Origin of the sequence: Bradyrhizobium sp. CCBAU 45394, from assembly GCF_028128655.1 — a bacterium.
Taxonomy (GTDB): Bacteria; Pseudomonadota; Alphaproteobacteria; order Rhizobiales; family Xanthobacteraceae; genus Bradyrhizobium; species Bradyrhizobium diazoefficiens.
Genome location: NZ_LBIX01000174.1, coordinates 226,423 through 280,056, shown reverse-complemented (window position 1 = coordinate 280,056; position 53,634 = coordinate 226,423). Strand labels below are relative to the sequence as shown.

Annotated in this window: 64 protein-coding genes (2 of these 64 cut by a window edge); 35 read left to right on the top strand and 29 right to left on the bottom strand. The window is 65.4% G+C overall.

The genetic code is table 11. From position 1 onward, the window contains the following. On the bottom strand, positions 1-585 hold the 5' portion of the coding sequence (locus WN73_RS34620; RefSeq protein ID WP_011086813.1) for an ABC transporter ATP-binding protein. It extends 171 nt beyond the left edge of the window; 585 of the gene's 756 nt are visible here — the first part of the coding sequence; its start codon is at positions 583-585; its stop codon lies beyond the left edge, outside the window. Positions 586-895: 310 nt separating this feature from the next. Here WN73_RS34620 and WN73_RS34615 point away from each other — a divergent pair, with 310 nt between their 5' ends. Then, positions 896-1,576, top strand: coding sequence for a hypothetical protein (locus WN73_RS34615; protein WP_271556815.1), 681 nt, complete (start codon positions 896-898; stop codon positions 1,574-1,576). 24 nt (positions 1,577-1,600) lie between these two features. On the opposite strand, the gene WN73_RS34610 is transcribed toward WN73_RS34615, so the two are convergent. After that, a complete protein-coding gene (locus WN73_RS34610; protein ID WP_271556737.1) occupies positions 1,601-1,954 on the bottom strand; it encodes an ArsC family reductase in 354 nt (117 codons plus the stop codon). Positions 1,955-2,061: 107 nt separating this feature from the next. Here WN73_RS34610 and WN73_RS34605 point away from each other — a divergent pair, with 107 nt between their 5' ends. The 3 genes from WN73_RS34605 to WN73_RS34595 all read left to right on the top strand — a co-directional run bounded on the left by WN73_RS34605 (position 2,062) and on the right by WN73_RS34595 (position 4,069). Continuing rightward, entirely contained in the window at positions 2,062-2,433 is a 372-nt protein-coding gene (locus tag WN73_RS34605) for a tRNA-binding protein (RefSeq protein WP_011086810.1), read from the top strand. 217 nt (positions 2,434-2,650) lie between these two features. Continuing rightward, a complete protein-coding gene (locus WN73_RS34600; RefSeq protein WP_028171048.1) occupies positions 2,651-3,283 on the top strand; it encodes a TetR/AcrR family transcriptional regulator in 633 nt (210 codons plus the stop codon). Between the two features lie 3 nt (positions 3,284-3,286). Continuing rightward, positions 3,287-4,069 (top strand): sulfite exporter TauE/SafE family protein, encoded by a 783-nt coding sequence (locus tag WN73_RS34595; protein WP_271556734.1) that lies wholly within the window; start codon positions 3,287-3,289, stop codon positions 4,067-4,069. Between the two features lie 2 nt (positions 4,070-4,071). Here WN73_RS34595 and WN73_RS34590 read toward each other — a convergent pair whose 3' ends face one another. From WN73_RS34590 to WN73_RS34540, 11 genes are all read right to left on the bottom strand, one after another. Then, entirely contained in the window at positions 4,072-4,776 is a 705-nt protein-coding gene (locus WN73_RS34590; RefSeq protein ID WP_271556732.1) for a glutathione S-transferase family protein, read from the bottom strand. Positions 4,777-4,881: 105 nt separating this feature from the next. Next, complete coding sequence (locus tag WN73_RS34585) at positions 4,882-5,025, bottom strand: hypothetical protein (protein WP_165448151.1); 144 nt, start codon at positions 5,023-5,025, stop codon at positions 4,882-4,884. 117 nt (positions 5,026-5,142) lie between these two features. Further along, positions 5,143-5,808: a DUF429 domain-containing protein gene (locus tag WN73_RS34580; RefSeq protein WP_271556729.1), complete on the bottom strand. Its 666-nt coding sequence runs from the start codon at positions 5,806-5,808 to the stop codon at positions 5,143-5,145. A gap of 27 nt (positions 5,809-5,835) precedes the next feature. After that, positions 5,836-6,183: a carboxymuconolactone decarboxylase family protein gene (locus tag WN73_RS34575; protein ID WP_271556727.1), complete on the bottom strand. Its 348-nt coding sequence runs from the start codon at positions 6,181-6,183 to the stop codon at positions 5,836-5,838. Positions 6,184-6,186: 3 nt separating this feature from the next. Continuing rightward, complete coding sequence (locus tag WN73_RS34570) at positions 6,187-6,708, bottom strand: RNA polymerase sigma factor (protein WP_271556725.1); 522 nt, start codon at positions 6,706-6,708, stop codon at positions 6,187-6,189. Then, on the bottom strand, positions 6,705-6,914 hold the full coding sequence (locus WN73_RS34565; RefSeq protein ID WP_271556723.1) for a YgaP family membrane protein: 210 nt from the start codon (positions 6,912-6,914) through the stop codon (positions 6,705-6,707). The genes WN73_RS34570 and WN73_RS34565 overlap by 4 nt, the downstream gene beginning before the upstream one ends. 97 nt (positions 6,915-7,011) lie before the next feature. Further along, complete coding sequence (locus tag WN73_RS34560) at positions 7,012-8,196, bottom strand: serine hydrolase domain-containing protein (protein WP_271556721.1); 1,185 nt, start codon at positions 8,194-8,196, stop codon at positions 7,012-7,014. Between the two features lie 74 nt (positions 8,197-8,270). After that, positions 8,271-8,963 (bottom strand): GNAT family N-acetyltransferase, encoded by a 693-nt coding sequence (locus tag WN73_RS34555; protein WP_271556719.1) that lies wholly within the window; start codon positions 8,961-8,963, stop codon positions 8,271-8,273. A 4-nt stretch (positions 8,964-8,967) separates the two neighbouring features. Continuing rightward, the gene (locus tag WN73_RS34550; protein WP_028171039.1) at positions 8,968-9,315 is read right to left on the bottom strand and encodes a Lin0512 family protein; all 348 of its coding nucleotides are present in this window, start codon (positions 9,313-9,315) and stop codon (positions 8,968-8,970) included. A 208-nt stretch (positions 9,316-9,523) separates the two neighbouring features. Continuing rightward, on the bottom strand, positions 9,524-11,188 hold the full coding sequence (locus WN73_RS34545; protein WP_271556715.1) for an acetolactate synthase large subunit: 1,665 nt from the start codon (positions 11,186-11,188) through the stop codon (positions 9,524-9,526). Between the two features lie 996 nt (positions 11,189-12,184). Then, complete coding sequence (locus tag WN73_RS34540; RefSeq protein WP_028171037.1) at positions 12,185-13,078, bottom strand: LysR family transcriptional regulator; 894 nt, start codon at positions 13,076-13,078, stop codon at positions 12,185-12,187. A gap of 104 nt (positions 13,079-13,182) precedes the next feature. On the opposite strand from WN73_RS34540, the gene WN73_RS34535 reads away from it, so the two are divergent. The 7 genes from WN73_RS34535 (at position 13,183) to WN73_RS34505 (ending at position 17,929) form a co-directional block, all read left to right on the top strand. Continuing rightward, a complete protein-coding gene (locus tag WN73_RS34535) occupies positions 13,183-13,923 on the top strand; it encodes an SDR family oxidoreductase (RefSeq protein WP_038967644.1) in 741 nt (246 codons plus the stop codon). A 36-nt stretch (positions 13,924-13,959) separates the two neighbouring features. Next, positions 13,960-14,193 (top strand): tautomerase family protein, encoded by a 234-nt coding sequence (locus WN73_RS34530; protein WP_011086795.1) that lies wholly within the window; start codon positions 13,960-13,962, stop codon positions 14,191-14,193. 85 nt (positions 14,194-14,278) lie between these two features. Continuing rightward, a complete protein-coding gene (locus tag WN73_RS34525; protein WP_038967643.1) occupies positions 14,279-14,962 on the top strand; it encodes a GntR family transcriptional regulator in 684 nt (227 codons plus the stop codon). Beyond that, the gene (locus WN73_RS34520) at positions 14,959-16,209 is read left to right on the top strand and encodes a dicarboxylate/amino acid:cation symporter (protein ID WP_271556710.1); all 1,251 of its coding nucleotides are present in this window, start codon (positions 14,959-14,961) and stop codon (positions 16,207-16,209) included. The genes WN73_RS34525 and WN73_RS34520 overlap by 4 nt, the downstream gene beginning before the upstream one ends. Next, positions 16,209-17,252 carry a threonine aldolase family protein gene (locus WN73_RS34515; RefSeq protein ID WP_271556708.1) on the top strand — a complete coding sequence of 348 codons (1,044 nt, stop codon included), beginning with the start codon at positions 16,209-16,211 and terminating at the stop codon, positions 17,250-17,252. The genes WN73_RS34520 and WN73_RS34515 overlap by 1 nt, the downstream gene beginning before the upstream one ends. A 65-nt stretch (positions 17,253-17,317) precedes the next feature. Next, entirely contained in the window at positions 17,318-17,671 is a 354-nt protein-coding gene (locus WN73_RS34510) for an MmcQ/YjbR family DNA-binding protein (RefSeq protein WP_011086791.1), read from the top strand. A 102-nt stretch (positions 17,672-17,773) separates the two neighbouring features. Continuing rightward, positions 17,774-17,929, top strand: coding sequence for a hypothetical protein (locus WN73_RS34505; protein ID WP_271556705.1), 156 nt, complete (start codon positions 17,774-17,776; stop codon positions 17,927-17,929). Positions 17,930-18,004: 75 nt separating this feature from the next. Here the strand turns inward: WN73_RS34505 and WN73_RS34500 are convergent, their stop codons facing one another. After that, a complete protein-coding gene (locus WN73_RS34500; protein ID WP_011086789.1) occupies positions 18,005-18,475 on the bottom strand; it encodes a MarR family winged helix-turn-helix transcriptional regulator in 471 nt (156 codons plus the stop codon). Between the two features lie 148 nt (positions 18,476-18,623). Between WN73_RS34500 and WN73_RS34495 the strand changes: the two genes are divergently transcribed. The 3 genes from WN73_RS34495 to WN73_RS34485 all read left to right on the top strand — a co-directional run bounded on the left by WN73_RS34495 (position 18,624) and on the right by WN73_RS34485 (position 20,443). Continuing rightward, positions 18,624-19,025, top strand: coding sequence for an Ohr family peroxiredoxin (locus tag WN73_RS34495; RefSeq protein WP_028171032.1), 402 nt, complete (start codon positions 18,624-18,626; stop codon positions 19,023-19,025). Between the two features lie 79 nt (positions 19,026-19,104). Next, on the top strand, positions 19,105-19,518 hold the full coding sequence (locus WN73_RS34490; protein ID WP_271556702.1) for a cupin domain-containing protein: 414 nt from the start codon (positions 19,105-19,107) through the stop codon (positions 19,516-19,518). Positions 19,519-19,570: 52 nt separating this feature from the next. Then, positions 19,571-20,443, top strand: a complete 873-nt coding sequence (locus WN73_RS34485) for a bifunctional helix-turn-helix transcriptional regulator/GNAT family N-acetyltransferase (protein WP_271556700.1) — start codon at positions 19,571-19,573, stop codon at positions 20,441-20,443. 43 nt (positions 20,444-20,486) lie between these two features. Here WN73_RS34485 and WN73_RS34480 read toward each other — a convergent pair whose 3' ends face one another. After that, entirely contained in the window at positions 20,487-21,707 is a 1,221-nt protein-coding gene (locus WN73_RS34480) for an MFS transporter (protein ID WP_271556698.1), read from the bottom strand. Positions 21,708-21,891: 184 nt separating this feature from the next. Here WN73_RS34480 and WN73_RS34475 point away from each other — a divergent pair, with 184 nt between their 5' ends. Continuing rightward, positions 21,892-22,353 (top strand): cupin domain-containing protein, encoded by a 462-nt coding sequence (locus tag WN73_RS34475; RefSeq protein ID WP_271556696.1) that lies wholly within the window; start codon positions 21,892-21,894, stop codon positions 22,351-22,353. Between the two features lie 178 nt (positions 22,354-22,531). Here WN73_RS34475 and WN73_RS34470 read toward each other — a convergent pair whose 3' ends face one another. Continuing rightward, positions 22,532-23,125: a DUF308 domain-containing protein gene (locus WN73_RS34470; protein WP_271556694.1), complete on the bottom strand. Its 594-nt coding sequence runs from the start codon at positions 23,123-23,125 to the stop codon at positions 22,532-22,534. A gap of 107 nt (positions 23,126-23,232) precedes the next feature. Further along, positions 23,233-23,817 (bottom strand): TetR/AcrR family transcriptional regulator, encoded by a 585-nt coding sequence (locus tag WN73_RS34465; protein ID WP_028171026.1) that lies wholly within the window; start codon positions 23,815-23,817, stop codon positions 23,233-23,235. A 77-nt stretch (positions 23,818-23,894) separates the two neighbouring features. Here WN73_RS34465 and WN73_RS34460 point away from each other — a divergent pair, with 77 nt between their 5' ends. Further along, on the top strand, positions 23,895-24,392 hold the full coding sequence (locus tag WN73_RS34460; RefSeq protein ID WP_028171025.1) for a peptide deformylase: 498 nt from the start codon (positions 23,895-23,897) through the stop codon (positions 24,390-24,392). A 42-nt stretch (positions 24,393-24,434) separates the two neighbouring features. On the opposite strand, the gene WN73_RS34455 is transcribed toward WN73_RS34460, so the two are convergent. The 3 genes from WN73_RS34455 to WN73_RS34445 form a co-directional block, all read right to left on the bottom strand. Further along, a complete protein-coding gene (locus WN73_RS34455) occupies positions 24,435-24,797 on the bottom strand; it encodes an ArsR/SmtB family transcription factor (RefSeq protein ID WP_028171024.1) in 363 nt (120 codons plus the stop codon). Next, positions 24,797-25,459 (bottom strand): SRPBCC family protein, encoded by a 663-nt coding sequence (locus WN73_RS34450; protein WP_011086779.1) that lies wholly within the window; start codon positions 25,457-25,459, stop codon positions 24,797-24,799. The genes WN73_RS34455 and WN73_RS34450 overlap by 1 nt, the downstream gene beginning before the upstream one ends. Positions 25,460-25,660: 201 nt before the next feature. After that, positions 25,661-26,452, bottom strand: a complete 792-nt coding sequence (locus WN73_RS34445) for an AraC family transcriptional regulator (RefSeq protein ID WP_271556691.1) — start codon at positions 26,450-26,452, stop codon at positions 25,661-25,663. A gap of 120 nt (positions 26,453-26,572) precedes the next feature. Here WN73_RS34445 and WN73_RS34440 point away from each other — a divergent pair, with 120 nt between their 5' ends. Then, positions 26,573-28,123: a carboxylesterase/lipase family protein gene (locus tag WN73_RS34440; RefSeq protein WP_271556689.1), complete on the top strand. Its 1,551-nt coding sequence runs from the start codon at positions 26,573-26,575 to the stop codon at positions 28,121-28,123. 74 nt (positions 28,124-28,197) lie between these two features. On the opposite strand, the gene WN73_RS34435 is transcribed toward WN73_RS34440, so the two are convergent. Then, positions 28,198-29,079: an AraC family transcriptional regulator gene (locus WN73_RS34435; protein ID WP_271556687.1), complete on the bottom strand. Its 882-nt coding sequence runs from the start codon at positions 29,077-29,079 to the stop codon at positions 28,198-28,200. Between the two features lie 175 nt (positions 29,080-29,254). Then, complete coding sequence (locus WN73_RS34430) at positions 29,255-30,514, bottom strand: serine hydrolase domain-containing protein (RefSeq protein ID WP_271556685.1); 1,260 nt, start codon at positions 30,512-30,514, stop codon at positions 29,255-29,257. Between the two features lie 278 nt (positions 30,515-30,792). On the opposite strand from WN73_RS34430, the gene WN73_RS34425 reads away from it, so the two are divergent. Then, a complete protein-coding gene (locus WN73_RS34425) occupies positions 30,793-32,184 on the top strand; it encodes an NAD-dependent succinate-semialdehyde dehydrogenase (RefSeq protein ID WP_011086774.1) in 1,392 nt (463 codons plus the stop codon). A gap of 91 nt (positions 32,185-32,275) precedes the next feature. Here the strand turns inward: WN73_RS34425 and WN73_RS34420 are convergent, their stop codons facing one another. From WN73_RS34420 to WN73_RS34410, 3 genes are all read right to left on the bottom strand, one after another. Beyond that, a complete protein-coding gene (locus WN73_RS34420; RefSeq protein WP_271556682.1) occupies positions 32,276-34,546 on the bottom strand; it encodes a hypothetical protein in 2,271 nt (756 codons plus the stop codon). 102 nt (positions 34,547-34,648) lie between these two features. Beyond that, the gene (locus tag WN73_RS34415; protein WP_271556680.1) at positions 34,649-34,945 is read right to left on the bottom strand and encodes a hypothetical protein; all 297 of its coding nucleotides are present in this window, start codon (positions 34,943-34,945) and stop codon (positions 34,649-34,651) included. Positions 34,946-35,184: 239 nt separating this feature from the next. Further along, a complete protein-coding gene (locus tag WN73_RS34410; protein ID WP_271556678.1) occupies positions 35,185-35,568 on the bottom strand; it encodes a glyoxalase in 384 nt (127 codons plus the stop codon). Positions 35,569-35,717: 149 nt separating this feature from the next. Between WN73_RS34410 and WN73_RS34405 the strand changes: the two genes are divergently transcribed. After that, positions 35,718-36,179, top strand: a complete 462-nt coding sequence (locus tag WN73_RS34405; RefSeq protein ID WP_271556676.1) for a GbsR/MarR family transcriptional regulator — start codon at positions 35,718-35,720, stop codon at positions 36,177-36,179. A gap of 63 nt (positions 36,180-36,242) precedes the next feature. Continuing rightward, the gene (locus WN73_RS34400) at positions 36,243-36,926 is read left to right on the top strand and encodes a methyltransferase family protein (RefSeq protein WP_271556674.1); all 684 of its coding nucleotides are present in this window, start codon (positions 36,243-36,245) and stop codon (positions 36,924-36,926) included. A gap of 78 nt (positions 36,927-37,004) precedes the next feature. Here the strand turns inward: WN73_RS34400 and WN73_RS34395 are convergent, their stop codons facing one another. Further along, positions 37,005-37,901 carry a LysR family transcriptional regulator gene (locus WN73_RS34395; protein ID WP_028171013.1) on the bottom strand — a complete coding sequence of 299 codons (897 nt, stop codon included), beginning with the start codon at positions 37,899-37,901 and terminating at the stop codon, positions 37,005-37,007. A gap of 284 nt (positions 37,902-38,185) precedes the next feature. Between WN73_RS34395 and WN73_RS34390 the strand changes: the two genes are divergently transcribed. Together WN73_RS34390 and WN73_RS34385 are read left to right on the top strand one after the other, a co-directional pair. Beyond that, the gene (locus tag WN73_RS34390) at positions 38,186-38,920 is read left to right on the top strand and encodes an SDR family NAD(P)-dependent oxidoreductase (RefSeq protein ID WP_271556672.1); all 735 of its coding nucleotides are present in this window, start codon (positions 38,186-38,188) and stop codon (positions 38,918-38,920) included. Positions 38,921-38,936: 16 nt separating this feature from the next. After that, positions 38,937-39,530 carry an NADPH-dependent F420 reductase gene (locus tag WN73_RS34385; protein WP_038967647.1) on the top strand — a complete coding sequence of 198 codons (594 nt, stop codon included), beginning with the start codon at positions 38,937-38,939 and terminating at the stop codon, positions 39,528-39,530. Positions 39,531-39,849: 319 nt separating this feature from the next. Here the strand turns inward: WN73_RS34385 and guaA are convergent, their stop codons facing one another. Further along, a complete protein-coding gene (gene guaA / locus WN73_RS34380) occupies positions 39,850-41,448 on the bottom strand; it encodes a glutamine-hydrolyzing GMP synthase (RefSeq protein ID WP_271556669.1) in 1,599 nt (532 codons plus the stop codon). A 150-nt stretch (positions 41,449-41,598) separates the two neighbouring features. Here guaA and WN73_RS34375 point away from each other — a divergent pair, with 150 nt between their 5' ends. The 3 genes from WN73_RS34375 (at position 41,599) to WN73_RS34365 (ending at position 43,098) form a co-directional block, all read left to right on the top strand. Continuing rightward, on the top strand, positions 41,599-41,970 hold the full coding sequence (locus WN73_RS34375; protein ID WP_271556668.1) for a nuclear transport factor 2 family protein: 372 nt from the start codon (positions 41,599-41,601) through the stop codon (positions 41,968-41,970). 318 nt (positions 41,971-42,288) lie between these two features. Continuing rightward, on the top strand, positions 42,289-42,621 hold the full coding sequence (locus tag WN73_RS34370) for a DHCW motif cupin fold protein (RefSeq protein WP_011086763.1): 333 nt from the start codon (positions 42,289-42,291) through the stop codon (positions 42,619-42,621). 267 nt (positions 42,622-42,888) lie between these two features. After that, on the top strand, positions 42,889-43,098 hold the full coding sequence (locus WN73_RS34365; protein WP_008141931.1) for a cold-shock protein: 210 nt from the start codon (positions 42,889-42,891) through the stop codon (positions 43,096-43,098). A 263-nt stretch (positions 43,099-43,361) separates the two neighbouring features. On the opposite strand, the gene WN73_RS34360 is transcribed toward WN73_RS34365, so the two are convergent. Together WN73_RS34360 and WN73_RS34355 are read right to left on the bottom strand one after the other, a co-directional pair. Next, positions 43,362-44,660: an RsmB/NOP family class I SAM-dependent RNA methyltransferase gene (locus WN73_RS34360; RefSeq protein WP_271556666.1), complete on the bottom strand. Its 1,299-nt coding sequence runs from the start codon at positions 44,658-44,660 to the stop codon at positions 43,362-43,364. A 35-nt stretch (positions 44,661-44,695) separates the two neighbouring features. Then, positions 44,696-45,118, bottom strand: coding sequence for an MAPEG family protein (locus WN73_RS34355; protein ID WP_028171008.1), 423 nt, complete (start codon positions 45,116-45,118; stop codon positions 44,696-44,698). A gap of 157 nt (positions 45,119-45,275) precedes the next feature. On the opposite strand from WN73_RS34355, the gene WN73_RS34350 reads away from it, so the two are divergent. From WN73_RS34350 to WN73_RS34305, 10 genes are all read left to right on the top strand, one after another. Then, complete coding sequence (locus WN73_RS34350) at positions 45,276-45,911, top strand: acriflavin resistance protein (protein WP_271556664.1); 636 nt, start codon at positions 45,276-45,278, stop codon at positions 45,909-45,911. A 70-nt stretch (positions 45,912-45,981) separates the two neighbouring features. Next, positions 45,982-46,824 (top strand): metallophosphoesterase family protein, encoded by an 843-nt coding sequence (locus WN73_RS34345; RefSeq protein ID WP_271556662.1) that lies wholly within the window; start codon positions 45,982-45,984, stop codon positions 46,822-46,824. A gap of 142 nt (positions 46,825-46,966) precedes the next feature. Continuing rightward, the gene (locus tag WN73_RS34340) at positions 46,967-48,262 is read left to right on the top strand and encodes an amino acid deaminase (protein ID WP_271556660.1); all 1,296 of its coding nucleotides are present in this window, start codon (positions 46,967-46,969) and stop codon (positions 48,260-48,262) included. Between the two features lie 11 nt (positions 48,263-48,273). Continuing rightward, complete coding sequence (locus tag WN73_RS34335) at positions 48,274-48,933, top strand: amino acid ABC transporter permease (RefSeq protein WP_011086757.1); 660 nt, start codon at positions 48,274-48,276, stop codon at positions 48,931-48,933. A gap of 10 nt (positions 48,934-48,943) precedes the next feature. Further along, positions 48,944-49,594, top strand: a complete 651-nt coding sequence (locus tag WN73_RS34330) for an amino acid ABC transporter permease (protein WP_092182998.1) — start codon at positions 48,944-48,946, stop codon at positions 49,592-49,594. Then, a complete protein-coding gene (locus WN73_RS34325) occupies positions 49,581-50,309 on the top strand; it encodes an amino acid ABC transporter ATP-binding protein (RefSeq protein WP_271556656.1) in 729 nt (242 codons plus the stop codon). Before WN73_RS34330 ends, WN73_RS34325 begins: the two co-directional genes overlap by 14 nt. A gap of 31 nt (positions 50,310-50,340) precedes the next feature. Then, positions 50,341-51,138, top strand: a complete 798-nt coding sequence (locus WN73_RS34320) for a transporter substrate-binding domain-containing protein (protein ID WP_271556654.1) — start codon at positions 50,341-50,343, stop codon at positions 51,136-51,138. A 57-nt stretch (positions 51,139-51,195) separates the two neighbouring features. Next, on the top strand, positions 51,196-51,540 hold the full coding sequence (locus WN73_RS34315) for a RidA family protein (protein ID WP_271556651.1): 345 nt from the start codon (positions 51,196-51,198) through the stop codon (positions 51,538-51,540). A gap of 63 nt (positions 51,541-51,603) precedes the next feature. Beyond that, a complete protein-coding gene (locus WN73_RS34310) occupies positions 51,604-52,632 on the top strand; it encodes a succinylglutamate desuccinylase/aspartoacylase family protein (RefSeq protein WP_271556649.1) in 1,029 nt (342 codons plus the stop codon). A gap of 41 nt (positions 52,633-52,673) precedes the next feature. Further along, a protein-coding gene (locus tag WN73_RS34305; RefSeq protein ID WP_028170999.1) for a LacI family DNA-binding transcriptional regulator crosses the window boundary here: on the top strand, positions 52,674-53,634 show its 5' portion. Its footprint extends 104 nt past the window's final position; 961 of the gene's 1,065 nt are visible here — the first part of the coding sequence; it begins with the start codon at positions 52,674-52,676; its stop codon lies off the right edge, out of view.

Genomic DNA, 53,634 nt, shown 5'->3' with positions numbered 1-53,634 from the left:
GATGCGCTTGATCAGCGCCGCGATCTTGTCGATGTCCTCGTGGCCCATGCCGGCCATCGGCTCGTCCAGCAGCATCATCTCGGGGTCGAGCGCGAGCGTGGTTGCAATCTCGAGTGCGCGCTTGCGCCCGTAGGGCATTTCGACCGCAGGCGTATTGGCAAACTCGCTGAGGCCGACATCGTTCAACAGGTCGCGTGCGCGATCGTTGAAACGGTTGAGCACGGACTTGGAGCGCCAGAAATCGAAGGAACTGCCGTGCTGGCGCTGAAGCGCGACGCGAACGTTTTCCAATGCGGTCATATGCGGAAACACCGCCGAGATCTGGAACGATCGCACCAGTCCCATGCGGGCCACGTCGGCCGGCGCCATCGCGGTGATGTCCTGTCCCTTGTACAGGATCTTCCCGGCGGACGGCCTGAGGAACTTGGTCAAAAGATTGAAGCACGTCGTCTTGCCGGCGCCGTTCGGGCCGATCAACGCGTGAATGCTCCCACGGCGGACCTTGAGCGCAACGTCGCGGACAGCGAAGAAGCCCGCGAACTCCTTGGTCAAGCCTTCCGTTTCGAGAATGAACTCATCGGCCAAACAGATTTCCCCCTGCCCGCGCGACCCGCGTGGCTGTCCTTGTTGCTTCGGCTTTCAGGAGGCCTTGGAGCCTTCCCGGAACGCCGCCTCCGGGCGCGGAATATGCCGGAGGTGACGGGGGTTAGGCAAGGCGGAAAGCTGAGCAGATCAGGTCTCCGGCTGGGATACAAATGCTCCCTTAGTCGGAGATGTTTTGATGTCACGCCTGCCCGGCCTTCCGGTTCGCGAAAGCACCGGTCGTCAAGCCGTCGTTAACGGTCTTTCGTCCCGCGCGCCAGCCTTCATAGAAAATTTTCCCGCGGCATGGATGATGCGCGGGTTTCGATCTGCCGGGAATATTGTTTTGGATTTCGCAAGCGCCGCTCCCTCCGCCGTCAAGTCGATCAGGCAGCGTGATCTCCTGAACACGTGGCTGCGACTCTATGCGCGCCAGCAGATCGCGCCGGCGATCTGGGAGTACCAGCCCGCGCGGCTCGAGGAAGAGCTGTCCGATCTCATCTATTATACCGTTGACGCCTCAACTCCGGTGCCGCGCCTCGTCATCCAGAGCGAAGGCACGCGGATCTCGCGCGCCTATGGACACACCGGCAAAGGCGTGCCGCTGGATGAATATATCGGGCCGCGGCTCGTGCCCTCCGTGATGCCCATCTATTACGAATGCGTCGCGCGCGGGCTTCCGGTCTACAGCGTTGCCGACGTCGACGACATCTATGGGCGCATCGTCGCCTACGAACGCCTGCTGTTGCCGTTCCTCACCGACGGCAAGGTCTGTCACATCATCGCCTCGCTCAAGACCTTCTGCGAGGACGGCGGCTTCGAGATCAAGAATCTGATGCGCGGAAATGACGCGCCGCCGCGACCGAAGCTGCGCGCCGTGATCGATCGCGACCTCTTTCATCGCGCCCCCGGCCGTATCGCGGCCGCCGACGTCGTCGAGTTCGCGGACCAGTCCGGTCCCGCCGACGCCACCGAGATCATCGAGCTGAACTAGCCTTCAGCGCGATTTGGCGCCGACTTACTTCGCCCTGACTTCGTTGGCGTAGATGTCCGGCTTGAAGCCGACCAGCAGCTTGCCGCCGACTTCCAGCACCGGACGCTTGATCATCGATGGTTGCGCTAGCATCAACGCCAGTGCCTTATTCTCGGTAAGACCCTCCCTGTCGGCCTCGGGCAGCTTCTTGAAGGTCGTGCCGGCACGATTGAGCAGAATCTCCCAGCCGAGCTTGTCGCTCCACTGCTTGAGCTTGTCCTTCTCGACGCCCGCCGTCTTGTAGTCGTGAAACTCATAGGCAACGCCATGGTTGTCGAGCCAGGCGCGCGCCTTCTTCATGGTGTCGCAGTTCTTGATGCCGTAGATGATGTTGGGCAAGACGTTCCTCTCGCATGCGTGATGCTTCGGCTGCGGCGTTGTACGAAACTCCGGTTCGCGCGACAATATTGCGAGCGAAGCTTACGAACTCTGTCAACGGACTCATCATGCACGTCACCCACGATCCCGCCGCGGCCCCGTCGCCGACCATCGACTTCAACAGCTTCCTCGCGGTCGATATTCGCGTCGGCACCATCGTCGATGCCAAGCCGTTCCCGGAGGCGCGCAAGCCGGCCTGGCGGCTGTGGATCGACTTCGGCCCGGCGATCGGCGTGCGCAAGAGCTCGGCGCAGATCACCGAGAACCATCCGCTCGAGACGCTGGTGGGGCAACAGGTCGCGGCCGTCGTCAATTTTCCCCCGCGCCAGATCGGGCCGGTCGTATCGGAAGTGCTGACGCTCGGATTTCCCGATGCCGACGGCAAGGTCGTGCTGGTGCAGCCGGGCAAGCCGGTGCCGAACGGCGGACGGCTGTTCTAGCGGCACACGGTCGCGAGCCGAGCCGTTGCGTCTGTCGGCGGCTCGCCAGCCGTTTACGTCTCCTGTTCCCCGGCTCGGAGCCATCGAGACTTGACCAAAACCCGTCGTTGATTTAAAAATGACTGACTGATCGTTTTTTATTATACTCGCCAATAATCAAGCTGCCCTCGATGAATCGCTAAAACGATCGATCAGTCAGTTATTTGCGGAGGCTCCGATGCCGAAGATCAGCGACAAGCAGCGTGAAGGCCGGCGACGGCAGATCCTCGAGGCCGCCCTCGCCTGCTTCGCCGAGAATGGCTTTCACCAGACCGGCATGGCCGACATCGTGAAGCGGTCGGGGCTGAGCCATGGCGCGGTCTATCTCTACTTCCAGAGCAAGGACGACCTGATCGAGGCGCTCGCCGACGACCGGCACCGCCGCGAAGCCGTGCTCAACTCGGTCGCGCAGGGATCGGGCGATCCGATCGAAGGACTTCACGCGCTGGTCCGCGTCTACGCGCAATGGCTCACCGATCCCGCCGGCGAAGCGCGGCGGCGCGTCGGCATCCATGGCTGGGCCGAGGCGCTGCGTAACCGCCGCGTCCGCACCAGCGTCGTCGAAGGCATCGAGATGCCGCGCGCCCTGATCGTGGCGCTGGTCGAGCGCGCCCAGCACGACGGCCTCATCAGGCGCGACCTCGGCGCCGACGCCATCGCGCGCGTGTTGATCGCTATCTTCCAGGGCTTTGTGCTGCAAAAATGCTGGGGCGAGGACTTTGACGTCGATGCCTGCATGGCGGCTGTCGATGGCGTGATCGACGGCTTCCGCACGACGAAGCCGGACGTCAAGCGACGAACCCGGGCTTGAGCGATGTCCTGGATCTACGAACTGCTCGCAGGCATCGGCGTCGGCCTCGTCGGCGGCGCGACATCGGGCTTCATGGGCACGAGCCCGGGCGGCGGTCTCGTGATCTTCTCCGTTCTGCTGCTCGGCGCGGAGCAGCACGTCGCCCAGGGCACCTCGCTGATCACGCAGGTCCCGCCGACCGGTTTCGCCGGAGTGCGCCGCTACTGGCAGAGCGGCAATCGCAGTCCGCTGCAATGGATCGTCTGGATCGGCATCGGATTTCTCGTCGGTGGCGCGGGCGGCGGCTATGCCGCGGCCGGCGTGTCCGACGCAGTGCTGCAATGGACCTACGTCGTCTACCTCGCTCTGCTGATCGCAGCCCTGCTGCTGCGCCGCGACCGCAAGGACGGAGCTGGCGAGGCCGGCGATCCCGCCGAACTACCCTGGCTCCCGCTGTTCCTCATCGGCGCGCTGGCCGGCTTTTCCTCCGGCTTCATGGGGATCGGCGGCGGCCTGGCGATCACCGTCGGCCTTGCCGCGGGCCTGCGCGTGCCGCAGCACCAGGCGCAACTCGTCAGCCTCGTCTTCTCGGTGATCCCGACCAACATTCCAGCGGCGTGGATCTACTGGAGCAAGGGGCTCATGGTCGGCTGGCCGGCCGTCATCGGCATTGTCGCCGGCCTCTGGGTCGGCACCGATCTCGGCGCACGCATGGCCAATGGGGTCAGCAAATCGGTGCTGCGCCGGGTCATGATCGCCCTCGTCTCGCTGATGGCGCTCTACATGACCTACAAGGCGCTGAGCTAGTTTCACGGCCGCTTCGGAATATTGAGCCCACGTTGCACCGCCGGACGCGCGAGTCCCCGTTCGAGCCATGCGGCAACCGATTTGAACTGGGTGAATTCGACGAGATCACCGGCGCCGTAGAAGCCGATGAGGTTGCGCACCCAGCCAAGCATCGAGATGTCGGCGATGGTGTAGTCGTCATCCATGAACCATTGCCGGCCGGCCAGATGCGTCTCCATCACGCCGAGCAGGCGCCTGGACTCGCCCACGTAGCGTTCGAGCGGCCGCTTGTCCTCGAAATCCTTGCCGGCGAATTTGTGGAAGAAACCGACCTGGCCGAACATAGGCCCGATCCCGCCCATCTGGAAATGCACCCACTGGATGGCCTGGTAGCGGCGCGCGGCATCCTGCGGCAGCAGCTTGCCGGTCTTCTCCGCGAGATATTGCAGAATCGCCCCGGACTCGAACAGCGGCAGCGGCCGGCCGCCGGGACCGTTGGGATCGAGGATCGCCGGGATCTTGCCGTTCGGATTGAGCGACAGAAACTCGGGCGTCTTCTGGTCGTCCTTGCCGAAATCGACAAGATGGACCTCGTAGGGAAGCCCGATCTCCTCCAGCATGATCGACACCTTGACGCCGTTCGGCGTCGGCAGCGAATAGAGCTGAAGCAGCTCCGGATGCCTTGCCGGCCAGCGTTTGGTGATGGGAAAGGCGGAGAGATCGTACATCGGGACCCCGGCATCGTTCGTGAGATTGTCGCCTAATCTAGGCGAGCGGACGAACGGCACAAGGCCGATGCAGAGGTCACACGATCTTTTCGCACCGAAGCCGGATCACAGCGGCCGCAGCAAGTGACTTGTCGCATACACGATGTCGCGCTGCGCACGTTGCTCGATGAAGCGCTGCCCGGTGACGAGCAGGGCTCCGGTGAAAACGAGCGCGAGCAGCGCGGTCGCGAATTGACTGGTATCATTCATCGCACGAGCATCTCTGTAATCTCTTCGCACGGGGAACGCGGGCCGACCATCGACAGTTCCTATATCTGTCAAATAAATTGCCGCTTTATCCCGAGCGCGCCTTGGCGGCCGGTCGCCTCAATAGTTGATCTCCATTCGCAATCCGCGCGGATCGATCTCGCCATCACCGACCGACTGCGTGCTGTCGCGCGCCGCGACCGCGCAGGCGCAGGCGTCGATGAGATCATCACGGCCGATGCCGGTGCCGTGACGCTGCGTCAGCCATTTCCGCAAGCGTGTGAAGCCGCGTTGCTCCAGTAGCGCGATGCGTTGTTCGCGGCCCTGCGCCGATGTCTTGCTCTCGAGCCGTAGGCGCCCGGCGAGATTCCAGAAGATCAATTCCGGATGCGCTTCGCCGATCGCGGCTTGCCGTGCCGGCGTCATGATCTCGTCGACCTCCCTGATCTTGTCCCTGATGTTCCAGAGCTGCGCCGACACGCCCCTGCCCTCGCCCTCGTGCTTCCAGTAGTGCCGATTGGCTGCCGCCATGTCGGGAAATCTCCAGAGGTCGCGGCGCGCGCCGAGAAACACGGCGGGGCCGACCAGCTCGCGCGCACGCAGGTCGCACGTTCGATAGCCGCTCGTATTCAATCCGATCGGCATGTCGATCATCGCGCGCGCATGCGGCATCGCGAGCAATTGCGTCAGCCCCGGCGAATAGTCGAAGGCGTGATCGCCGCGCTCGTCGATCCAGGCTGCGACCCAACCGTAGCGAAATCCGTCGAGGCCGAGATAATTATTCACGCGTACGACCGAGCCTCCGATGCGCGTTCATGCCGTGGTTTCACCTCGATGTCGCTCGAACAGGCGCTGCGCCAACAGCGCATGGCCGAGCGTGCCGCCGGCGCGGACCGCAGCGGCGATCAACGCAGCTTCCGCGACCTCCTCGCGCGTCGCACCGGCTTTCGCCGCCTGCGCCGTATGCACGTCGAGGCAATAGGCGCATTGCGTGGTGAGCGCGACCGCGAGCGAAATCAGCTCGCGATACTTCGGCGGGATCAAGCCGTCCTTGCGCTCGACGGCATGATTGAAGGCGAGGAAGGCGTTGGCCTCGACCGGCGCGAGCGCGACGAAGGCCGGGACGGATTTCAGGTCATCGGGGTTTTGATAATCGGTCATGTCTCATCTCGTCAGATATTCGCGCATCAATGCGCGGGCGCGATGCAGGCGTGCCTTGACGGTCTGCCTGGACGCGCCGAGTGCGACGGCGATTTCGTCGATGGTCATCTCCTTGACGTCGCGCATCAGCGCGACGTCGCGATAGTGCAGCGGCAGCGCCTCGAAGGCCGCGGCCACGTCGAGCCGCAGATCGGCCTCGGGCCGCGACAGCAGTGCGGCCTCCGCGTCACTCGCATCGATGGCCGGCATAAGGCCGGCCTTGCGCGCGAGCCGCAGGCATTCGCGCCGAACCACGCTGAACAGCCAGGCGGACAGCGCCAGCAGCGAGCGGATGGTGCCGACATGGCGGAACAGGATCCACAGCGCCTCCTGCGTCGCATCCTCGGCATCCGCCGAGCTGCGGCAGGTGGCGCGCGCGTAGCGGTGGATATCGGGCTGCGCCGTCGCGAGCAGCGCCGCGATCGCCTCGGGATCGCCAAGCCGCGCCGCCTCGAACAGGTTGGGCGAGATCGCAGCCGCACTCACGACACGCCTCCTCGTCCGATTCCGGCCATCGCGCACATCGGGCAGTAGCCGACGAGGCCGGTCAGCGCGAAGCCTGCGCCGCCGAGCGCGACCAGCCACGCCGCAAACCCGGACAGATACGCGAACGCGGCAATCCCGACCGCAATTCCGAGCGCCACCCGCACCGCCTGATGCACGCCACCGATGTTCTTCCTGTAAAATCCCATCACATCCTCCGACACGCGCCGAGGCGGAATGCCTCGAGGACAAGGAGGACGCGACGGGCGAAAAGGATTCGCGGAGGCCTGCAATTTTTTTTCGCGGTCAGCCTCCGACCGCCTGGTAGGCCAGGCGCTTGAACTCGAAGAAGAACGGATTCCAGAAGCCCATGTAGCGCTGGGCCATCAGGACACCGGCGGTATTCGCCTGCGGGCAGATCCACCAATGGGTGCCGGCAAGGCCGCCCCACTGGAATTCGCCGGTGGAATTCGCCGGATCGAACGGCGTCGGCGCGAAGGTGACGGCGCCGCCGAGACCAAAACCCTTGCCGGGCATCGGCCCGAGATTGGCAAAGCGGATGGTCTGGCCTGCGGGCAGCTGGTTCGTCATCATCTGCCGCAGCGTCTCCGGCTTCAGCAGTGCATCTGACCCGGGCACCAAGGCGCGCACCAGCGCAAGCATGTCCGGCAGGGTCGAGACCAGACCGCCGCCGCCCGAGAGCCGCGGGAACGGACGGCGATAGGCCTGCGGGTAAGGCAGATTGTCGGCCCGCGTCAGGCCGGGCTTCATCGGATCGAGCACGTCGGCGCCGGTGTAGAGCGCGACCAGCCTGCCCTGCTGCGCTTCGGGCACGTAGAAGCCGGTATCGGTCATGCCGAGGGAATCGAAAATGCGCGCCTTGAGGAAGGCATCGAGGGATTTTCCGGAGACGACCTCGACGACGCGGCCGAGCACGTCGGTCGCCACCGAATATTCCCAGCCCGTTCCGGGATGATAGGACAGCGGCAGATCGGCAAGCTTGTCGATCATGTCGGTCAGCGGCGTCAACGGATTAAGCACGCCCGCCTCGTTATAGCCTTTGAACAGCACCGTGCCGGGGTCGAAGATGCCGTAGCTGAGGCCGGAGGTGTGGGTCAGGAGCTGGCGGATCGTGATCGAGCCCTTCGCCGGCTCAACATCGGCAAGGCTCAAAGCGCCCTGCTTCAGCACCTTGCGATTGCCGAGCTGCGGCAAGAATTTTTCGACGACATCGTCAAGCCCGATGCGGCCCTCTTCCACCAGAAGCATGATCGCGCACGTGACGAAGATCTTGGTATTCGAAAACGCGCGGAAAATGTGGTCGGTCCGGAGCGCGGTTTTCGCTTCGCGGTCGGCAAGCCCGACGCATTGCTGGTCAACGACCTCCCGGCCGCGCAGCACCGCCCAGGACACGCCGGGAATGATCTCCTGATCGACGTAGCGCTGCATCGCCGTCCGTACGGCGGAAAAATCGGTTGTCCTGGCGTCCATGTGTTTCCCCCAATTGTGGTTGGGACGGATATAGCGTGAATTCGAAGGAAATGAAGGGCGGTCCTTGAGGGAGCCTATCCCTCCTTCATGAACGCAGTGACGTACAGGCGCCGCCGAATTCGCATGCCCTGTCGCTGGTACAGCGCGATCGCGGACGCGTTGCCGGAAAACACGTGCAGGAACGGAATCTCGCCGCGCGCCTCGATCCGGCGCGCGACCGCCGCGAGCAGCGCCTGCGCATAGCCGCGCCCGCGATAGTCCGGATGGACGCAGACGGCTGTCATTTCGACGAACCTTCCCGGCTTCATCCGCTCGCCGGTCATCGCGACCAGTTCGCCGCCGACGCGGATGCCGAGGAATGTGCCGAGCTCATGTGTACGCAGTGCGAATGGACCGGGCTTCGTCAGATCCGTCAGCGCCATCATGGCGGGAACGTCGGCGGCGCTTAATTTGACGATCTCGGCGTCGCGCAGCGAACTGTCAGCGGGCGAGCCGATCATCTGCTCGCCGGTCTCGGCCAGCACCACCTTGAAACCGGCGGGCATTTCGACCGGCTCCGGCGTGAACAGCGCGGCAACCTGCGAGCCCGACAGGAGATCACGGAGCGCGGCAAAACTTGTCGCGGACATGTCGGCCATGTCGGCAAACGGCGTCATGTCCACGGGATAGCGCAGCGCTCGCGGGCCGCCCTCCGCCAGATGCTTCTGGCTCGTTGTCAGCGCGCTCCAGATCGGGCGATCCAGCAGCGCCTCATCGCTGTCGGACACCGGCCTACTCCTTGTCGAAGCTGACGATGACGGCGGCATTGGCGATGAGGATGGGGTCGTTGGCCACCTCCGTGGCCGAGGGAATCTCAAGCCCGCCCTTGACCGCAGTCACGGTCACGGTGCCGTAGGGCAGCTCCTTCGCAACGGCTTCCTTGTCCACCGCCTCGGGGTTGGGCACTCCGATCGTGACATCGACGAACATGTCGTTCGCGGTCTTACCGATCATCCGGAAGAAACCGAGGCTCGAATGCCGGATGGCATCGGACACCGCCCGCTTCGCCGCCTTGGTGGCGTCCCTGCCGTGAACGTCGACGCCCATGCCCATCTCGGTGATACAGCGAACGCGAGTCATTTCATATTCCTGTGGCTGGTTGGGTGATTGAGAGTGTCGGGGATCAGTGGCTGCGGCACAAGTGAGGTTGTCATGTTAGCAGGAGGTCTTTGCCGAGACCTCCGTCATTGCGAGCGCAGCGAAGCAATCCAGAGTCTCTCCGCGGAGGCAGCCTGGATTGCTTCGCTGCGCTCGCAATGACGATGTCGAAATGGCTTCGCCCCATCAATCACGCCTTCGACTTCTCGTGAGCCCGCAGCTCATCCACGAGCACCCGCACGTTCTCCGAATAGTCGATCGGGATCGAGACCAGGTGCACGCCGCCTTCCCTGAACGCGGCATCCAGCGTCGGGCCGAAGCTGTCGATGCTCGCGATGCGATGCCCCTTGGCTCCGTATGCCTTCGCGTAGAGGACGAAATCGGGATTGCCAAAGGTCATGCCGAAATCGGCGAAATGATCGACTGCCTGCTTCCAGCGAATCATGCCGTAGGCGTTGTCCTCCAGCACCAGCACGACCAGGTTGAGCTTGAGGCGGACCGCGGTTTCCATCTCCTGGCTGTTCATCATGAAGCCGCCGTCGCCGGCGACTGCGAGCACGCGGCGGTCGGGATAGAGCATCGCCGCCATCATCGCCGACGGCAGGCCTGCGCCCATCGTCGCCAGCGCGTTGTCCAGCAGCAGCGTGTTGGCGACGCGGGTGCGGTAGTTGCGCGCGAACCAGATCTTGTACATGCCGTTGTCGAGCGCGACGATGCCGTTCTCCGGGATCACCTGGCGAATGTCGTGCACCATCCGCTGTGGCGTCGGTGGCCAGCGCGCCTCGGTGGCGCGGTCGGCGATATGCCTGAGGATCTCCTCACGGAGCGGCAGCAGCGCCGCGGCTTGCGGCAGCTTGCCTTCGAGCCGGTCGGCGAGCAGCTCCAGACTCGGGCCGACGTCGCCGACAACCTCGGCATCCGGGAAATAGACCTGCTCGACGCTCGCCGACGTGTAGCTGACGTGAATCACCTTCGGGCCCGACGGCCCCATGATAAAGGGCGGCTTCTCGATCGGGTCGTGACCGATCGCCACGATCAGATCGGCGGCATCGATCGCGTCGTGGACATAGTCCCGCTCCGACAGCGCCGCGGTGCCCATATAGAGATTGGTGCCGCCCGGCACGGTGCCCTTCCCCATCTGCGTGGTGAAAAAGGGAATGCCGGTTCGCCGCACGAAGCTCGCGATGCCGTGGGTCGATCGTGGCCGGCTGGTCGCAGCGCCCATCATCACCAGTGGATGCTTTGCGGCGAGAATCATCTCGGCCGCACGATCGAGCGCGGCGCGGTGGGCGACCGGAATTTCGATCGGATGGATCGGAATCACGGGAGTGGCCGGCACTTCGTCGCCCGCGATGTCCTCCGGCAGTTCGAGATGCACCGGCCCCGGCCGCTCCTCCATCGCCACGCGAAAGGCATCGCGCACCACGGTCGGGATGCTGGAGGCGCTGATGATCTGCCGCGACAGCTTTGTCAGCGGCTTCATGGTCGCGACCACGTCCACGATCTGGAAACGCGCCTGCCGGCTGCTCATGATCGGCTTCTGGCCGGTAATCAGGATCATCGGCATCGCGCCGAGATGCGCATAGGCCGCACCCGTGGACAGATTGAGTGCCCCGGGGCCGAGCGTCGAGAGACAGACGCCGGGCTTCCCGGTGAGCCGGCCATGGGTGGCAGCCATGAAGGCGGCCGCCTGCTCGTGGCGGGTCAGGATCAGCTCGATCTTGGAGGTGCGGAGCGATTCCACGAGATCGAGGTTTTCTTCGCCGGGAACGCCGAAGATGCGATCGACGCCTTCATTCTCCAGCGCCGCTACAAACAGGTCCGATCCCTTCACCTTGCGTTCCTGCCCGCTCATGTCGCCTCCCGGTCACAATGTCGGCCCCTGTGTTCGACGGGAACCTCAAGTGTATCGTAACCGCGTGGCGCTCCGGCACAACTCACAAAGCGGCGCAGTTGGCCAACGATGTAGAGAGTGACTGTTCCGTCATCCTGAGGTGCGAGGCTTGCGGTGCGAATGCATCGCAAGCCGAGCCTCGAAGGATGAACGGCCGGGATGCAGCCGGGCCGTCGCCCTTCGAGGCTCGCCCTGCGATACATCGCAGGACGAGCACCTCAGGGTGACGGTGATAAATTGGTGCTCGCGACCAGTCGGATTTCCCAATCGCAGACACATCTTCGCATCCTCGCGGCTTGCTTCGCCCGAGCTTTGCTTCATCGCGACACCCTCCGATGTCAGAGGGCGCAGGGAAGGCCGGGTGCCGGCTGGCACCCACGGTCCACTGTGCGAAGGTTGCGCTACAGGAAGCTGCACAGCGGCATACAGGTGAAGCCCAACACACGGCCTTCCCTGCGCAGTGGTTTGACGGCTTATGCCGCGTTCTCCCCGGGGAGCGATGCACTATTGCCCCCGTCGCCTTGCGGATCGCTGATGCGCGTGCCCGGTCGGGCCGCCACATCACCGCAAGACTTGGCGCACAGACCCCGGGCGCCAGGACGACACGGTTTTGCCGTACGCAAATCACACCGGTCGTGTGCGCGATGGGTTTCGCTCACGGTTGCCCGCCCTGCGAAGCTCTTCGCGCCGATGTGACTGGCGTCCACCGCAGCTCACCCCGCATGTCGTGACGATCGCGATACGCCCCTCTGACCGGGATGAGGTGGCGGGAGAATGCGTCAAATCAGAAATTCGGTAAAGCGAAATATTTTCGCGAAGATCGATTGACCCGCTGAATGGGTGTTTTGCCCGACGGGCACCACAAGGATTTGTAGCCCGGATGAGCAAAGCGATATCCGGGATCCGTGCGGGCGGCGGTCCCGGGTATCGCTTCGCTCACCCGGGCTACGAGTCACATCAAAGCTTCGCCTCGGCAAAAATGCCCGATATCCAGTCGAGGAAGACGCGCAGGCGCAGCGCGGGCTGGCGGTTTTGCAGGTACAGCGCGGAAAGCGGCGTCGGCGACGGCGGATAGTCGGCGAGCACCTCGACCAGCGCGCCGCTGGCGAGATCATCGGCGAAGCGATAGCGGGGAGCCTGGGCGAGGCCGAAGCCGAGCCGTGCGAGATCGGCCATGGTGTCGGAATTGTTGACGCGAACCCGGCTCGGCAGCACGACGTGATGCAGCGCGCCGGGAACCGAAAATTCCAGCGGCAGCACATCGCCGGTGCGCGAGGAGACGAAGGCGACCATCTGATGGCCGTCGAGCGTATCCGGTGCCATAGGCACGCCGTGGCTGGCGAGATAGGCCGGGCTCGCCACCGTGATCTCCGCGATCGTGCCGAGGCGGCGCAGGATCATCCCGCTGTCCTCCGGCTCGCCCGACCGGATTACGCAATCGATGCCTTCGCGCACGAGATCAACCAGGCGGTCGCCCTGCCCGATCTGCAAGTCGAGCTGCGGATAGCGCGCCAGGAATGCCGGCAGGTGCGGCAGGATGAAGGTGCGGGTCAGCAAGGGATGGGCGTCGATGCGGAGCAGGCCGCGCGGCCGCGCATCGCGCATCGCGGTTTCCGCTTCCTCGACCTCGGCCAGAATGGCGACGCAGCGGCGGTAATAGTCCTCGCCGTCGAGCGTCGGCGTGACATGCCGCGTCGTGCGGTCGAGCAGGCGCGCGCCCAAGCGCGACTCCAGGCCGCGCAAGACCTCGCTCGCCGTCGAGCGGGGAATGCCGAGATCGGCGGCCGCAGCCGTAAAACTCTGCCGCTCGACGAGGCGAACGAACAGACGCATGGCGTCAAATCGGTCCATGGCCGATTGTTCACCACAGCCGACAAGTGATGGCAAGTCTGAGGCGATTATCCGGCCACGGCGATCAGCTAAATCTCCGGCTGAAGACAACGAGGAGACCTGCCATGACCCACCAACATCAGCGCGCCGCCATCGTGACCGGCGGCTCCCGCGGCATCGGCGCAGCGATCGCCCGCCGGCTGGCGCAGGGCGGGATTGCGGTCGCGATCAACTATGCGAGCGGCCGCGCGGCTGCCGATGCGCTCGTCGCCGAGATCGAGGCCGCCGGCGGGCGCGCCATCGCCGTGCAGGCCGACCTCGCCGATTCGGCAACCCCTTCGCGGCTGTTCGATGCGGCCGAGCGCGCCTTCGGCGGCGTCGACATCCTCGTCAACAATGCCGGCATCATCGAGCTCGGGCCGCTCGCCGAGGTGACCGATGAAGCGTTCGCGCGGCAAACGTCGATCAATCTCGGAAGCGTGTTCCGGTCCTTGCGCGAGGCGGCGCGGCGGCTTCGCGACGGCGGCCGCATCGTCAGCTTCTCCTCCAGCGTGGTCGGTCTCTACCAGCCCGGCTACGGCGTCTACGCCGCGACCAAGGCCGCGGTCGAAACCATGACGCACATCCTCGCCAAGGAGCTCGGCAGCCGGCGCATCACCGTCAACGCGGTGGCGCCCGGGCCGGTCGAGACCCGGCTGTTCCTCGAAGGCAAGAGCGAGCAGCAGGTGCGCGCCATTGCCGCCATGAACCCGTTCGGCCGCCTCGGCCAGCCCGACGACATCGCAGGAATCGTCGCCTTCCTCACCGGTCGCGATGGCGGCTGGATCAACGGCCAGGTCATCCGCGCCAATGGCGGCGTGGTCTGACGCACGGCACGATCGCATCACACGGAGAGACCCATCATGCCTTTCGCCAACATCAAGATTCCGCAAGCCGCGCTGTCTCGCACCCAGAAGGCGGAGATCGTGCATCGCCTCACCGCGCTGTTCGTCGACTATTTCGGCGAAGCGGCGCGGCCGCACACGATGGTGCTGATCGAGGAAGTCCCCGACGGCGGCTACGGCCGCGCCGACGAGGTGTTCGTCGTTCCCGACGCCTGGCGCGCCCGCGACGCCGTCACGCCAGCTTCAGGCTGAGCTCGGTGCCGCCCTTGGTTCGTTTCACCAGCAAAATCAGTAGGCCCGCTTGACATTCCTCTGACATGCCGCTGGTATGTCAGTTATGCCCACCGCCTCCCTCGACCGCGACCGCGCCTATGCCCTGCTCCGCGACCTCGTCGTGTCAGGCGAGTTTGCGCCTGACGAACCCCTCTCCGAACGCAGCCTGTCGAGCCGCCTGGCGCTGGGCCGCACCCCGATCCGCGAGGCGCTGAAGGCGCTCGCCAAGGACGGCCTGCTCACCATCCATCCGATGCGCGGCACCTTCCTGCGCCAGATGTCCTTTGACGATCTGCGCGAGATTCATGAATTGCGGCTCGCGCTCGAAGGCATGGCCGCCTATCTCGCCGCGACGCGCGGGCCGACGGAGCCGCTGCGCCAATGCGCCGGGGAGCTGCGCAGCATTCAGTCGCGCGAAAACATCGATGTCGAGGAGGCGCAGCAGGTCGGCTGGGCCTTCCACGACGAACTCTTTCGCGCGACCGGCAATGGCCGGCTGGCGCAGTCCTACGACAATCTGCGCGCGCAGAGCGGCCTCGCCCTCCAGAAGATGCGGCAATACAGCGTCGAGCGCACGCGCCAGGCCGTCAGCGAGCATCTCGACATCTACGCGGCCATCGAAGCGCACGATCCTGACGCCGCGCAGCAGCGCATGTGGCGGCATCTGTCGTCCGCATTCGAGGCCCGCCTCACCGCGCTGGGCGCGATCCGCACGCAATATCCGGGACAAGGAGACCACCACGCATGATCCGGCCGCTGTTCAGATTGCCGCTCGTGTTCCAGATGCTGCTCGGATTGGTGCTGGGCCTCGGCGTCGGCCTGCTCTGGCCGGATTTCGGCGCGAGCCTGCGGCCGATCGGCACCGCCTTCGTCGAGGCGGTGAAGATGATCGTCATTCCCGTGGTGTTCGCAGCCGTCACGCTCGGCCTCTACCGCATGGGGAGCGAGTTGAAGGTCCTGGGGCGCGTCGCCGCGATCAGCCTCGGCTATTTCTACCTCGCCACCGTGATCTCGATCCTGATCGGCCTGCTCCTCAACGCCGCCTTCCATCCCGGCGCCGGCGCCCCGCTGGCCGCGACCGGCAAGGTGCCGCAGAACCTCGCAGTGTCGGTGGACTGGATCAAGTTCTTCATGGACATGATCCCCTCCAACATCGTCGCGGCGATGGCCGAGCAGAAGATTCTCCCGACGCTCGTCTTCGCCATTCTGTTCGGCCTCGCACTCGCCTCTAGCGGCAAGGTCGGCGAGCCCATGGTCGCCGTGCTCGAGGCGGTGATGGCGGCGATGTTCAAGATCACCAAATGGATCACCTCGCTCGCTCCGATCGCCATCTTCGCGGTGATGGCGTGGCTGTTCGCGACGCAAGGCCTCGCCACCGTGGTCGCGCTCGCAAAGCTCGTCGGCGTGATGTATCTCGGCCTTGCGATCATGGTCGCGATCTTCTGGCTGATGCTGCTTGCGATCGGCGAGAAGCCGCTTGCCGTCACCAAGGCGGTGATGGAGCCGATGATCCTGGCCTTCTCCACCCGCTCCTCGGAAGTGACCCTGCCGCTGCACATGGAGAAGCTGCGGGCGATGGGCGCCTCAGAGCGCATCGTCTCGGTGGTGCTGCCGCTCGGCTATGCCTTCAACCGCGACGGCGCCATCATGTATTTTGCCCTCGCCGTCACCTTCCTCGCGGAAGCCTATGGCGTGACGTTGACCTGGTCGACGCTGTTCACCATCGTCATGGTCACGACGATCGCGAGCAAGGGCAGCGCCAACGTCCCCTCCGGCGGGCTCGTCGCCATCGCCATGGTGCTGTCGGCGATCGGGCTGCCGATCGAGGCGCTCGCGGTCATCGCCGGCGTCGACGCCTTCCTCGACATGGGCCGCACCGCGATCAACGTGTTCGGCAACACGGTCGCGGTGAAGCTGGTCGAGAAGTTTGCCGGCGACATGGCCGCCGATGAGACACAGCCGGCGGCGGCCGGCCTGCAAGTGCAGGACGCCTGATGGCCGCACAGGAGAACGGCGGCGACGGCATCGTCGATCTGCGCAGCGACACCGTCACGCTGCCGACGGCCGCGATGCTGGAGCGCATGCAGCGGGCCCCGCTCGGCGACGACGGCCGCGAGGGCGACCCGACCGTCCGCGCGCTCGAAGCGCGGGGCGCCGCGTTGACCGGCAAGGAAGCTGCCCTGTTCGTGCCGAGCGGCACGATGGGCAATCTCCTGGCGATGCTCGCCCATGCCGAGCGCGGCGGAGAGGTCTTCGCCGACGCTGGTGCGCACCTGCTCAACTCCGAGCTCGGCAGCGTCGTGACGATCGCGGGGCTGGTGCCCAAGCCCATGCCGAGCCGTCGCGGTGCAATGGACGAAGCGGCGCTTGCAGACGCGATCCGCGGCTCGGAACGTCCCGGCCTGATCGCAATGGAGACTGCGCATAACGGCGCCGGCGGCGCCGTGCTGCCCCCGCCGCACATGATGCGAATTCACGCGCTCGGACAGAGCAACGGGATCCCCGTGCATCTGGACGGCGCCCGCCTGTTCAATGCCTCGGTCGCGCTCGGCGTGCCGGCGGCACGGATCGCCGAGCATGCCGACAGCGTGATGGTCTGCCTGTCCAAGGGCCTGAGCGCGCCGGTCGGCAGCCTGCTGTGCGGCGGCGCGGCGTTCGTCGCACGGGCGCGCACGTTGCGGAAACTCGTCGGCGGCACCATGCGCCAGTCCGGTGTCGTCGCAGCCGCGGGCCTCGTCGCGCTGGAGACGATGATCGAGCGCCTCTCCAAGGATCACGCGGCAGCAAGGCGGCTCGCCGCGGCCTTGAGCTGGCTCGACCCGGCACTCGCCGATCCCGACCAGGTGCAAACCAACATCCTGCGCGTCGACGTCTCCGCAAGCGGACGCGAGGCCGCCGCATGGGCCGAGGGCGTGAAGCAGCGCGGCATCCTGGTGCAGGCCAGCGGCCCCTCGCAGCTCCGGCTCGTCACCCATCGCCACATCGACGGAGCGGCGGTGGACCGCACCATTGCCGCCTTCGCGGCGCTCGGCCGCTAGCGCGCGCATTGCAAGCAGCAAGCGCGCGCATTGCAAGCCGCACGCGGCGTGCTATCGCTCGCCCCATGACTCCGAAAAGCTTCGAAGCGCGCTGCCTGCGCCTGCCCGCCGCCACCAAGGTGGTGCAGTGGGAGGGCACTTCCGTATTCAAGGTCGGCGGCAAGATGTTCGCGCTCGGCGGCGGCTTTGTCGCAAGCTCCGGCGGCTACATGTTCAAGGTCTCGGACATGGCCTATGCGATGCTGATAGAGCACGGCGTGGCACGTCCGGCGCCGTATCTCGCCCGCGCCAAATGGGTGCAGCTCGTCAGCAACAACGCCCTGCCGGATGCCGAGCTCACCGCCTATCTGGCGCAGGCCCACGCGCTGATCGTGGCCAAGCTGACGCGCAAATCGCGCAAGATGCTGGGGCTGGACTAGAGCCTCGCTGAGCCGCCCTCGCCATAACGTGATGTTCCTCTTATGGACTTGTGCTGCACCGCAACTAGCTCAAGGCAAAGTCCATTCGAGATGGAGTGTTTTATGAGCCCACCGAACACCACCACAGCCGCCAAATCTCATCGCTATGAACTCGTGCATGGTGACGGAGCCGACTTCGTCGCCTACCAGCGCCGTCGCGAAGACGGGATTTGGCAGACCTTTGCGACATGGATGATTCCGCGCACGGTCTGCAGCTGAAGCGGAGCGCTTGTCCCTCGTGCTTGCGCCGGAGGCGGACGCCGCCTCCGGCTTCCCTGCAGAAGCCCGCTCCGCTCAGCGCTTCTTCTCTGCACCCGTTTGGGTCGCGCGCAGCAGATTGTCGCGCAATGTGCTCACCGTCTTCTGCACCACCGGAAAATCGTCGCCGAGGCCGGTCGCCTCGATCAGGGACTCGCCGAGATCCTGTTCGATCAGCTTGCGCCCGCCCGGCGTCAGGCTCACCCGCACCTGCCGCTCGTCGGCGGGATCACGGTGGCGCCTGATGTAACCCGTCTGCTCGAGCTTCTTCAGGATCGGCGTCAGCGTGTTGGATTCCAGGAACAGCTTCTCGCCGAGCGCGCTGACGGTCTGCTCGTCCTCCTCCGACAGCGCCACCAGGGCGATGTACTGGGTGTAGGTCAGCCCGACCTTGTCCAACAGGGGCTTGTAGGCACGGCCGAAGGCGAGATTGGCCGAATAGACCGCAAAGCACAGGAAATTCGACAGCTTTCGGCCTTTGCCGGCGGCTTTGGGGGAACGGGCCACGGGAACCTCCGCAATTCGTGATCTGCCAACCGATATAAATCGTATCCGATTAAATCGGAAGATCTTGACCGGCGGATGCGGCGGGTTTATTTCAAAGCGCATCCGATTAGATCGGACGCGATAAATAGCATCCCGAAAGGACACCGCCATGTCATCCGCTGCCAAGCTTCTCTTTACCGGCAAGACCCACGTCACCTCAGGCTCCGACGGTGCCGCGCGCTCCAGCGACGGCTTCCTCGACATCAAGTTGGCGCAGCCGCATCCGGCCGCCGAAAACCTGTTCGCGGCCGCCTGGTCGGCCTGCTACCTCGGCGCGCTTGGGCTCGCCGCCGCCCAGCGCAAGGTCAAGCTTCCGAGCGAGCCGTCGGTCGACACCGCGATCGACCTGAACAATGCGAACGGCGCCTTCTTCTTGCGCGCCCGTCTCGACGTCAGCGTCCCCGGCGTCGACCGCGCGGTGGCGCAGGAGCTGATCGAAGCCGCGCACGGCATCTGCCCCTACTCCAAGGCAGTGCACGGCAACATCGAGGTGACCACCACCCTCGTCTGAAGCGCCACGACGCGGGAACCGGCCGGCATCGGCCGGGCTCGCGCGGTGCGATCAATCCAGCGACCACACGGAGCCGACCATGAGCCATCGTCTTTTGCCCGCCGTGCGTATCCTCGCCAGCGCAGCCGTACTGGCCGCAAACCTGTTCACGCTGCCGGTAGCGGCGCAGCCGGCGGGTGTCACGCGCACCGACCTCCAGCGCCACGATCTCAGCACGCCCGGCCGCGAAGCCGTGCAGGTGCGCGTCGACCTCGCCCCCGGCGTGGCGTTCGGCCGGCACACCCATCCGGGCGAAGAGATCATCTACGTGCTGTCAGGCGCCATCGAATACGCCGTCGAAGGCAAGCCACCGGTGACGCTGAAGGCCGGCGACGTGCTGTTCATCCCGTCCGGCACGGTGCATGCGGCGAAGAACGTGGGCACCGGGACTGCGAGCGAGCTTGCGACCTATATCGTCGCGAAGGACAAGCCGCTGCTGACGCTGGCAAAGTGAGGCCAGCCACTCCAATTGACCAAGAGACGATATCTGACTAAAGTCAGATATCATGCTCGATCCCGTCTCACGCGTTCGCCGCTTCAACCGTGCCGTCACCTCCGCCGTCGGCGCGCTCGACACCTCGTTCCTCGGTCGTGGCCGGCCGCTCGGCGCCGCGCGCGTGCTCAACGCAATCGGGCACGGACGTTCGGACGTGGCCGAGATCCGCGACTATCTCGGGCTCGATTCCGGGCTGATGAGCCGGCTGTTGCGCAGCCTCGAGGACGAAGGGCTGGTCGAGACCACGGCGCATGCGGACGATGCGCGCCGCCGCGTGGCAAAACTCACGCGCACGGGCCGGCGCGAGTTCGCGGCCTACGAGGCGCTGTCGAATACGCAGGCAGAAAGCTTCCTCGCCCACCATTCGCAGCGCGATGCGCTGCTGGCGGCCATGGACATGATCGCCTCCGCGCTGACACGCGAGCGCGTTGCGCTCGACGAGACGGACCCGCGATCCGAGGAGGCGCGCTATTGCCTCGGCGAATATTACGCGGAGCTCAGCCGCCGTTTCAAACAGGGCTTTGACGTTTCGCTGTCGCGCGATCCCGATGCCAAGGACATGCGCCGGCCGCGCGGGAGCTTCATCGTCGCGATGTCGGACACGCTCCCGATCGGCTGTGTCGGGCTGAAGGGAACCGATCACGGCTATGCCGAGATCAAGCGGCTGTGGGTCGCCCCCGCCGCGCGCGGATTGCGGCTCGGCCGTCGCCTGATGGACGCGGCCGAAGACGCGGCGCGCGAGCTCGGCATCGCGCTGCTGCGGCTCGACACCAACAGCGCCCTCCCCGAGGCCGGCCAGCTCTACCGCAGCACGGGCTGGCGCGAGATCCCGCGGTTCAATGACGATCCCTATCCGGATCTGTTCTTCGAAAAGCAGCTGTGAGGCAGAAGTCCCGGGTGTCGCTTCGCTCACCCGGGCTACAGCCTCACGCCGCCGCGGTCGCCACCTGCCCTTGCGGCTTCGCGAACGGGCGGAAGGTCATCGCCATCAGGAAGGCGCCGAGGCCCATCGCCCAGGAGGCGATGTAGAGCCAGGCGTAGCTCGAGAACGCGTCGTAGATCAGGCCGCCGGCGAGCGGCCCCGTCGCCATGCCGAGGCTGCCGGCCATCGCGGTGCCGCCGATCACCGTGCCCATCATGCGCAGCGGAAAGTTTTCGCGCACCAGCACCGCGTAGAGCGGCATGGTGCCAGCATAGATGAAGCCGAAGATGGCGCCGACCGCGTAGAACGCCGCGAGCTGATGCGCGAAGACGTAGGCGAGCGCGCCGAACGCCTGCAACAGCAGGCCCGTGACGAGCACGCGCTTGGCGCCGAAGCGATCGCCGAGCAGCCCGAAGGCGATGCGGCCGCCCATGCCGGCAAAACCCTCGATGCTGTAGATCGTCACCGCCGCGATCAGCGGAATGCCGCAGCTCACGGCATAGCTGACGGTGTGGATGATCGGGCCGGAATGGGTGGCGCAGCAGAAGAAATTGGTCGCGAGCAGGATGAGGAATTGCGGCGAGCGCAGCGCCTCCCCCAGCGACATCTCCGCCTGCGCGGCGTCCTCACCCGACGGCACGGGCATCGCCTGCGCAAGCGCGGGCGGACGGCGCACCAGCAGCGATACCGGGATCATGATGGCGCCGACCACCAGTGCCACGATCTGCATCGAGGTGCGCCAGTCATGGCCGGAGACGAGCCAGGCCGCGAGCGGCGACATCGTCATCGGCGCCATGCCCATGCCGGCCGACACCAGCGAGACCGCGAGGCTGCGGTGGGTGTCGAACCAGCCGGTGACGGTCGCCATCATCGGCGCGAAGATCGCCGCGCAGGAGGCACCGACCAAGAGGCCGAACACGAACTGGAACGCAATGAGCGAGGTCGCATGGCTCGCCCCGAACAGGCTCAGCGCCAGCACCGTCGAGCCCGTCAGCACCACCGGCCGCGGTCCGAACCTGTCCGTCGCGGTGCCCCAGGCCATGCTGGTGAAGGCCATCGCCAGAAAGCCGATCGTCATGGCGCTGGAGATGCCGGTCACCGACCAGCCGGTGTCCTTGGCGATCGGCTGCAGGAACACCGGCAGCGAAAACATGCCGCCGATCGCGACACAGCCAAGCAGGCCGCCGGCGGCGACGATCACCCAGCGATAGTAGGACGAGTTCATTTTCCTTGTCTCCCGTCAGTCTGTCTGAATGAAAGACGATTGGGATTGGCGCGCGCCGACAGGCGACGGTACTTTAATTTTCCGGCGATCGCGACCGCGCCGCCGGTGCGCGGTTCCGCAAGCGCCGCCCCTGATGCGGCCTGTTCGCGCCTCATAACTCCAAAGGTTTCAGGAAAGCACCCGCATGCCCAAGATCGACATCGCCGCAGTGCCGGAGCGCAGAGGCTCCGGCTATCCCTCGCCCTTCAGCCTTCCTTGCGCCGAGCGTATCCGGCAGCGGCTCGGCAACGCCGGGGGCCTTTCCGATTTCGGCGTCAATTTGATGCGGCTGCCGCCGGGCAGCTGGTCGAGCCAGCGGCACTGGCATTCGCATGAGGACGAGTTCGTCTATTTGCTCGAAGGCGAACTGACACTGATCGAGGACGACGGTGAAACCGTCTTGCGCGCGGGCGATTGCGCCGCCTTTCCGAAAGGCAGCGGCAACGGCCATCACATGATCAACCGGTCGGACGCGACGGCCTTCTACCTCGAAATCGGCTCGCGCTCGCCCGCCGACCTCATCACCTGCTCCGACATCGACATGATGAGCCCGGCTTCCGACGGCCGGTTCCTGCACAAGGATGGCAAGCCCTATCCGGACGGCTAGTTCGGCCACGAGAACAAAAATCTCGAAAACAACCCCATGCACAGTAGGCGGGCGCTGCGGGATCAATGACTTACGATGTCGGTCACTTGCGATGCCGATCACTTGCGATACCAGGCCGCAATTTGACTCGTCGGGCAAAACACCGGCATCCTGTCATGATCCCGCCAACGCCATCGCATCACCCCAGCTGAGCCCGCCTGGCGCCACGCCGCCACGCGCTGACGGTGAGCCAGATCGCCGAGACCAGGAAGTAGAGCGCGCCGACCGCAGCATAACCGGCGACATTCGTGATCGACGGAGCCGCGGGCATCGCGGCTTGAGCGATGAAGAAGCCGCCTGCCAGCGCTGATTGGCCACCGCTGAGCGCCATGGCCCACTGCGCGCCAAAACGCCTCCAGCGCCGGATTGCCGTCCCGAGCTGCAGCAATCCGGACAGGATCGCCCATGCACCGAACACGCCGAGCACCCAGTTCATGCTGACCTGCAAGGCAAGGACGACCGCGACTGTGGTCGCCAGACTGACCAGGACGTTCAGAGCCTGGGTGCGGTTCTGGCCGAGCCCACCGCTGCGCAGCGCGTCGAGCCAATTGGCCGCGGCGTCCCACGCCGGATAGGCGACGAGCAAAGCTCCGGCGACCGGCGCGGAGGACTGACCGACGGCAAACGCAGCGGCGACCCAGGCGACGGAAAAACCCGCGCGCGTGAAGTAGTACAGCCTCAGCCATTGCTCCTGACCGGCCAGGGCCGAATCCGGCTGATGATGATCTCTCATGACAGTCTCCTTACCTACTAGTTGGTAGTTTCTCAAGCGAAGCGAAATTGCAGCGACGCAGGTGGCTTGCAGCTTGTGCGATTGTCGGGGGGCCCGCCGGGTGGATCTCAGCGCGTTGCGGACAGCCGCTCCAGCAGCGGCCGGGTGATGACACCGAACATCTTGGGATCGCCATAGGCACGCGCCGACAGCATCGCGCCGTGAACCGTGGCCATGAATCCTTCGGCCTCGACCCGCGCCGTGCCGGAAAGCTGTAGCCGCCCCTGCCGCTTGCCGCGCTCCATCACCGAGGTCAGCCAGGATGCCAGGGCGCGGAAATGGGCGCGCACTTCAAGCGCCACCTCCTCGGGCAGGAGCGGAAGCTCACTGGCAAGAAGCGCACACACGCAGAACGGAGCCGTCGCGTCCTTGATGCACGCCTCCCAATAGGCGAGATAGCTTTTGAGCTGTGCGCCGGGGTCCGGGATGTTGCGCTCGATGGCGGAGAGTCCCGCCGCGGCCTCCTCGCGATAGCGCGACACGAGGGTGCGGACCAGGTCGACCTTGCTGGCGAAATGGTGGTGGATGCTCGGCTTGCGGATGCCGACGATGTCGGCGATGTCGGCGTAGCTGAAGCCGTTATAGCCGCCGGCAATGATCAGCGTGCGCGCGCAGGCCAGGATGTCGTCGGCGGTCGAGGAAACGTTGGTCATGGCGCATTAACTACCTTCCAGTTGGTAGGGCGTCAAGAACGAGGTGCTTCAACCATCCGTGAGTGGTAGGAGCGTGCATGACCATCCGTCCCCTCGTCCGCTACCCCGACCGCCGGCTGGCGATTCCTGCCCGCCCCGTCACTGCGTTCGACGACGAGCTCCGCGAGCTCGCCGCGGACCTGCTCGACACCATGCGCGCCGCGCCCGGCATCGGCATCACGGCTCCGCATATCGGCGTGCCCTTGCGCGTCGTGGTGCTCGAGCTCGACGCCAAAGACGGCGCACGGACCTATGTCAATCCTGAGATCACATGGGCTTCGCCCGAGATGATCATGCACCGGGAGGGCAGCGTCTCGATGCCCGGGGTCAACGACGAGGTCCAGCGTCACGCCCGCGTGCGCATCAGCTACTGGGATCTCGACGGCACCATGCAGACCGAGGAGTCGGAAGCCCTGCGCGCCGTCTGTCACCAGCACGAGATCGATCAGCTCGACGGGATGTTCTGGATCCAGCGGCTGTCGCGGCTGAAGCGGGAACGGCTGGTGAAGAAGTTCGAGAAAATGTCGCGGGGGTGACCGTGACGCTAAGGCGGCTTCGCCACCTTGTTCGCGACGCCTTCAAGCCCTCTTCCCGCTCCGTTTGGTGACGGGAGCGTGACGACGCTCCCGCTTGCCGCGCGCGATCTCGGTCGCCAGCGCGTCCAGCTTCGGCTCCCAGAAATTCCTGAACTGACCGATCCACGCATCCACCGCGCGAAGCCCCGCAACGTCGACCGAATAGAGCCGCCTTTGCGCCTCCGCCCGAACCGTCGCGAAGCCGCTCTCGCGCAGCACCTTGAGGTGCTGCGACACGGCGGCCTGCGTGATTCCGAACTCCGCCCCGATCGCCTCGACGACCTCGCCGGACGCCATTTCCCCGGGCGACAGCAGCTCGAGGATGCGACGGCGCACGGGATCGGCGAGGACCTCGAAGACGTGCATCAGCTTCCTGTGCCTGGATGTGCGACATCGGGCGGCATCTCGCCGCGATAGAAGGCGATGGTGCGGTCCGAGCGCTGCTTCGCCGTGTCAGGGTCGACCCCGCTCGCGACATGCGCCTCGCGCCATTGCTCGCCGCTTCGTGTCATGAATTCCTTGCCCGCAGGAGATCCCATCCATGCCTCGGCCGTCTCATGGTCGACCGATGCCCCGGTGGCAACATATCGCTCAAGTCCGGCAATGGCGAGGTCCCAACCGATACCCACGGCGCCTGGGCCGAACTGATTCCAGTGATCCTCGATGATCGCGGTGTGCTCCAGCGTCAACCGCGCCTGATGTCGTTCTGCTGCGAGCTGGACGTCGATCCAGCTCATCGCACCACCGAATTCCCACGTCGCTGCAAAATGGGTCGGCGGCGTACATGCCGTGATGGTGCCGCCCGCATTGCCCTTGAGCTGGTACCTTCCGCCGAGCTGGAGGTCTCCCTCGACCGGCAAGAACCAGCGCGGAATGCGCTCCCTGCTGGTCACCGCGTCCCAAAGATCGTCAACGCTCGTCTCGTAAAGCCGCGTCAGTGTCACCGCGCTGGCCGGCTTGCCGTCTTTCTCGAAATTCCGCACCGAACGCGTCACAAGCCCCAAGACTCTGGCGACGTCGATCTCCATTGCATTCCTCCTTGTCGTTGATCGCAAGGGCAAATATCGATCTGCACTAATATAAGTCAAGTCTTATATTCACGACGTTCGACGCCTGGAATTCGGTGCCCCTCCTTCAGCGGCAGAAAAAGGTCCCCAACCGCCTCGTGCTCCGGCACCTCCGGGAAGAAGCTCCGCCGCTGGCAATAGATCGGGAAGTTGCGTGCTTCCCTACGCATCCCGCACGATACTGCTGAGATATTTTGCCGGGGGTTTGCCGAGCGCCTTCTTGAACATCGTGATGAAGGCCGCGACGGACTCGTAGCCGAGATCGGCCGAGACCTGCTGCACGCTGGCGCCGGCAGTGAGTTCTCGCAGGGCGACGATCAGGTGCAATTGCTGGCGCCAGCGCCCGAAGCTCAGACCCGTTTCCCTGACGACGAGACGCGCGAGGCTGCTCTCGCTGAGCGCGACGCGCTTCGACCATTCGGCGAGGGTCCTGCGGTCGGAAGGATCTTTTGCCAGCGCAGCCGCGATCCGCTTCAACCGCGGCTCGGACGAGAGCGGCAGATGGAGCTGCTGGACGGGCATGCGCGGCAGCTCGCGGAGCAGGACGCTCGCCAGGAGGTCCACCCTCGCCAAGTCATCCCCGACCTGATCGCACAACTCGACGATCAGCTCACGCAGCAGCGGCGAGATCGACAGCGTGCAGCATCGACCCGGCAGGTCCACGATGTCGGGCTCGATGTAGACGAAAAACAGCCGGGCATTCTCTGTGGCGAGGTTGCTGTGCTGCATGCCGCCGGGAATCCACACCGCGCAATGTGGCGACACCATCCACAGGCCACTGGGAACGCGACATGTGACACCACCTCCCAACGCGAAGACCAGTTGTCCCTTGCGGTGGCTGTGATCGGGGACCTCCCCCTTGGTCCCCGTCACGTCAACGCGCACGGCGATGACCGGGGCGGAGCGATCGTCCACATCGAGGCTGGACCATGGAAAGCGAAGGGGTTGCCGCATGCTGCCGGTTTTTAGTCATTGATTGGCTAAATATCTAAATTCAACGAGGGCGAAAGTCGATAGGTTGCTGCCAAACCTGCCGGGCGGCGGCCAGGCGCCTACCGATGACGGGATACGACCATGAATGCCTTCACGACCGCGACAGCAGCCGAACTCGGACGTGTGGTCCGCACCCAAGCCGGTTTCGTGCGCGGCGGCGTGCGGGACGCAAGCGGCGTGCTGTCGTTCAAGGGCATCCCCTACGCGGCGCCCCCGGTTGGACGGCTGCGCTGGTGCGCACCGCGGCCGCCAGCGCCTTGGGACGGCGTGCGAGATGCAAGTGTGTTTGGCGCAGGCTGTCTTTCAGCTGTCGAAAACGACCATCGGCCGGGACCGCGCGACGAGGATTGCCTCTATCTCAATGTCTGGACCACAGCGGAGCATCCGGACGAGAGGCGGCCCGTGATGGTGTGGATTCATGGCGGGGGCTTTCAATTCGGCTCCTCGGCCAACCCCGCGACCGACGGAGGCGCGCTGGCGGCCAGCGGGGTCGTCGTCGTCAGCTTCAACTATCGCCTCGGCGTCTTCGGCTTCCTCGCCCATCCTGATCTCGACGCGGAAGCGCCGTCGGGCAATTACGGCCTCAGAGACCAACTGGCGGCGCTGCGCTGGGTCAAGGCCAACATTGCCGGCTTCGGCGGCGATCCTGACAACGTCACCCTGTTCGGCGAGTCCGCCGGCGCCATGGCCGTCGGGATCCTGATGGCCTCGCCGCTCGCGCACGGACTGTTTCACAAGGCCATCGGACAGAGCGGCGCGTTCTGGGATGGCAAGCACGGGCCACTTCAGAGTTTTGAAGAAGCCCGCGCGCGCGGTCTCGCGTTCGCCCGGCAACAAGGCGATGAGTCCATCGCCGCCTTGCGCGCGATGCCGGCCGATCAGTTGAATGCAGCCGCACCATGGAGCTTCAAGGCCAGCCCCGTTGTCTCGGCATTCTCACCGAGCATCGATCATGATGTGGTGCCCGACGTGCCCGCCCGCAGATTCCTGCGCGGCGAGCAGATGCACATCCCGTTGCTGGCGGGCTGGAATAGCGCGGAGGAATTCCCCTTCCCTGCGCAATCCCTGCCCGACCACTCGGCGCGCGCCTTTCTCACCGCGGCCGAGGCAATGTTCGGCGGGGAACGCATGGCCGATTTCCTGAAGGTCTACCCTGCCGCGACCGATGCCGAGGCGAAGGCCTCCGCGGCGGCCCTCACCGGCGACACCGTGATCGGCGAGCAGTGCTGGCAGTGGCTGCGGCTGCATCGGCGTCGCCGGCGCGCGCCCGCCTACGGCTATCTGTTCAGCTATACGTCGCGCTACACGCCGATCGCCTCGCATGTCACCGAAATCCCGTTCGTGTTCGGCACGCTGACGCCGCAACAGGTGATCGGCAGCACAGCACCGCCGGCCGAGGAGGACCGCGCGCTGGCGCGGACGATGATGGGTTACTGGGTGAATTTCGCGACGCAGGGGAATCCGAACGGATCAGGCCTGCCACCCTGGCCCGCCTATGACGAGAACGACGTCGTGCAGATCCTCGATACGACGATCGAAGCCCGTTCCAATCCGCAAGCCGCCCGCTTCCGCTTCCTCGACAGTTTCAGGCAGGACGGCGTATTGCCGATGCGCTGGCGCGAGATGGCATAAGCGGCTTAACCGCCAACTCGATAGCGACCAGTCCGTCTCCTACGACCGAAACGGACAGGCCGCCGTCAGGTGCGCTATTTCAGCGGCAGGAAAAGCTCCGCGACCGCCTCATGCTCCGGCACCTCCGGGAACAAGCTCAGCCGCTGGCAATAAATCGGGAAGTCGCGCGCTTCCTCGCCGCTGGCCGGAAGCCAGTCGCGATAAAGGTAGAGCGCGGCGGGCTCCAGATTGTCGGTGTGGCCGACGACGCGCAGCACCGCGCAACGTCCGCCGGGGATCTCGCCGGCCTTGATCGCTTCGCCATTCGCCTGGATCGGCTGGTCGGTCCCGGCGCAGAGGTCCACGCTGTAATCGGCCGGCGAGGCGGGACGCCGCTCGGAACGCCAGACATTGAAGGTCGGACTTGTCCTGGGGTGCAGGTTAGCCGCCCTGCGCCAGGCGATGAACCGCTGGATGGTGGCAGGAAGCGTCGCCGGGTCGCCCCGATGCTCCATGATCGCCACCTTCGTCGTGGGCACATCGCGGATCATCACGTCGTCAGGGGTAAAGGTCTTCTGCATGAGCTTGCTCCTCGCGTTGTCGAGAGGCCCGAAGGCCGCAAGCCACGGCTCCCAGTCGGGAGATTTCCGGAACGACGACGGCGATTGCCCGAACCGTTGCCGAAAGGCGCGGGCGAAGGCGTCCGGTGCGTCGTAGCCGGCATCCATCGCGATGTCGGTGACGCTTTCGTCGTCCCTGTAGGCCAGCCGATGCGAAGCGCGCTTCATACGGGCAAGCTGAACATAGCGATGCACGGACAGCCCGAAGGTCGCCGTGAACTGCCGGTGGAAATGAAATTTCGAGAAGGCCGCAACAGCGCTCAGCGTGTCGAGGTCCAGATCAGCGTCAAGATGCCGGTCGATATGCTCCAGCACCCGCCACATCCGATCCTGATAATTTTGCAGCGCCGCCTTCATCGTCCCTCCTCCGTGGCGGCTCCAGTTAGTCGCTGACGGCTGCGACGTGCTCGACCGATCTTGCGGTTTGGGGACTCGTAGGGTGGGTAGAGCGCAGCGAAACCCATCATCGCTGGTGCTCCGCGAGAGAAGCCGATGGGTTTCGCTATCGCTCTACCCATCCTGCAACCTCACCTCATCCGCCCGCAATCAGCGCCTTTGCCAGCGCCATGTAGGCCGGCAGCGTCACGGGATCGTTGGCGGCGTTGCCCGCGACAGGGTGCGAGGCGTAGCGCGCGATCACCATCTCGGCCTTGGGATCGACGTAGATGCCCTGGCCGTGGACGCCGCGCGCCATGTAGGCGCCGTGGGGGTTGTGCGTCACCCACCATTGATTGCGATAGGAGGCACCTGGCAACGTGGTGTAGCCGGCCGGCTTGAATTTCTCGGGATCGCCGCCGCGCGAAATGTCCTCGACAACGGACGACGGCACGATCTGGCGGCCATTAAAACGGCCGTGATTGCGCATGGTCTCGCCGAAGCGGGCGAGATCGCGCAAAGTGGTCGAGAGACCGCCGCCGCCGCTCTCGGTGCCGATGCGGTCGACGTGATAATGCGCGTCCTCTTCCGCGCCGATTTGCGTCCAGATCCGCTCGGAGAGAAGATCGGACAGCGTCAGGCCGCTGGCGCGCCGGCAGATCCAGGCCAGCACGTCGGTGTTGACGGTCTTGTAGGCAAAGGCCTTGCCGTGCTCGCCCTGCTTCTTCTGCGCCTCGAGGAAATCGAAAATGGTGGTCGGGCCGTCATAATTAGGCGGGATCGGCGCCATGCCGTTGGCGCGCCGCAAGCCCCACACATGCGAATTCCTGTCGGTGTAGACTTCGGTGTATTCGAGGCCGGTGGTCATATCCATGACCTCGTGCACGCGCGCATCGCCAAATGCGCTCGCCTTCAGCTCCGGTACATAGTCCGTGACCGGTGCCTGCGGATCGATCTTGCCCTCGGTGACCAGAATGCCCGCGAGCACGCCGGTGAAGGATTTCGTTACCGACATTCCGATATGCGGCTTGTGCGGCTTCAACGCACCAAAATAGCGCTCGTAGATCAGCTTGCCCCGATGCAGCACGGCGATGCCGTCGGTGTAGGTCTCCTCCAGCATTTTCGCGAAGGTCATGGGACGGCCGTCCATCGTGGTCGAGGCGACCGCGCCGATGTCGTGGTCCTCGCGCGGCAGCGGCGATGCCGGTCCCGCCCCGCGCCAGACGTTCACGGTCGGCACCAATTGGCGGATATTGCTCCAGGCCCAGCGCAGCTCGGGGAAGCTGCGGAACGAGCCGTCCTGGAAGGTGATCGTCCGCTCCGGCGCCGGCGGGAAGCCCTTCATCCAGCCGAGCGTTTCGGGATCGGTCTCGGCGGCGGTTGCGGGGGCTTGATTGGCGGTGGTCGCGACGGACATGAAGGCAGGCTCCGGAGAGGACGATGTGGCTGGCGTATCATGAGACAGCGCAACCCACATCCCGCGTTTGTGCCGGGGTGCTGTGCAGTGCCCCCTGATGACGACAGGTCCGACCACCGCCCGCTCGCAGTCTCGTGAACGGCGCTGAGGCATCTCGATTGACCTGTCTCAAAGTGACGAATTGGGTTGTGATCCATCCTTTCATCAGCAGTCCCGTCGGAAGCGCATGAAGGCAGCCGGCACCAAACACTGCACGATGCCTGGAGCGAGAACGACACATGGCCTACGCAACCACCTACCCCTACACGGGTGAAGTCCTCGAGACATTCCCCACCGCCACCGATGCCGAGGTCGCCCGCGCGATCGACGCGGCGCATGCGGCCTTCCTTGCCTGGCGCGAGACGTCCTTTGCCGCGCGCGGCGCGATCCTGCAAAAGGCAGCTGACCTGCTGCGCAAGGACGCCGACGCCTACGCAAAGCTCCTGACGCTCGAGATGGGCAAGCTGTTCACCGAAGCGAAGGCCGAGGTCGAATTGTCCGCGAAGATCTTCGAATATTACGTCCAGAATGCCGAAAGCCTGCTCCGGCCGGAGAAATTGACTGTCGCCGATCCCGCCGAGGGCGAGGCCGTCATCGTCTGCGAGCCGCTCGGCGTGCTGCTCGCGATCGAACCCTGGAACTTCCCTTACTACCAGATCGCCCGCATCATCGCCCCGCAGCTTTCGGCCGGCAACACCATGCTGCTGAAGCACGCCTCCAACGTGCCGCAGAGCGCGGCGGCGTTCGAACGGCTGATGCGTGAGGCGGGGCTGCCCGAGGGCGCCTTCATCAATCTCTACGCGACACGCTCGCAGGTCGAGACGATCATCAACGATCCGCGCGTCCATGGCGTGGCGCTCACGGGCTCGGAAGATGCCGGCGCGGTCGTCGCCGCGCAGGCCGGCAAGGCGCTGAAGAAGTCGACCATGGAGCTCGGCGGCGCCGACGCGTTCGTCGTGCTCGCCGACGCCGACATGGCCAAGACGATCAAATGGGCGGTTTTCGGCCGTCACTGGAACGGCGGTCAGGTCTGCGTCTCGTCCAAGCGCATGATCATCGTCGATGCGGTCTATGACGAATTTCTTGCGCGCTACCGCGAGGGCGTGGCCGGCCTCAGGGCGGGCGACCCCTTCGCCCCCGAAACCACGCTCGCGCCGCTCTCTTCGCAGGCGGCGGCCGACGAGATCAGAGAGAAGATCCGCCAGGCCGTTGCGCATGGCGCCAAGGCCGAGCAGGTCGGCCCGCCCGTCCCCAACCAGGGCGCCTTCGTGCAGCCGACGATCCTGACCGATGTCGCCGACGACAATCCGGCGCGCTACTGGGAATTCTTCGGCCCCGTCTCGATGCTATTTCGCGCCAGGGACGAGAATGATGCCGTGCGCATCGCCAATGATTCCCCGTTCGGCCTCGGCGGCTCGGTGTTCACCTCCGACACGAAGCACGGCGCGGACGTCGCCAGGAAGATCTCGACCGGCATGGTGTTCGTCAACCATCCGACCAAGGTCGAGGCCGACCTGCCCTTCGGCGGCATCCGCCGCTCCGGCTACGGACGCGAATTGCTGGGGCTCGGCCTCAAGGAGTTCGTCAATCACAAGCTGATCGACGTCGTCGACATCGACGCCCGGTTCTGACGGCGCGTCGTGCGTCACCCGCGCCGTGCGTGGCGCGGGTGACGTGCGATGGATGGGTCGGGCGATGGATACCCGTCGCTCCGGCTGCGGCTTACCCCTTTCGCCCCGTGCGCTTCTTCGCCTTCGCCGCGCGTTTGCGCCCCGGGGCTGCCGCGCGCGCGGGACCGCGTGCCGCACGGCCGCCCGTGTCGGCGGTCAGCTCGGGACGCAGCCTCGCAAGCTTGGCGCGGTCCGGCAGCAGGTCCGCGAAGCCGTCGAGCACCCGCGGCGCGGGCGCACCGTCGCCGGCGACGGCCAGTGCACCTGCCGGCGCCGCGGTCTGGCTGAGCGCCTGCAAGCGCCGGCACGCCTCGCCGAGGTGATAGGCATCGCCGCCGAGCGCCACCCATTTGCCGACCTCGGGATGCAGCACGAGATTGGCCGAATGGTTGTCGGACGCGCTGGACGGATAGTCGACGAACACGTCGATCCCCGACTGCACACCCACCATCACGCCCTGCGCCGACCACGACACGGCGACGTCGACGCGGTAGCGGCCCGGCCTCTCGAACGCAAAGCCCGCCGTGCTCCAGAACACCTTCGCCGAGGCCGTGACGCTCTTGCCGGGCTCGAGCTCGCTCAATTTTGCGTGCTCGCACAGGATCACGAAGGGCCTCACCGGGCGCTCGCGCCCCTCGGCATCGGTGACCGTGATCGACGCGAACAGGGCCTCGATGCCGACGTCGTTCGGCGCGCGCAGCGACACGCCGCTGGTGTTCGTCATCGTCCAGGTCAGATCCAGCGGCTGGCCGAGCGCGACGCGGTCGGTCGTAGCCGTCACCGCAAGCGTCAGCTCGGAAGGTTCGAAGTCGTGCCGGTCGGCGGCCTGCGGCGCGCCGGTCGGGAACCAGCTTGCGAACGGCCATCCGCCCGGACGAATGACCGGATCCGGCATGTGGTTCAGGTGATGACGGACGTTGGTGTTGTGCGCGAGCTTGATCTGATCCGGGAACACGCCGGGCTCGCCGGTCGCGGGACCGCCGAGCACGTCGGCCACGCTCGGCGTCGTGGTCATGATCGAGTTGTCGGCCGCCGTCTCCTGCTCCTGGTGGATCTGGTTCAGCGTGTGCGTCAGCTCGTGGGTCGCGCTGCGCAGGAACGCACGCGGCACGTCGCGCTGCTTCCTGTTCGCGGCGAGACCAAAGTTCGACGAGTCCGAGGTGGGATAGCCGTCATCGGAGAAGCTCGCGCAGCCTTCGCGGGGAACGCCGATCTGGTCGTACATGATGCCGCGCGAGCAGCCGAGCTTCGCAGGCACGACGATCATGTGCACGCGCCATTCGGCGTCCAGATTCGTCGCCGGATTGCGCACGGTCGTCATCAGCGCGTGCAGATCCGCAGAGCTCCAGCAGTTGGTCGGCACCACGCCCGATGGCACCGGGACGTTGAGCTGGTCCTGCACCACCGTGAGCTGCCAGCCGGTCCTCGCGAAGATCGTGTCGAAGAACTCCGTGCCGCCGGCGCCGTCGGGCACCGGTGCGGGCCGCACGGCGCCGACCAGCGTATCGATTTCCAGCGTCGCCCTGCGGAAGAATTTCGACACCCAGGCGAGCGTGACGCTGCCCTTGTCCACGCCGCCCTCGAGCAGCCGGCCCTCGTAGAACGGTCCGCCGGTCAGGGAGAACGGAAACGGCGCCGGCACCTTTGAAAGCTTCATCGTCACGGTGCGCGACGGCGTCGCCGGGAACGTGCCCTTGAACTGCCCGACCGGCGGCTGCGTGTAGTTGAACTGCTCGGCGACGATGGTGAGCTCGCACTTCTTCGGCAGCGGGACCGCGACCGGCGCGGACACGCTGGTCACCCTGAGATAGGAGTGATAGCGCGCGCGGGGGAAGATGGGGATCCTCGGCCTGCGGATCGGGAACGGAATAGCCGGCTCGTCGACCGCGCTAAGCGAACCGGCGAGGCTCGTCAGCCCCGCGTCTGCTGCGGCTTCATCTGCGTCCTTGTTCCCCACCGGCGGCAACGGATGGGGGATAGGACCGATCACCGGCCGCTTCGAGTAGAGATCGCTGCTGACGATCAGATGATCCGCGCCGCCGTCGGGCGCCGAGCGATCGACGCGCAGCGTGCCTTCGAAAGACACGAAGCCGGCCGTCGGCCTGAAGTTGATCTGGTAGCAGCCCTCGCGAAAGTCGAGCCTGCACAGCCTGAAGGGCGGAAACGGCTGCAGATCGGTCGCGGCCGGCTGGTCGCCGGAATCCTCATCGCTGATGCTGATCTGACGCGACAGCGGCACCTGCGGCTTCATGGCCGGCTCGACCGATGCCCCGGTCATCTTTGCAAGGCTGCCACTCGATTCATGCTCTGAGCAATTGCACATGTCGTAATCTCCTCGTTGAAATGACGAGGCGATCGACGTGAGCATCGGGCTCGTTCGCGGGTACGCCCGCGTTATCTCAAGTCAGCTGTGGCGTGCGCAGTCCTACGCGCGCCGATAGGTCACGACACAGCCCTCGGAATCCGTAAACTCAAACCGGTCGGCCTCGAGTGAAATGCGATAGGTCACAAGTTCATCGTTGGCCGTCCCGACGACGAGTGTGTTGGAATCCTCGAGACGGTAAATTCCCGCGTCCCACCACACCATGCCCTGCCCCTCGCCGCGCATGCCGCGGTAGGTGCCGGTCGAGAAGGTGATGGTGGCGGGATATTTGTCCGCACACGCAGCCGCCGTGGTTTTGGTCCACGTACCAACCATGCTCTGTTCGTGTTTGTCAGCCATAGTGTCTCCATAGCTCTCATGGACCGACGCAATCGGCCGGTTCATAGCTATTTCAACATGTCGTTCTGGCGTGTGCAGCTCATTTCAGCTGATGTGGTGGCGGGCATCTCAATAAGCCCAATTCACCACGTACAATCACAGCAGGTGTTCTGTCGCATGATTGACGCAAGCGTGCGTGTGAGATGCTTCACATGAAGGTGCGACAATTGAGCGCCGAGAGGCTCGCGCCAACGCCAGACCTACTCCGTCATCAACCGGCTCGGCCAGCCCACGCGGACGAGCAGGTCGTCAGGGCCATTTAGCGCGAATTCATACATGCCCCACGGCTTGTGCTCGGCCGCGCGGCTCGGCTCGACGATCTCCATGCACATCGCCGCGGCCAGGCCGCGAACCCGGGGCGTGTAGACGTAGACGCCAAACGGGTTGCTCCCCGGAATGAGCCAGCCTTCCACCGCCTGCTGCAAATGCACCTCGCAACCAACACCATCTGACAGCATCCGATAGTCTTCGTAGCCTTGATCGACCGGCCTGAAGAAGCCGAGCCTGTTCCACCACCGTTCCGCTGCATCGAGGTCGTTGCAGGGAATGATTGCGACTACGCTCGACGTCTGCCGCTCGTCCATGACGCGATGGCTCCCGCCGAAGCGTGAACTCCGGCGACATGATACCGATCCTGCAAAACACAGGCCGCAGCGGACTGACAGGGAGGCATGAGCCCCCGCTTGGCGCTTGCCGTCAGCCATAAATTCTATATATTCGGAATATGCCGAATATGTCAAACAAGACCAGCAGGGACGAGCAGCGGTTCACGGAGGACGTGGCAAGGCTGCTCACGCCCTGGGGCGTACCGCCCGTCGCCGCCCGTCTCTATGGCTATTTGCTTCTCTGCCCTCGCCCCGTCAGCCTCGATCAGATCACCGAAAGCCTCGGGATCAGCAAGAGCAGCGCAAGCGTAGCCGCTCGACTGCTGGAGAGTTACACGCTGGCGCGTCGCCATAGCGAGGCTGGGACAAAACGCGCGCTCTATGCCGTGGCAGACGACTACGAAGCCATGGTCCGGCAGCAGAATCGTCTGCTCGACGCGTTGGCCGGGCAGTTGAACGCCGGGGCTGAAATAGCTGCGTCAAAGGCGGCAAGCGCACGCCTCAGGGAGATGGCCGACTTCTACCGGGTCATGCGTGGCGCCATGGAGGACGCCATCAGCCGCTGGACGCGTGGCCGACGACGGCAATGAGGAATCCCGCAGCGGCGCTGACCGTGCGGAAGACTCCGAACCTTCGACGGGAAAGGCAGAAAAATGGGTCTCGTTCTCAATCTCATCGTTCAGACGATCGTCTGGTTCGGCTTCATGGGCGCGATCATCTTTGTTGCTGCAGGCACGACGGACTACACCGGCGGATGGCTCTATCTCGGCGTGATGGTCTTATCCTCAGTCGTGTTTGGGACAATCATGGCGCGCGTGGATCCGAGCCTGCTCAGAGAACGCCTCAAGCCGCCCGTGCAGAAAGATCAGCCGCTCGCGGACAAGCTGATTCTCATCCCGATCCTGCTCGTCATATTTGGAGGAATGGGCTTCATGGCGGCGGATGCGGCGCGCTGGCGCTGGTCGGCAATGCCATCTTCCGTGCAGTGGGCGGGCTGCGGGCTCCTGCTGGCGGCGATGTTGTTCATTTACTGGATCATGCGCACGAACAGCTTCGCGGCGCCGGTCGTGAAACTGCAAAAGGACCGCGGGCAGGCCGTCATCACAACAGGCCCCTATGCCATCGTCCGCCATCCCATGTATTTCGGCACGCTCTTCTACGTCGCCGGGACATCGCTGGTGCTCGGCTCGTGGTGGGGACTTCCGACGGTCCCCATCCTCGCCCTGTTGTTTGGCATCCGGATCGGCATCGAGGAGCGGACGCTGCGCGCGGGCCTCGAGGGCTATGACGACTACGCGCGCCGTGTGCGCCGGCGCCTGATTCCGTTCATCTGGTGAGACGGTACGTCCTGCATGGCAACGCGAGAACGATCGCCTGCTATTGCTGACACAACATCGCCTTAGTACGACGCTGCATCAGTCGCGCGATACGGACAGCCCCGCGAGAAGCGGCGCGTACGCGGTGAGCCTGCGGGATACGAACTCGGTGAAGAGCCGCACGCGCTTCGTCTTGCGTGTCTCGCCCTGTGTGAGAAGCCAAACCGTTCCGTACATGTGCAGGTCGGTGCCCGGCACCCTCACCAGCAGGGGGTCGGCATCGCCGACGAAGCACGGCAGTGTCGTGATCCCGAGCCCTTGCCGTACGGCAGCGATCTGCGCGCCGGCATCCGTGACCCTGAACGGACCGCCCGTGGTGCGAACCTCACCCTCGCTGGCCCAATCCGGAATCCCATGCATGCTGATGACGATCCACCTGACAGGATCAGGCGCGCCCGCACGCCACGCGGCCAGTCGATCCCTGGACATGTAGACGGCGCCGAACAGCTCCGGTCCCTTCAGGCCGTGAAGATTGAGCGGCAGGGTTTTGCGGTCGTAGACGACGCGGATCGCGACGTCGGCCTCCCGGTTGGTCAGATTTGCCAACTCGCCGAACGACAGGATTTCCATCTCAATGTCCGGATGCAGACGCGCGAAATCGGCGAAATCAGGCATGAGCAGGTGTGTCGCCAGCGGCGGCGCCAGCGTCACCCGCAGAAGCCCGCGCACGCTCTGGTCGCGCCCGAAGACGCGCGTCTCCAGCAGGTGCGAAGACGTTTCCATCTGGTCCGCGAACTCGAGGACCTCCTCGCCTGCAGCCGTCAGGCGGTAGCCCGAAGGCAGCTTTTCGAACATATGGACCCCGAGGCGCTCCTCGAGCTGGGCGATGCGTCGCAGCACGGTCGCGTGGTTCACACCGAGGCGCTCGGCGGCAGCCCGCACCGAGCCTCCGCGCGCGACGGCAAGAAAGTAACGAACGTCATCCCAGTCGATCATGGTGCAATCCCGCACCGCACGGTGCGCCTTCCAAAGCCCGTGTCCAACACATCGAGCGGCATCTCGTATTTGGGTAGCACGGGCAGCGATCACAGCCCCATGCCGGCAAGTACGGCCCAATTCCGACCGGCGGACACCGCTCGTCGCGGCTGGCGTCGATCGTCCAGCCGGTTCGATTTCGCACCACCGATGTGCGCGCTTCCGCACTCAACACCTGACCCCTGCGGACCCATTTCGAGGTTCTCGGAGGCAGATGCTGCCCCGACACCACGAATGGAGAAGTCATGGGAAAGCTTGAAGGTAAGGTCGCAGTCGTCACGGGTGGATCGAGCGGTATGGCGCTGGCGAGCGCCAGGCGGTTCGTTGAAGAAGGCGCCTATGTTTTCATCACGGGCCGGAGGCAGCAGGCGCTCGACGAGGCCGTCAAGCTGATTGGCCGGAACGTGATCGGCGTGCGCGGCGACGCGGCCAATCTCGACGACCTCGACCGTCTGTTCGACACGGTCAAGCGGGACAAGGGTAGGATCGACGTCTTCTACGCGAGCGCCGGCATGGGGGAAGCCGTTCCGCTCGGCGAGATTACCGAGCAGCATTTCGATGCAACCTTCGGCCTGAATACGCGCGGCACGCTGTTCACGGTTCAGAAGGCGCTGCCGCTGTTCCGCGATGGCGGATCGATCTTCATGACCGGGTCCGTTGCGTCGGTGAAAGGTTTTCCCGGTTACGGCGTGTATGCGGCGAGCAAGGCGGCGCTGCGCTCATTCGCACGCACGTGGCTCAACGAACTGAAGGGCAGGAATATCCGGGTGAACGTGCTGAGCCCGGGGCCGATCGCCACACCGATGCAGGACCAGGTTCTCACCGAGGACGCGAAGCGGATGTTCGAATCCCTGATCCCCAGGGGAACGATGGGTCGTCCTGAGGAAATCGCGGCGGTCGCGCTGTTTCTTGCCTCAGACGATTCAAGCTTCGTGAACGGGGTGGAGTTGTCCGTCGACGGCGGCTTCTCGGCCATCTGAAAATAGGAGACGTATGATGAGCTACGCAATCATAGGATTCGGCAAGATAGGCCAGGCCCTCGCCCATGCCTTCGCCCGCAGGAACATCGACGTATCAGTCGCGAGCCGCCGGCCGCCCGAGACGTTGGCGCCGCAGGCTCGGGCGATCGGACCCACGGTCGTCGCCAGGTCGCTGGAGGACGCACTCGAGGCCGACACCATCATTCTGGCGGTCCCGTTCGGGGAGCATCGCGCGGTTGCGAAGGCCCTGCCGAGTTGGCAAGGCAAGACGATCATCGACGCGACGAACGGCTTTGGAGAAGAGCTGGACGGTCTTCTGTCCTCCGCCGTCGTCGCGAAGGCGTTCACCGGAGCCAGGTTCGTGAAAGGTTTCAATCATCTGATTGCAGCCAAACTGGCTACCGATCCGGTCGTCGAGGGCGGCCACCGGGTCGTCTTTCTGTCCAGCGACGACGAGGACGCGATCGTTCCCGTCGCGGCCTTGGCGAAACAACTCGGCTTCGCACCCGTGAAGCTCGGAAAGCTCAACGAGGGTGGCGCGCTGGTGCACGCGCGCGGCCGCACCTGGGGCCCGCTGGTCTTCCAGGATTTGTTCAGGAAGGAGCAGTAATCGATCTATGGCCGTGATCGACGCCGAGAACCGGTCGCGCGCTGACTTCTTCGAACATTACGGTGACAGTGAATTCAACTCGCAAGCCTTCTTTAGCGAGCGATAGTCAAATGCACTGTCACCGTAATCCCGATCCCTCAAACTGAGACTTCGGCTCACCGCTTCCGACCTTTCTGCACGCCGCAGTACGCCACATTGCGCTGTTCGCGGAAGCGCGATAGTTTTCAGACCTCGATCAGGCTTATGTGACGACGCGACCGGGAAGAAATGAGATAGACGCTCCAAAACCACGCCAAACTGCCCGATGACAACCGGTCCACTACTCCCACTCAATCGTCCCGGGCGGCTTGCTGGTCACGTCGTACACCACCCGGTTCACGCCCTTCACCTCGTTGATGATGCGCGTGGCGGTCTCGCCTAAGAACTTCATGTCGAACTGGTAGAAGTCCGCGGTCATGCCGTCGGTGGAGGTGACGGCGCGCAGACCCACGACGTAGTCGTAGGTGCGGCCGTCGCCCATGACGCCCACCGTCTTCACGGGGAGCAGCACCGCAAAAGCCTGCCAGATGTCGTCGTAGAGGCCGTGCTTGCGGATCTGGTCGATGTAGACGGCATCGGCCTTGCGCAGGATGTCGAGCTTGTCGCTTGTGATGTCGCCGGGGCAGCGGATGGCAAGGCCCGGGCCCGGGAACGGGTGGCGGCCGACGAAGATTTCGGGAAGGCCGAGCTCGCGCCCTAGCTTGCGGACCTCGTCCTTGAACAGCTCGCGGAGCGGCTCGACGAGCTTCATGTTCATGCGTTCAGGGAGACCGCCGACATTGTGGTGCGACTTGATGGTGACCGAGGGGCCGCCGGTGAAGGAGACGCTCTCGATCACATCAGGATAGAGCGTGCCTTGCGCCAGGAAGTCGGCGCCGCCGATCTTCTTGGCCTCGGCCTCGAACACCTCGATGAAGAGGCGGCCGATGGTCTTGCGCTTGGTCTCGGGGTCGGTGACGCCTTCGAGTTCGCCCAAAAACTGCTTCGACGCATCCACGTGCACGAGCGGGATGTTGTAGTGGTGGCGGAACAGGTCGACCACCTGCTCGGCCTCGTTGAGGCGCATCAAGCCGTGATCGACGAAGACGCAGGTGAGCTGGTCGCCGATGGCTTCGTGGATCAGCACGGCCGCGACGGCCGAATCGACGCCGCCGGAGAGGCCGCAGATCACCTTGCCCTTGCCGACCTGGGCGCGGATCTTGGCAATCTCCTCCTCGCGGAAGGCGCGCATGGTCCAGTCGCCGGTGAGGCCGGCGATCTTGCGCACGAAGTTGCGGATCAGCTTGGCGCCGTCGGGCGTGTGCACCACTTCGGGGTGGAACATCAGGCCGTAATATTTGCGCTTCTCGTCCTGGATGATCGCGAAGGGCGCGTTCGGCGAGGTGCCGGCCACCGAGAAGCCCGGCGGCATCTTGGTGATGCGGTCGCCATGGCTCATCCAGACCTGGTTCTTGCTGCCTGATGACCAGACGTCCTCGAACAGCTTGCTGTCAGCCTTCACCTCGACATCGGCGCGGCCGAATTCGCGGTGATGGCCGCCCTCGACCTCACCGCCGAGCTGCGCCGCCATGGTCATCTGGCCGTAGCAGATGCCCATCACGGGCACGCCGGAGGCGAAGATCAATTGCGGGGCGCGGGGCGAGCCGGCCTCGTGCACCGACTCCGGCCCGCCGGAGAGGATCACCGCCTTCGGCTTCATCTCCAGAAAAGCCTGTTCGGCCTTGTTGAACGGGACGATCTCGCAATAGACGCCGTCCTCGCGCACGCGACGCGCGATCAGCTGCGTCACCTGGCTGCCGAAGTCGACGATGAGAATCTTGTCATGCGCCGAGGCCACGGAGGGCGTCGACGCGGAGCGGTCGTTCTGTGCTGCTGTCATGGCAAGCAGATACGCGACAGGCGCCCGGCCCGCAACCGCGCAGGTTTGCGCGCCCACATTCTTCTTTGGGCATGGACAAACGGATATAGGTAAGTATTATTGACCTAATTTGCCCCACCCTTCAACCAGGGGCCGATCAGGGAGAATGCCATGTCACAGCACCATCAGCCATCGACGCTTGCCGCGCTCGGCCGGACCTGGGTCGAGGCCTGGAACGCGCGCGATCTCGAACGCGTGCTGACGCTCTATGACGAGGACACCGTGATGACCTCGGACCGCATCCCGGCGCTGGGGTTCGATGCCAGCGGCACCGTGCGCGGCAAGGATGCTTTGCGGGCCTATTGGGGCAAGGCGCTCGGGCTGCTGCCGGAGCTGCACTTCTCGCTGATCGATGTGTTCGTCAGCCCGGATAGCGTGGTGGTGTTTTACGCGAACGAGCGGGGCAAGAAGATCTGCGAATATCTGCGGGTGAATGACGCGGGTCTGATCGTGCAGGGGTCGGCGAACCATCTGGTGGGGTGACGTCTCGCCGTGTTGAACGGTGCCGCCCCACCCACCGCTGTCATTCCCCGCGAAAGCGGGGAATCCAGTACGCCGCGGCCTGTCGATTCAATCACGACCGTCTCGGCGTACTGGATCGCCCGCCTCCGCGGGCGATGACAGCGAGAGAAGCGCGTCATTGCAAGCTCCGCGACTCGTCCGCCAAAGCCTTGGCGAAGGCGGAAGCAGATGGCCTCCGCGGATGCATTTCTGGATTGCTTCGCTGCGCTCGCAATGACGGAGACTGCGGCGGCAGCGTACGCTAACACCGGCATTGCCGGCTCTGAGACAGGATCCCCCATGAAACTTCCCACCTCCCCCTTCACCGTCACCGACTGGAGCAAGGTCGAGCCGACCAAGCATGCCGGCGAGACCGGCCAGGCGCTGTGGCGCACGCTCAACATCGGCGATCTCCGGGTGCGGATGGTCGAGTATTCGCCGGGCTATCTCGCCGACCATTGGTGCGACCGCGGCCACGTCATCTTCGTGGTCAAGGGCGAGCTCGATTCGGAGCTGCGCGACGGCCGCAAGTTCAAGCTCACGGCGGGGATGAGCTACCAGGTCTCGGACTTCGGAGACGCCGCGCACCGGTCCTCGACGGCCACCGGGGCGACGCTGTTTATCGTCGATTGAGATGCGCCGGAGCGGTTAATTTGCACCGCAAAATAGCAAATCCGGGCGAGGTACCGGGTGGCGGGTGGTGCCTTGAAGTGGCCCAAAATTCTCGCTATATTGTGATCATCGATACTTGGCCGAACGACTGGGCCGCTTCGCCTCGTCTAAGACAGGCGCGCACGCTTCAGATGATTTCTCCAAAACATCGACTCATCAGGACTATGGGCGCAGTGCTGCGTACCGGTCCGCGTGCGTATCCTCTCTAACTAACTAAAGGAAATTCCCATGGCTATGGGCACCGTGAAGTGGTTCAACACCCAAAAGGGTTATGGTTTCATCCAGCCGGACGACGGCCAGAAGGACGTGTTCGTGCACATCAGCGCCGTCGAGCGCGCTGGCCTCTCCTCCCTCAACGAGGGTCAGAAGGTCTCGTTCGACATCGTCGCCGACCGTCGCAGCGGCAAGTCGTCGGCTGATAATCTCCGCGTCGGCTAATCGCCAACGCACCAGCGCTTCTGACCACGGACGTACCGGCAGAGCGCGAGAACTTGAAAGCCCCGTGACCGGGATTCGGTCTGCGGGGCTTTTGTTTTGGGGGGCCCAACGGCCGTCATTCCGGGGCGCCCGGAGGGCGAACCCGGGAATGACGAGGGCGCGAGTGCCGTAGGGTGGGCAAAGGCGCGCTCTTCGCGCGCCGTGCCCACCATCTTTCACACTGGGAATGGTGGGCACGCTTCGCTTTGCCCACCCTACGAGAGCTACACTTTCCGCAGCACCGAGACGAAGAAGCCATCCGTCCCGGTCCGGCGCGGCGTCATCAGCCAGCCCTCGGGCGATTGCAGCGCGGCTTTTGCGAAATCTTCCGCCTTGTCCCAGAGCACGCTCGCGATCTGCTCGGGTGGGACCACCGCGAACTCCGGGTGACGGCCGATGAACGCCCTCACCTGCTCGCCGTTCTCTTCCGCCAAAACCGAGCAGGTGATGTAGGCGATGCGGCCACCTAGCTTCACCAGCGGCACGGCGCGCTCCAGCACCTCGGCCTGGTCGCGCAGGCGAATCTCCAACGCGCCCGGCCGCATCCGCCATTTGGCGTCGGGGTTGCGGCGCCAGGTGCCGGTTCCCGTGCAGGGCGCGTCGATCACAACGAGGTCGGCCGTGGCACTGATGTCGGCCAGCGGATCGGCCTCGCCCTTGGGCGTGCGGACATCGGCATTGTGGACGCCGGCGCGCGACAGGCGTTCGTGAATGGGCGCAAGCTGCCGCTTGTCGCGATCGGTGGCGATCAGCCGGCCCTTGCCCTGCATCATGGCGGCGAGCGCCAGCGTCTTGCCGCCGGCGCCGGCGCACAGATCGATCACCTGCTCGCCGGGTTTTGCCGCGGTGAACTGGGCCGCAAGCTGCGATCCCTCATCCTGCACTTCAACGGCGCCCTTGATGAAATCCTCCTCGGCCTGGATGCCGGGGTTGCGCGCATCGGCGGAAAGCTCGATGCGCAGGCCGGTTGCAGACCAGGGCGTCGGTTTCGCATGAAGATGAGCAAGCGCCCGCAGCACCTTGTCACGATTGGACTTTAGCGTGTTGACGCGCAGGTCCAGCGGCGCCCGGCTCGCCATCGCGGCCGCCTCCGCCGCACGGTCCTCGCCGAACACCTTTGCCAGATGCGGATCGAGCCATTCGGGGTAGTCGCCGGCGATCGCAGCGGGAGCGTCCCTGAGGGAGCGATGGCTGAGCGCCGCCTGCTCGGCCTCCGTCAGCGGCGCCGGCGCAAACCGGCTGCCGTCGAACAGGGCGGCCATGGTGGCCGCGTCCATGTCGCGCTCGAGGCGGAGCATGCCGATCAGCCGCGCCCGCGCGGTGTCGGCGTCCATCAGGAAGGCGCTCGAGGCATAGCGGCGCAGCACGTCCCAGACGAGGCCGGCAATCGCGGCGCGGTCGCCGGAGCCGGCGAAGCGGTGCGCGGTGCCCCACTCCTTCAGTGCCTTGGCCGCGGGCACGCGGTCTCTCTCGATGGTATCGATCAGTTCGATGGCTGCGGACAGCCGGGCAGCGGGGGTCATTTCAAATCTTTCAGATGAAATCCGACCGTTAAAAGTCAGATCAACAAGAGCATTCTCAGCGCGAAGTAGATCCACATCACCAGCAGCACCAGTACGCCGGCGAGCCAGATCGTCGAGCGGCGGCCGAGATCGTTCGAGGAGACGAACACGCCGGCATGGGCGAACCGTGTCACCACGAACACCCATGACATCAGCACGATGAAGAGATCGACATGGCGCAAGGGGAGCGCCAGCGCGATCAGGGCGTAGAACAGCAACGGCAGCTCGAACTGGTTGCGGTAGCAATTGGCGATTTGCGTGGTGCTCTTGGGCCAGTTCGGCTCGCCCAGCGCAATGTCGCGGATCTTGGTCTCGCCCGAGACCAGCGCCTTGCGGCGCCCGAAGACCATGCCGATCAGAAGCGCGAAGGTGAGACCGACCTGCACGAAGACAGGCAGCAGGACCATTTGGACAGACATCGGAACTTTCCCGTAAGGCGGAACACCGCGGACCGTCATTAGCCGCGACTTCTGACGCTGACAATCAGCGAGTTGAACCGGTGTTCCCGCTCTTGCGACCAACCACCGATTGTTAAAGCAATTTCGTCCCCTTTGGGGCGCAAGGCGAGCGACCGCCATGAACACCCTCTCCGGCCTGATCGGCCCCCTTGCCGAATCCGCCAGCGACCGGCTCGGCATCCTGATGTCGGCGCTGTCAGGTATCGCGATGGCGCTCGCGGTCGCGCTGGCGATGACGGTGTATTTCCGCCTGGGCTATCGGATGAGCTATTCCCCTTGGCGCGATGTCGTCAGGCATGGCCTCGCCACGCTCGCCGCCGTCGCCTTGTTCGCCTTCGCCGCCTCCGACGTGCGCCACGCTGCGCTCGCCTATCTCGGCCTCAACCCATCCAAGCCTGCGGTCGAGTTCGAGATCCGCATGCCCAGGGAGACGCTGACGGCTGTATCCGACACCCAGATCGAGCTGCATACCGACCGCAACCAGACGCTGGCGCTGGCCGACGGCGTGCGCGACCTCGCCGACGGCCGCGCACTGCTGCGCGGCGCGGTGGCGCTCAACCACCGCACCGCCGACCGCGTGCTGGTGGTGAACCTGCCCGGCAAGGGCACGTTCGAATTCCGCCTCCGCCTTCCGGCCGAGCCGCATCGCTCCGAGCAATTCAGCCCCTGGCATCTCGCCGACCGCATCGCCTCGCCGGTGGCGGGCAGCATCGCGCCGCAGGACGCCTACACGATCCGCTATCGCGTGCTTTAAACATTGTTCGATCGCGGATAATGCGCGCGCCGTCATCGTTCCGACGTGCGACGACGCGTATGCTGACGCCATGTCCGAATTTCGCCTGACGCAGATTTCCGACACCCATCTCGGCCGGCGCTTTCCCGGCCTGATCGCCAACTTCCACCGCGTCTGCGAGCACATCGACGCTGACCGGCCCGATCTCGTCATCAACACCGGCGACGTCTCCTTCGACGGCCCGACCAGCCGCGATGATGTCGTATTCGCCAAAGGCCTGCACGACGCCCTGCCCGTGACCTGCCGTTACCTCCCCGGCAATCACGACATCGGCGACAATCCGACCGCGATCGGGCCGGCGCCGAAGCCGCCGGTCAGCGAGGCATACCGCCAGCAATTCCGCGACATCATCGGCGAAGACCATTGGTCGTTCGAGGCCGCGGGCTGGTGCTTCATCGGCCTCAACACGCTGGTGATGAATTCCGGGCTCGCCTTCGAGGCCGCGCAGTTCGACTGGCTAACCCAGGAGATCGCACGCACCAATGGCAGGCCGGTCGCGCTGTTCCTGCACAAGCCGGTGTTCCTCAACCTGCCCCACGATCCAGAGACGCCGGAGACCTCGATCCGCTACGTGCCGCAGCCGGCGCGGGCGCGGCTGATCGAGATGTTTGCGCGTGTCGATCTGCGCCTCATCGGCAGCGGCCACGTGCACCAGCGCCGCGACTTCACGTTCCGCCACACGCGCCACGTCTGGGCGCCGTCGGTCGGCTTCAAGATCAACGATGCGCGCCAGGACCGGATCGCGATCAAGGAGACCGGCCTCGTCGAGTACCGCTTCCGGGGCGACAGTCTCGAGGTCCGCCATCTCAGGGCGGCGGGCCAGATCGACATCGATATCGAGGAGGTCCTCGGCCAGATGGGTGGCGAGCACTAGCCCAATCCGACGGCATTCACCCCTACTTTCATACCTATTTGCACTGAACTTGGCCCGTGGATGGCTAAAATCCGCTAATGACAACGTTGTCATTCGGACATATCGTTCACTTCAGCGGTCGAGGGCCGCTGAGGGAGCGACGATGCAGTTCTTGTCCCGGTGGGATAGCCAACGCGTTTCGACGACTACGCGGGGCATTCCCCTGGTCGATGGCCTGGCCACTGAGGACATTGGCAACCAGCGCTGGTCGCCTTCGCGCGGCGATCTTGCCCTGCCCGCCCTCACCCTTGATGAAGCCGCCTTCGCGGCCAACCGCGACCTCTTCCTGACATGGTGCGCCAGCGCCGGCGTCAGCGTCGCGCCCCACGCCAAGACCCCGATGTCGCCGGAGCTCGCCCGCTCGCTGCGCGCAGCCGGCGCCTGGGGTACGACGGTCGCCAACGTCCAGCAGGCCGCCGTGCTGCTCGCGAGCGGCGAGCGGCGCCTGCTGCTGGCCAACGAGATCGGCGGGCTGGCAGCCGGTCGGCGGCTCGGCGCGCTGCTCAGCGCCTATCCCGACGCCGAATTTCACGCCTTCGCGGATTCACCCGCCGCTGTCGCCGCGCTCGCCGAAGCGGCACGGATCGCGGAGCGCCGCGAATTGTCCGTGCTGGTCGAGCTCGGCGCAGGCCGCGCCGGCGCGCGCGATCGCGCCGCCATCGAGGCGACGATCGCAGCCGTGCTCGCCGCCGACCGGCTCGTGCTCGGCGGCGTTGCGACCTATGAGGGCGCAGCCGCAACGCCCGATGCCGACGAGACGATGCGCGCGATCGCGGCACTGATGGAGCGCACCATCGAGACTTTTGCGCTGGTGCGCGCCGCCGCCCCGCAGCGGCCACTGATCATCAGTGCCGGCGGCTCGGCCTTTTTCGACATCGTCGCGCGCGCGCTGGCGCCTGGCGCGCAGGCTGACGGCAACGTCAGCGTGATCCTGCGCTCCGGCGCGCTGTTCTTCGCCGATCACGGCATCTATGCCCGCGCCTTCGCGGAAGTAGACCGGCGCGGCGGTCTCCTCATCGACGGTCTGCACCACTCCGCCGTGGAAGGCTTTCGCCCCGCGCTGACGCTCTGGGCCGAAGTCTTGTCGCGCCCCGAGACAGGCCTTGCGATTGCCGGCTTCGGCATGCGCGACGCCTCCTTCGATCAGGGACTGCCCGTCCCGTTGCGCGTATTCCGCGACGGCGTCGAGCAGCAAGGGCTCGACGCTGCGCTGACGGTAACGCGCCTCAACGACCAGCATGCGTTCCTGTCCGTCGCCCCCGAAAGCGTCCTTGCCGTCGGCGACATCATCGCCTTCGGCATCTCGCATCCCTGCACCTGCCTCGACCGCTGGCGGGTGATCCTCGGGCTCGACGCCGATGGTGTGGTCACGCGCGCCCTCCCCACCCAGTTCGGCTGAGAGCGCGCGCGATGAATTTCCTGCCGCTCTGGCGCTATCAGAACCAGCTCATCGACGGGGCCATCGTCACGCTCGAGCTGACGGTGATCGCGGCACTGGCCGGGCTCGTGATCGGCGTTGCCGGCGCGGTCGCGCTGAACGGCCGCATCACGCCGCTGCGCTGGCTGGTGCGCGGCTATATCGAGCTGTTCCGCAACACGCCGTCGCTGATCCAGATCTTCATCGTCTTCTTCGTGCTGCCGAACTTCGGCCTGAAGCTGCCGGCGTTCGAGGCGGCTGCCGTCGCGCTGTCGCTGTATTTCGGCGCCTACTCGGTCGAGATCATCCGCGCCGGCCTCGACTCCGTGCCGAAGAACCAGATCGAGGCTGGCCAGTGCCTCGGGCTGTCAGGCTGGCAGGTGTTCCGTCACATCCTGCTGCCGCCGGCGCTGCGCAACGCCTATCCGGCCGTGACCAGCCAGTTCGTGCTGCTGCTGCTCGGCACTTCGCTCGCCTCGCAAGTCGCCGCCGACGAGCTGTTTCATGTCGCCGGCTTCATCGAGAGCCGCACCTATCGCAGCTTCGAGGTCTATGCGGTGATCTGCGCGGTCTATTTCGCGATGGCGATGTCGTTCAAGGCGCTGTTCGCGATCATCGGTCTGGCGGCCTTCCGCTGGCCGCGGCGGCGCTGAGGGGACAGCGATGCGATCCTTCTCCCTCATCGATTTCGTCTCGCTGTTCGCGGCGCTGCGCTGGACTGTCGCGCTGGTCGTGCTCGCGCTCGCCTTCGGCGCGCCGCTGGCGCTCGGGCTCGCCATGGGCCGCATCAGCCGCTTCGCCGGGCTGCGCTGGACCATGGCGGCGTGCATCCAGGTGATCCAGAGCGTGCCGCTGCTCGGGCTGTTGTTCTTCTTCTATTTCGGCATGCCGGTATTCTTGGGCATCCAGGTGCCGGCGCTCGTCGCCGTGACCGTCGCCTACACGCTCTACACCGCCGCCTTCCTCGGCGAGATCTGGCGCGGCGGGCTGGAGGCCGTGAAGCAGGCGCAATGGGAGGCCGGTGCCTGCCTCGGCCTCTCCGCCTGGCAGCAATTCCGCCACATCATCGCGCCGCAGGCGCTGCGGCTGTCGCTGCCGCCGACCGTCGGCTTCCTGGTGCAGCTCATCAAGGGCACCTCGCTCGCCTCGATCCTCGGCTTCGTCGAGCTTGCCCGCGCCGGCCAAGTGGTGAGCGCGGCGACGTTCCAGCCGCTGCTCACCTACGCGCTGGTCGCCGCGATCTATTTCGCGCTGTGCCTGCCGCTCACGCTTTGGTCCCGCTCCCTGGAGGCCCGCCTCGATGGCTCTCGTTGAAATCCGCGACGTGCACAAGACATTCGGCAAGGTCGAGGTGCTCAAGGGCGTCTCGCTCGACGTCGAGGAAGGCGAGATCGTCACGATCATCGGCCGCTCGGGCTCGGGCAAGTCGACGCTGCTCCGCTGCATCAATGCGCTGGAGAGCGTCGATTCCGGCGAGATCCGCGTCGAGGGCGAGCGGGTCCACGCGAAGATGCCTGACCTCAAGAAATTCCGTCAGCGCGTCGGCATCGTGTTCCAGGCCTTCAACCTGTTTCCGCATCTGAAGGTCGAGCGCAACATCACGCTGGCCCCGCTGCTCACCGGCCGCATCGACAAGGCCCGCGCACGCACGCTGGCCCAGGACGTGCTCACCCGCGTCGGCCTTGCCGAGAAGATCGACGCCTGGCCCGAGCAGCTCTCCGGTGGCCAGCAGCAGCGCGTCGCGATCGCGCGCTGCCTCGCCATGGCGCCTCACCTCATGCTGTTCGACGAGGTGACCTCCGCGCTCGATCCTGAACTCGTCGGCGAGGTGCTGAAGGTGATGGAGGCGATGGCGAAGCAAGGCATGACCATGATCCTGGTCACCCACGAGATGGGTTTTGCCCGCAACGTCGCCAACCGCATCGTCTTCATGCACCAGGGCCGCGTCTGGGAACAGGGGCCGCCGGCAAAGCTGTTCGCCAATCCTGAGACCCCCGAGCTCGCCAGCTTCATCGCCTCCGCAAAATGATCATCCAGCCATCCGCCACCAGGAGAGAGTCATGAGACAACTGAAATCCCTCTTTGCGATCGCAGCCACGGCACTCGCAGTGCTCGCCGCGCCGAACCTCGCACACGCCGACAAGCTGCAGGATGTGCTCGGCTCCGGCAAGCTGCGCGTCGGCATTCTCACCGATGCCGCGCCCTGGGGCTTCAAGGACGACAAGGGTGAGATCGCGGGCCTTGATGCCGATCTCGCCCGGCTGATCGCCGCCGACATGGGCGTGAAGCTCGAGCTCGTGCCGGTGACCGGCGCCGCGCGCATCCCGAGCCTACTCTCTGACAAGATCGACATGCTGATCGCCGGCCTCGGCGCCACACCCGAGCGCGCCCAGCAGGTGATGTTCTCGCAGCCCTACGCGGTGGTGAATCTCGGCGTTTACGGCGCCAAGTCGCTGCCATCAACCACCGGTAAGAAGCCCGACAACCTCGACGGCCGCAGCGTCGCCGTGGCCAAGGGCTCGACGCTCGACGTCTGGCTCACCGACAACGCACCCAAGGTGAAGCTGGTGCGCTTCGAGGACACGCCGGCCGCGCTCGCCGCCTTCCTCGCCGGACAGGCCGACACCTTCGCCGAGAACAGCGCCATTGCGCTGAAGGTGCAGGACCAGAACCCGACCAAGGAGGTCGAGCTGAAATTCCTGATCCGCCAGTCGCCGGCCCATGTCGGCGTGCGCCAGGGCGAGCAGAACCTGCTCAACTGGATCAACACAGACATCTTCTTCAACAAGCTCAACGGCAAGCTCGGCGCACTTCAGCTGAAATGGTTTAGGGAAGAGCAGTCGCTGCCGACGCTGTAAGTTCACAAGCGGCTCCCGCGCCCGCGCGGGAGCCGCTTTTCCCAAGGAGACTTCGAGATGATCAAACGTTACGTGGTCGGCTCGCGCATGAGCCAGGCCGTCGCCGCCGGCGGCATGGTGCATATCGCAGGCCAGGTCGCGGACGACCGCAAGGCCGGCATCGTGTCGCAGACCCAGCAGGTGCTCGCCAAGATCGACGCGCTGCTCAAGGAAGCCGGCTCCGACCGCTCCAAACTGATCGCGGTCAACGTCTTCCTGCCGCATATCACCGACTTCGACACCATGAACTCGGTCTACGATTTCTGGATCGATCCGGCCAATCCGCCGGCGCGCGCCTGCGTCGAAGCCCGTCTCGCCGATCCCGATTTGCGCGTCGAGATGACCGCGGTCGCCTTGCTGTAACGGCATCGTCCCTCTTTCAACCTTCGGCCGGCGTCGGCGACGACGCGGCCCTCAGGGCCTCCCATGCATACCGGACTCTTCCACGAGATCGATTTCGAGAAGGACCAGAAATGGTCCGGCTATCTCGGCATTCCCTTCTCGATCGATCGATCGCCCTACTTCCAGCTCAAGATCCCGATCTTCCGGATCAAGAACGGCGCCGGCCCAAAACTTCTGTTGATGGCCGGCAATCACGGCGACGAATACGAGGGCGAGATCACGCTGACGCGGCTGTATCGCCGGCTCGATGCCAAGGCCGTCAAGGGCGAGATCACCATCCTGCCCTTCGCCAATCTTCCCGCCGTGATGGCGGCGCGCCGCCGCTCGCCGCTCGACGAGGGCAATCTCAACCGCGCCTTCCCGGGCGATGCCGGGGGCACGCCGACGTTCCGCCTCGCGCACTTCCTCGAGCACGAGCTGTTTCCGCGCCATGACGTCGTCTTCGACATCCATTCCGGCGGCACGTCGATGGCGCACGTGCCCTGCGCGCTGATCGAGCGGCAGGGACCGCCCGAGATGTTCGGCCAGGCACTGCGCCTGATGGAAGGATTAGGGATGCCCTTCGCCTTCGTCGCCGAGAACGGCGCCGCTGCGCCGACCTCGATGGCGGCGGCCGCGCGCGCCGGCGCGATCGGACTGTCAGGCGAGTTCGGCGGCGGCGGCACCGTCACGCCGCAGACGATGGCGTTCACCGCGCGCGCCGTCGACCGGCTGCTGCTCGCGCTCGGCATCGTCCAGGCCCCGGTGCTGGGGCCGCATGCGCCGGTCGAGCGTGCCACCGAATTGCTGGCGCTGCAAAGCCATGCGCAGGCGGTGTTCGCGACACGGCGCGGCTGGTTCGAGCCCGCGGTCATGGTGGGCGCGCGCGTTGCGGCCGGCGACGTCGCCGGCTGGTATCATGATTTCGAGCGGCCTGAGCTGCCGGAAGACGTGTTGCGCTTCCCCGCCGACGGCATCGTGATCTCGCAGCGCCTGCACACCGACAGCCAGAGCGGCGACTGCCTGGTCCAGGTCGGCCGGGCGCTGTCGCGCGACGAGCTGCCAGCGCGCTGAGCTTTGGAGACGATAGCGACTTCGACTACCCTCGGGATTCGATGACCGATCCGGCAAAGCCGAGCTATGACGACGTGGTGCGCATTCCGGCGCCGCCCGGCCGCGCCAGCGCGACCGGACGGCCGCCGCGCATCGCGGAGGTGGCGGAGCGCGCCGGGGTATCGCCGATCACGGTGTCGCGGGTGCTGCGCCACCCCCAGAAGGTCAATCGAAAGACCCGCGAGCGCATCCTCGAAGTGATCGAGGCAACCGGATACGCCTCCAACCCGCATGCGCGCGCGCTGCGCTCGGGCCGCTCGAACGTGGTCGTCGCCTTCGTCTCCAACATCCTCAGCCAGCAGTTCGGGCTCGCCGTGCGCAGCTTCGCGGCCACGCTCGAGCCGGAAGGATTCGAGGTGCTCGTCGGCCAGACTTCCTACTCCTATGTCAAGGAAGTCGCGATGATCCAGTCGCTGCGCGGCATCCGCCCCGCCGCGGTGATGTTCACCGGCGTGATCGAACTCGAGGAAAATCGCGCCGCGCTTGCGGAGCTCGGCATTCCCGTGATCGAGACCTGGGCCTTTCCGCGCGATCCCATCGACATGCTGGTCGGCCTGCCCAATGCGGATGCCGGCGCGATGGCGGCGCGCAGGCTTGCCGAGGCCGGACATCGCCGCGTCGCGTTCATTGGCCGCAGCAGCGGCCGCGGCGCGCTGCGCCGCGACGGTTTTCGCGCGGCAGCGGCGCAGCTCGGCCTCGAGATCGTCCACGAGATCGGCGTTGGCGAGATCACAGGCCTCATAGACGGCCGCGCCGCCTTCACCGCCCTGCTCGATCGCGGCGACCGCGTCGATGCCGTGTTCTGCGCCAACGATCTGCTCGCGACCGGCGCGCTGATCGAGGCCCGCGCGCGCGGCCTGTCGGTGCCGCGCGATCTCGCCGTGCTCGGCTTCGGCGACAACGACGTCGCCGATCAGATCACGCCCGGCCTCACCACCATCTCGTTCGATGCGGCGGCCGTGG

Bases quoted from the DNA above. Each gene is read 5' to 3' on its own strand.
- WN73_RS34615 (WP_271556815.1), top strand. From the start codon at position 896: ATGCGCGGGTTTCGATCTGCCGGGAATATTGTTTTGGATTTCGCAAGC.
- WN73_RS34605 (WP_011086810.1), top strand. From the start codon at position 2,062: ATGCACGTCACCCACGATCCCGCCGCGGCCCCGTCGCCGACCATCGAC.
- WN73_RS34600 (WP_028171048.1), top strand. From the start codon at position 2,651: ATGCCGAAGATCAGCGACAAGCAGCGTGAAGGCCGGCGACGGCAGATC.
- WN73_RS34595 (WP_271556734.1), top strand. From the start codon at position 3,287: ATGTCCTGGATCTACGAACTGCTCGCAGGCATCGGCGTCGGCCTCGTC.
- WN73_RS34590 (WP_271556732.1), bottom strand. From the start codon at position 4,776: ATGTACGATCTCTCCGCCTTTCCCATCACCAAACGCTGGCCGGCAAGG.
- WN73_RS34585 (WP_165448151.1), bottom strand. From the start codon at position 5,025: ATGAATGATACCAGTCAATTCGCGACCGCGCTGCTCGCGCTCGTTTTC.
- WN73_RS34575 (WP_271556727.1), bottom strand. From the start codon at position 6,183: ATGACCGATTATCAAAACCCCGATGACCTGAAATCCGTCCCGGCCTTC.
- WN73_RS34565 (WP_271556723.1), bottom strand. From the start codon at position 6,914: ATGGGATTTTACAGGAAGAACATCGGTGGCGTGCATCAGGCGGTGCGG.
- WN73_RS34560 (WP_271556721.1), bottom strand. From the start codon at position 8,196: ATGGACGCCAGGACAACCGATTTTTCCGCCGTACGGACGGCGATGCAG.
- WN73_RS34550 (WP_028171039.1), bottom strand. From the start codon at position 9,315: ATGACTCGCGTTCGCTGTATCACCGAGATGGGCATGGGCGTCGACGTT.
- WN73_RS34545 (WP_271556715.1), bottom strand. From the start codon at position 11,188: ATGAGCGGGCAGGAACGCAAGGTGAAGGGATCGGACCTGTTTGTAGCG.
- WN73_RS34540 (WP_028171037.1), bottom strand. From the start codon at position 13,078: ATGGACCGATTTGACGCCATGCGTCTGTTCGTTCGCCTCGTCGAGCGG.
- WN73_RS34535 (WP_038967644.1), top strand. From the start codon at position 13,183: ATGACCCACCAACATCAGCGCGCCGCCATCGTGACCGGCGGCTCCCGC.
- WN73_RS34530 (WP_011086795.1), top strand. From the start codon at position 13,960: ATGCCTTTCGCCAACATCAAGATTCCGCAAGCCGCGCTGTCTCGCACC.
- WN73_RS34525 (WP_038967643.1), top strand. From the start codon at position 14,279: ATGCCCACCGCCTCCCTCGACCGCGACCGCGCCTATGCCCTGCTCCGC.
- WN73_RS34520 (WP_271556710.1), top strand. From the start codon at position 14,959: ATGATCCGGCCGCTGTTCAGATTGCCGCTCGTGTTCCAGATGCTGCTC.
- WN73_RS34515 (WP_271556708.1), top strand. From the start codon at position 16,209: ATGGCCGCACAGGAGAACGGCGGCGACGGCATCGTCGATCTGCGCAGC.
- WN73_RS34510 (WP_011086791.1), top strand. From the start codon at position 17,318: ATGACTCCGAAAAGCTTCGAAGCGCGCTGCCTGCGCCTGCCCGCCGCC.
- WN73_RS34505 (WP_271556705.1), top strand. From the start codon at position 17,774: ATGAGCCCACCGAACACCACCACAGCCGCCAAATCTCATCGCTATGAA.
- WN73_RS34495 (WP_028171032.1), top strand. From the start codon at position 18,624: ATGTCATCCGCTGCCAAGCTTCTCTTTACCGGCAAGACCCACGTCACC.
- WN73_RS34490 (WP_271556702.1), top strand. From the start codon at position 19,105: ATGAGCCATCGTCTTTTGCCCGCCGTGCGTATCCTCGCCAGCGCAGCC.
- WN73_RS34485 (WP_271556700.1), top strand. From the start codon at position 19,571: ATGCTCGATCCCGTCTCACGCGTTCGCCGCTTCAACCGTGCCGTCACC.
- WN73_RS34480 (WP_271556698.1), bottom strand. From the start codon at position 21,707: ATGAACTCGTCCTACTATCGCTGGGTGATCGTCGCCGCCGGCGGCCTG.
- WN73_RS34475 (WP_271556696.1), top strand. From the start codon at position 21,892: ATGCCCAAGATCGACATCGCCGCAGTGCCGGAGCGCAGAGGCTCCGGC.
- WN73_RS34470 (WP_271556694.1), bottom strand. From the start codon at position 23,125: ATGAGAGATCATCATCAGCCGGATTCGGCCCTGGCCGGTCAGGAGCAA.
- WN73_RS34465 (WP_028171026.1), bottom strand. From the start codon at position 23,817: ATGACCAACGTTTCCTCGACCGCCGACGACATCCTGGCCTGCGCGCGC.
- WN73_RS34460 (WP_028171025.1), top strand. From the start codon at position 23,895: ATGACCATCCGTCCCCTCGTCCGCTACCCCGACCGCCGGCTGGCGATT.
- WN73_RS34455 (WP_028171024.1), bottom strand. From the start codon at position 24,797: ATGCACGTCTTCGAGGTCCTCGCCGATCCCGTGCGCCGTCGCATCCTC.
- WN73_RS34450 (WP_011086779.1), bottom strand. From the start codon at position 25,459: ATGGAGATCGACGTCGCCAGAGTCTTGGGGCTTGTGACGCGTTCGGTG.
- WN73_RS34445 (WP_271556691.1), bottom strand. From the start codon at position 26,452: ATGCGGCAACCCCTTCGCTTTCCATGGTCCAGCCTCGATGTGGACGAT.
- WN73_RS34440 (WP_271556689.1), top strand. From the start codon at position 26,573: ATGAATGCCTTCACGACCGCGACAGCAGCCGAACTCGGACGTGTGGTC.
- WN73_RS34435 (WP_271556687.1), bottom strand. From the start codon at position 29,079: ATGAAGGCGGCGCTGCAAAATTATCAGGATCGGATGTGGCGGGTGCTG.
- WN73_RS34430 (WP_271556685.1), bottom strand. From the start codon at position 30,514: ATGTCCGTCGCGACCACCGCCAATCAAGCCCCCGCAACCGCCGCCGAG.
- WN73_RS34425 (WP_011086774.1), top strand. From the start codon at position 30,793: ATGGCCTACGCAACCACCTACCCCTACACGGGTGAAGTCCTCGAGACA.
- WN73_RS34420 (WP_271556682.1), bottom strand. From the start codon at position 34,546: ATGTGCAATTGCTCAGAGCATGAATCGAGTGGCAGCCTTGCAAAGATG.
- WN73_RS34415 (WP_271556680.1), bottom strand. From the start codon at position 34,945: ATGGCTGACAAACACGAACAGAGCATGGTTGGTACGTGGACCAAAACC.
- WN73_RS34410 (WP_271556678.1), bottom strand. From the start codon at position 35,568: ATGGACGAGCGGCAGACGTCGAGCGTAGTCGCAATCATTCCCTGCAAC.
- WN73_RS34405 (WP_271556676.1), top strand. From the start codon at position 35,718: ATGTCAAACAAGACCAGCAGGGACGAGCAGCGGTTCACGGAGGACGTG.
- WN73_RS34400 (WP_271556674.1), top strand. From the start codon at position 36,243: ATGGGTCTCGTTCTCAATCTCATCGTTCAGACGATCGTCTGGTTCGGC.
- WN73_RS34395 (WP_028171013.1), bottom strand. From the start codon at position 37,901: ATGATCGACTGGGATGACGTTCGTTACTTTCTTGCCGTCGCGCGCGGA.
- WN73_RS34390 (WP_271556672.1), top strand. From the start codon at position 38,186: ATGGGAAAGCTTGAAGGTAAGGTCGCAGTCGTCACGGGTGGATCGAGC.
- WN73_RS34385 (WP_038967647.1), top strand. From the start codon at position 38,937: ATGAGCTACGCAATCATAGGATTCGGCAAGATAGGCCAGGCCCTCGCC.
- guaA (WP_271556669.1), bottom strand. From the start codon at position 41,448: ATGACAGCAGCACAGAACGACCGCTCCGCGTCGACGCCCTCCGTGGCC.
- WN73_RS34375 (WP_271556668.1), top strand. From the start codon at position 41,599: ATGTCACAGCACCATCAGCCATCGACGCTTGCCGCGCTCGGCCGGACC.
- WN73_RS34370 (WP_011086763.1), top strand. From the start codon at position 42,289: ATGAAACTTCCCACCTCCCCCTTCACCGTCACCGACTGGAGCAAGGTC.
- WN73_RS34365 (WP_008141931.1), top strand. From the start codon at position 42,889: ATGGCTATGGGCACCGTGAAGTGGTTCAACACCCAAAAGGGTTATGGT.
- WN73_RS34360 (WP_271556666.1), bottom strand. From the start codon at position 44,660: ATGACCCCCGCTGCCCGGCTGTCCGCAGCCATCGAACTGATCGATACC.
- WN73_RS34355 (WP_028171008.1), bottom strand. From the start codon at position 45,118: ATGTCTGTCCAAATGGTCCTGCTGCCTGTCTTCGTGCAGGTCGGTCTC.
- WN73_RS34350 (WP_271556664.1), top strand. From the start codon at position 45,276: ATGAACACCCTCTCCGGCCTGATCGGCCCCCTTGCCGAATCCGCCAGC.
- WN73_RS34345 (WP_271556662.1), top strand. From the start codon at position 45,982: ATGTCCGAATTTCGCCTGACGCAGATTTCCGACACCCATCTCGGCCGG.
- WN73_RS34340 (WP_271556660.1), top strand. From the start codon at position 46,967: ATGCAGTTCTTGTCCCGGTGGGATAGCCAACGCGTTTCGACGACTACG.
- WN73_RS34335 (WP_011086757.1), top strand. From the start codon at position 48,274: ATGAATTTCCTGCCGCTCTGGCGCTATCAGAACCAGCTCATCGACGGG.
- WN73_RS34330 (WP_092182998.1), top strand. From the start codon at position 48,944: ATGCGATCCTTCTCCCTCATCGATTTCGTCTCGCTGTTCGCGGCGCTG.
- WN73_RS34325 (WP_271556656.1), top strand. From the start codon at position 49,581: ATGGCTCTCGTTGAAATCCGCGACGTGCACAAGACATTCGGCAAGGTC.
- WN73_RS34320 (WP_271556654.1), top strand. From the start codon at position 50,341: ATGAGACAACTGAAATCCCTCTTTGCGATCGCAGCCACGGCACTCGCA.
- WN73_RS34315 (WP_271556651.1), top strand. From the start codon at position 51,196: ATGATCAAACGTTACGTGGTCGGCTCGCGCATGAGCCAGGCCGTCGCC.
- WN73_RS34310 (WP_271556649.1), top strand. From the start codon at position 51,604: ATGCATACCGGACTCTTCCACGAGATCGATTTCGAGAAGGACCAGAAA.